The sequence below is a fragment of the Pseudomonas putida genome, assembly GCF_028682395.1.
Classification (GTDB): Bacteria; Pseudomonadota; Gammaproteobacteria; order Pseudomonadales; family Pseudomonadaceae; genus Aquipseudomonas; species Aquipseudomonas putida_AB.
Genome location: NZ_JANHLC010000003.1, coordinates 226656 through 281860, shown reverse-complemented (window position 1 = coordinate 281860; position 55205 = coordinate 226656). Strand labels below are relative to the sequence as shown.

General features: G+C 59.1%; 53 protein-coding genes, 2 tRNA genes and 1 pseudogene (2 of these 56 cut by a window edge). 11 read left to right on the top strand and 45 right to left on the bottom strand.

Translation table 11 applies throughout. From position 1 onward, the window contains the following. The 3 genes from NPS46_RS09560 to NPS46_RS09550 form a co-directional block, all read right to left on the bottom strand. On the bottom strand, positions 1 to 909 hold the 5' portion of the coding sequence (locus tag NPS46_RS09560) for a D-serine ammonia-lyase (RefSeq protein WP_274106505.1). Its footprint begins 441 nt before the window's first position; only the first 909 of its 1350 coding nucleotides appear in the window; it begins with the start codon at positions 907 to 909; its stop codon lies beyond the left edge, outside the window. A 45-nt stretch (positions 910 to 954) separates the two neighbouring features. Continuing rightward, positions 955 to 2295, bottom strand: a complete 1341-nt coding sequence (locus tag NPS46_RS09555; protein ID WP_274106503.1) for a gluconate:H+ symporter — start codon at positions 2293 to 2295, stop codon at positions 955 to 957. 575 nt (positions 2296 to 2870) lie between these two features. Further along, positions 2871 to 2940 (bottom strand) — tRNA-Thr (locus NPS46_RS09550). An 851-nt stretch (positions 2941 to 3791) separates the two neighbouring features. Here NPS46_RS09550 and NPS46_RS09545 point away from each other — a divergent pair. After that, positions 3792 to 4080: pseudogene (locus NPS46_RS09545) on the top strand (transposase); the annotation flags it as partial. Between the two features lie 127 nt (positions 4081 to 4207). Here NPS46_RS09545 and NPS46_RS09540 read toward each other — a convergent pair. From NPS46_RS09540 to NPS46_RS09515, 6 genes are all read right to left on the bottom strand, one after another. After that, the gene (locus tag NPS46_RS09540; RefSeq protein WP_274106501.1) at positions 4208 to 4621 is read right to left on the bottom strand and encodes a type II toxin-antitoxin system VapC family toxin; all 414 of its coding nucleotides are present in this window, start codon (positions 4619 to 4621) and stop codon (positions 4208 to 4210) included. Further along, entirely contained in the window at positions 4618 to 4848 is a 231-nt protein-coding gene (vapB, locus tag NPS46_RS09535) for a type II toxin-antitoxin system VapB family antitoxin (RefSeq protein ID WP_115987309.1), read from the bottom strand. The genes NPS46_RS09540 and vapB overlap by 4 nt, the downstream gene beginning before the upstream one ends. Positions 4849 to 5130: 282 nt before the next feature. After that, positions 5131 to 6057 carry a tyrosine-type recombinase/integrase gene (locus tag NPS46_RS09530; protein ID WP_274106497.1) on the bottom strand — a complete coding sequence of 309 codons (927 nt, stop codon included), beginning with the start codon at positions 6055 to 6057 and terminating at the stop codon, positions 5131 to 5133. Continuing rightward, complete coding sequence (gene mobH / locus NPS46_RS09525) at positions 6044 to 7876, bottom strand: MobH family relaxase (RefSeq protein WP_274106495.1); 1833 nt, start codon at positions 7874 to 7876, stop codon at positions 6044 to 6046. Before mobH ends, NPS46_RS09530 begins: the two co-directional genes overlap by 14 nt. Before the next feature lie 415 nt (positions 7877 to 8291). Continuing rightward, entirely contained in the window at positions 8292 to 8630 is a 339-nt protein-coding gene (locus NPS46_RS09520; protein ID WP_274106493.1) for a hypothetical protein, read from the bottom strand. A 133-nt stretch (positions 8631 to 8763) separates the two neighbouring features. Next, entirely contained in the window at positions 8764 to 9036 is a 273-nt protein-coding gene (locus tag NPS46_RS09515; RefSeq protein ID WP_274106491.1) for a DUF1640 domain-containing protein, read from the bottom strand. 380 nt (positions 9037 to 9416) lie between these two features. Between NPS46_RS09515 and NPS46_RS25325 the strand changes: the two genes are divergently transcribed. After that, on the top strand, positions 9417 to 9806 hold the full coding sequence (locus NPS46_RS25325) for a DUF3742 family protein (RefSeq protein ID WP_425312719.1): 390 nt from the start codon (positions 9417 to 9419) through the stop codon (positions 9804 to 9806). A 64-nt stretch (positions 9807 to 9870) separates the two neighbouring features. Here NPS46_RS25325 and NPS46_RS09510 read toward each other — a convergent pair whose 3' ends face one another. Genes NPS46_RS09510 through NPS46_RS09495 form a run of 4 tightly spaced genes read right to left on the bottom strand, consistent with a single transcriptional unit; the run spans position 9871 to position 14005 of the window. Beyond that, a complete protein-coding gene (locus NPS46_RS09510; protein WP_274106489.1) occupies positions 9871 to 11364 on the bottom strand; it encodes a conjugal transfer protein TraG N-terminal domain-containing protein in 1494 nt (497 codons plus the stop codon). 3 nt (positions 11365 to 11367) lie between these two features. Next, complete coding sequence (locus NPS46_RS09505) at positions 11368 to 11685, bottom strand: hypothetical protein (RefSeq protein WP_274106487.1); 318 nt, start codon at positions 11683 to 11685, stop codon at positions 11368 to 11370. Continuing rightward, positions 11682 to 13046 (bottom strand): integrating conjugative element protein, encoded by a 1365-nt coding sequence (locus tag NPS46_RS09500; protein ID WP_274106485.1) that lies wholly within the window; start codon positions 13044 to 13046, stop codon positions 11682 to 11684. The genes NPS46_RS09505 and NPS46_RS09500 overlap by 4 nt, the downstream gene beginning before the upstream one ends. A gap of 8 nt (positions 13047 to 13054) precedes the next feature. Next, positions 13055 to 14005 (bottom strand): TIGR03756 family integrating conjugative element protein, encoded by a 951-nt coding sequence (locus NPS46_RS09495; RefSeq protein ID WP_274106484.1) that lies wholly within the window; start codon positions 14003 to 14005, stop codon positions 13055 to 13057. Positions 14006 to 14307: 302 nt separating this feature from the next. Between NPS46_RS09495 and NPS46_RS09490 the strand changes: the two genes are divergently transcribed. From NPS46_RS09490 to NPS46_RS09475, 4 genes are all read left to right on the top strand, one after another. Continuing rightward, positions 14308 to 14721 (top strand): helix-turn-helix domain-containing protein, encoded by a 414-nt coding sequence (locus tag NPS46_RS09490; RefSeq protein ID WP_274106482.1) that lies wholly within the window; start codon positions 14308 to 14310, stop codon positions 14719 to 14721. Between the two features lie 498 nt (positions 14722 to 15219). Then, the gene (locus tag NPS46_RS09485) at positions 15220 to 16926 is read left to right on the top strand and encodes a ShlB/FhaC/HecB family hemolysin secretion/activation protein (protein WP_274106480.1); all 1707 of its coding nucleotides are present in this window, start codon (positions 15220 to 15222) and stop codon (positions 16924 to 16926) included. A 29-nt stretch (positions 16927 to 16955) separates the two neighbouring features. Beyond that, on the top strand, positions 16956 to 23630 hold the full coding sequence (locus tag NPS46_RS09480; RefSeq protein ID WP_274106478.1) for a DUF637 domain-containing protein: 6675 nt from the start codon (positions 16956 to 16958) through the stop codon (positions 23628 to 23630). Between the two features lie 5 nt (positions 23631 to 23635). Further along, on the top strand, positions 23636 to 23953 hold the full coding sequence (locus NPS46_RS09475; RefSeq protein WP_274106476.1) for a hypothetical protein: 318 nt from the start codon (positions 23636 to 23638) through the stop codon (positions 23951 to 23953). A gap of 207 nt (positions 23954 to 24160) precedes the next feature. On the opposite strand, the gene NPS46_RS09470 is transcribed toward NPS46_RS09475, so the two are convergent. From NPS46_RS09470 to NPS46_RS09425, 10 genes are all read right to left on the bottom strand, one after another. Further along, the gene (locus tag NPS46_RS09470) at positions 24161 to 24421 is read right to left on the bottom strand and encodes a helix-turn-helix transcriptional regulator (protein ID WP_274106474.1); all 261 of its coding nucleotides are present in this window, start codon (positions 24419 to 24421) and stop codon (positions 24161 to 24163) included. A 140-nt stretch (positions 24422 to 24561) separates the two neighbouring features. After that, on the bottom strand, positions 24562 to 27369 hold the full coding sequence (locus NPS46_RS09465) for a conjugative transfer ATPase (RefSeq protein WP_274106471.1): 2808 nt from the start codon (positions 27367 to 27369) through the stop codon (positions 24562 to 24564). Further along, positions 27369 to 27782 (bottom strand): TIGR03751 family conjugal transfer lipoprotein, encoded by a 414-nt coding sequence (locus NPS46_RS09460; RefSeq protein WP_274106469.1) that lies wholly within the window; start codon positions 27780 to 27782, stop codon positions 27369 to 27371. Before NPS46_RS09460 ends, NPS46_RS09465 begins: the two co-directional genes overlap by 1 nt. Further along, a complete protein-coding gene (locus tag NPS46_RS09455; RefSeq protein WP_274106467.1) occupies positions 27745 to 29175 on the bottom strand; it encodes a TIGR03752 family integrating conjugative element protein in 1431 nt (476 codons plus the stop codon). Before NPS46_RS09455 ends, NPS46_RS09460 begins: the two co-directional genes overlap by 38 nt. Beyond that, positions 29165 to 29962, bottom strand: coding sequence for a TIGR03749 family integrating conjugative element protein (locus NPS46_RS09450; protein ID WP_274106465.1), 798 nt, complete (start codon positions 29960 to 29962; stop codon positions 29165 to 29167). Before NPS46_RS09450 ends, NPS46_RS09455 begins: the two co-directional genes overlap by 11 nt. Next, a complete protein-coding gene (locus NPS46_RS09445) occupies positions 29959 to 30600 on the bottom strand; it encodes a PFL_4703 family integrating conjugative element protein (RefSeq protein ID WP_274106462.1) in 642 nt (213 codons plus the stop codon). Before NPS46_RS09445 ends, NPS46_RS09450 begins: the two co-directional genes overlap by 4 nt. A gap of 4 nt (positions 30601 to 30604) precedes the next feature. Next, positions 30605 to 30979, bottom strand: coding sequence for a TIGR03750 family conjugal transfer protein (locus NPS46_RS09440; protein WP_274106460.1), 375 nt, complete (start codon positions 30977 to 30979; stop codon positions 30605 to 30607). Further along, positions 30979 to 31329 (bottom strand): TIGR03745 family integrating conjugative element membrane protein, encoded by a 351-nt coding sequence (locus NPS46_RS09435; RefSeq protein ID WP_274106458.1) that lies wholly within the window; start codon positions 31327 to 31329, stop codon positions 30979 to 30981. The genes NPS46_RS09440 and NPS46_RS09435 overlap by 1 nt, the downstream gene beginning before the upstream one ends. Positions 31330 to 31340: 11 nt before the next feature. Next, on the bottom strand, positions 31341 to 31574 hold the full coding sequence (locus NPS46_RS09430; RefSeq protein WP_274106457.1) for a TIGR03758 family integrating conjugative element protein: 234 nt from the start codon (positions 31572 to 31574) through the stop codon (positions 31341 to 31343). Further along, on the bottom strand, positions 31571 to 31927 hold the full coding sequence (locus NPS46_RS09425) for an RAQPRD family integrative conjugative element protein (protein WP_274106456.1): 357 nt from the start codon (positions 31925 to 31927) through the stop codon (positions 31571 to 31573). The genes NPS46_RS09430 and NPS46_RS09425 overlap by 4 nt, the downstream gene beginning before the upstream one ends. A gap of 371 nt (positions 31928 to 32298) precedes the next feature. On the opposite strand from NPS46_RS09425, the gene NPS46_RS09420 reads away from it, so the two are divergent. From NPS46_RS09420 to NPS46_RS09410, 3 genes are read left to right on the top strand one after another with little or no spacing between them, the layout of a single operon-like run. Beyond that, complete coding sequence (locus NPS46_RS09420) at positions 32299 to 32595, top strand: helix-turn-helix domain-containing protein (protein ID WP_274106455.1); 297 nt, start codon at positions 32299 to 32301, stop codon at positions 32593 to 32595. Continuing rightward, positions 32595 to 33878, top strand: a complete 1284-nt coding sequence (locus NPS46_RS09415) for a type II toxin-antitoxin system HipA family toxin (protein WP_274106454.1) — start codon at positions 32595 to 32597, stop codon at positions 33876 to 33878. Before NPS46_RS09420 ends, NPS46_RS09415 begins: the two co-directional genes overlap by 1 nt. 41 nt (positions 33879 to 33919) lie before the next feature. Further along, the gene (locus NPS46_RS09410; RefSeq protein WP_274106453.1) at positions 33920 to 34474 is read left to right on the top strand and encodes a hypothetical protein; all 555 of its coding nucleotides are present in this window, start codon (positions 33920 to 33922) and stop codon (positions 34472 to 34474) included. Positions 34475 to 34478: 4 nt separating this feature from the next. Here the strand turns inward: NPS46_RS09410 and NPS46_RS09405 are convergent, their stop codons facing one another. Next, complete coding sequence (locus NPS46_RS09405; RefSeq protein WP_274107108.1) at positions 34479 to 34643, bottom strand: RAQPRD family integrative conjugative element protein; 165 nt, start codon at positions 34641 to 34643, stop codon at positions 34479 to 34481. Positions 34644 to 34740: 97 nt separating this feature from the next. Here NPS46_RS09405 and NPS46_RS09400 point away from each other — a divergent pair, with 97 nt between their 5' ends. Then, positions 34741 to 35052 (top strand): helix-turn-helix domain-containing protein, encoded by a 312-nt coding sequence (locus NPS46_RS09400; protein ID WP_274106452.1) that lies wholly within the window; start codon positions 34741 to 34743, stop codon positions 35050 to 35052. Between the two features lie 420 nt (positions 35053 to 35472). On the opposite strand, the gene NPS46_RS09395 is transcribed toward NPS46_RS09400, so the two are convergent. From NPS46_RS09395 to NPS46_RS09370, 6 genes are read right to left on the bottom strand one after another with little or no spacing between them, the layout of a single operon-like run. Further along, positions 35473 to 36213, bottom strand: a complete 741-nt coding sequence (locus tag NPS46_RS09395; protein WP_274106451.1) for a TIGR03747 family integrating conjugative element membrane protein — start codon at positions 36211 to 36213, stop codon at positions 35473 to 35475. Continuing rightward, positions 36213 to 38357 (bottom strand): type IV conjugative transfer system coupling protein TraD, encoded by a 2145-nt coding sequence (gene traD, locus NPS46_RS09390; protein WP_274106450.1) that lies wholly within the window; start codon positions 38355 to 38357, stop codon positions 36213 to 36215. The genes NPS46_RS09395 and traD overlap by 1 nt, the downstream gene beginning before the upstream one ends. 4 nt (positions 38358 to 38361) lie before the next feature. Beyond that, a complete protein-coding gene (locus tag NPS46_RS09385) occupies positions 38362 to 38814 on the bottom strand; it encodes an integrating conjugative element protein (RefSeq protein WP_274106449.1) in 453 nt (150 codons plus the stop codon). Beyond that, positions 38793 to 39503, bottom strand: a complete 711-nt coding sequence (locus NPS46_RS09380; RefSeq protein WP_274106448.1) for a TIGR03759 family integrating conjugative element protein — start codon at positions 39501 to 39503, stop codon at positions 38793 to 38795. The genes NPS46_RS09385 and NPS46_RS09380 overlap by 22 nt, the downstream gene beginning before the upstream one ends. Beyond that, positions 39500 to 40165, bottom strand: coding sequence for a hypothetical protein (locus NPS46_RS09375; protein ID WP_274106447.1), 666 nt, complete (start codon positions 40163 to 40165; stop codon positions 39500 to 39502). Before NPS46_RS09375 ends, NPS46_RS09380 begins: the two co-directional genes overlap by 4 nt. Further along, complete coding sequence (locus NPS46_RS09370; protein ID WP_274106446.1) at positions 40162 to 40656, bottom strand: hypothetical protein; 495 nt, start codon at positions 40654 to 40656, stop codon at positions 40162 to 40164. Before NPS46_RS09370 ends, NPS46_RS09375 begins: the two co-directional genes overlap by 4 nt. 367 nt (positions 40657 to 41023) lie before the next feature. Between NPS46_RS09370 and NPS46_RS09365 the strand changes: the two genes are divergently transcribed. Continuing rightward, complete coding sequence (locus NPS46_RS09365; RefSeq protein ID WP_274106445.1) at positions 41024 to 41332, top strand: DUF1778 domain-containing protein; 309 nt, start codon at positions 41024 to 41026, stop codon at positions 41330 to 41332. Between the two features lie 720 nt (positions 41333 to 42052). Here NPS46_RS09365 and NPS46_RS09360 read toward each other — a convergent pair. The 15 genes from NPS46_RS09360 to NPS46_RS09290 all read right to left on the bottom strand — a co-directional run. Then, positions 42053 to 42571: a DUF3158 family protein gene (locus NPS46_RS09360; RefSeq protein WP_274106444.1), complete on the bottom strand. Its 519-nt coding sequence runs from the start codon at positions 42569 to 42571 to the stop codon at positions 42053 to 42055. Between the two features lie 3 nt (positions 42572 to 42574). Continuing rightward, a complete protein-coding gene (locus NPS46_RS09355; RefSeq protein ID WP_274106443.1) occupies positions 42575 to 43312 on the bottom strand; it encodes a PFL_4669 family integrating conjugative element protein in 738 nt (245 codons plus the stop codon). Between the two features lie 590 nt (positions 43313 to 43902). Then, complete coding sequence (locus tag NPS46_RS09350; RefSeq protein ID WP_274106442.1) at positions 43903 to 44358, bottom strand: hypothetical protein; 456 nt, start codon at positions 44356 to 44358, stop codon at positions 43903 to 43905. Next, entirely contained in the window at positions 44355 to 45632 is a 1278-nt protein-coding gene (locus NPS46_RS09345; protein ID WP_274106441.1) for an STY4528 family pathogenicity island replication protein, read from the bottom strand. Before NPS46_RS09345 ends, NPS46_RS09350 begins: the two co-directional genes overlap by 4 nt. Beyond that, on the bottom strand, positions 45625 to 46230 hold the full coding sequence (locus NPS46_RS09340) for a DUF2857 domain-containing protein (RefSeq protein WP_274106440.1): 606 nt from the start codon (positions 46228 to 46230) through the stop codon (positions 45625 to 45627). Before NPS46_RS09340 ends, NPS46_RS09345 begins: the two co-directional genes overlap by 8 nt. Further along, positions 46223 to 47761, bottom strand: a complete 1539-nt coding sequence (locus NPS46_RS09335) for a ParB family protein (RefSeq protein ID WP_274106439.1) — start codon at positions 47759 to 47761, stop codon at positions 46223 to 46225. Before NPS46_RS09335 ends, NPS46_RS09340 begins: the two co-directional genes overlap by 8 nt. 16 nt (positions 47762 to 47777) lie before the next feature. Further along, on the bottom strand, positions 47778 to 48104 hold the full coding sequence (locus NPS46_RS09330) for a hypothetical protein (RefSeq protein WP_274106438.1): 327 nt from the start codon (positions 48102 to 48104) through the stop codon (positions 47778 to 47780). Then, complete coding sequence (gene dnaB, locus NPS46_RS09325) at positions 48101 to 49450, bottom strand: replicative DNA helicase (RefSeq protein WP_274106437.1); 1350 nt, start codon at positions 49448 to 49450, stop codon at positions 48101 to 48103. Before dnaB ends, NPS46_RS09330 begins: the two co-directional genes overlap by 4 nt. Then, positions 49447 to 50127 (bottom strand): hypothetical protein, encoded by a 681-nt coding sequence (locus NPS46_RS09320; protein ID WP_274106436.1) that lies wholly within the window; start codon positions 50125 to 50127, stop codon positions 49447 to 49449. Before NPS46_RS09320 ends, dnaB begins: the two co-directional genes overlap by 4 nt. 3 nt (positions 50128 to 50130) lie before the next feature. Continuing rightward, positions 50131 to 50961 (bottom strand): ParA family protein, encoded by an 831-nt coding sequence (locus NPS46_RS09315; protein WP_274106434.1) that lies wholly within the window; start codon positions 50959 to 50961, stop codon positions 50131 to 50133. A 102-nt stretch (positions 50962 to 51063) separates the two neighbouring features. Next, a tRNA-Thr gene (locus NPS46_RS09310) sits at positions 51064 to 51139 on the bottom strand. Between the two features lie 954 nt (positions 51140 to 52093). After that, a complete protein-coding gene (locus NPS46_RS09305; protein ID WP_274106433.1) occupies positions 52094 to 53305 on the bottom strand; it encodes a methyltransferase in 1212 nt (403 codons plus the stop codon). A gap of 63 nt (positions 53306 to 53368) precedes the next feature. Continuing rightward, entirely contained in the window at positions 53369 to 54058 is a 690-nt protein-coding gene (locus tag NPS46_RS09300) for an ABC transporter permease (protein ID WP_274106432.1), read from the bottom strand. Beyond that, a complete protein-coding gene (locus tag NPS46_RS09295) occupies positions 54059 to 54751 on the bottom strand; it encodes an ABC transporter permease (protein ID WP_274106431.1) in 693 nt (230 codons plus the stop codon). It lies immediately after the preceding gene. 60 nt (positions 54752 to 54811) lie between these two features. Beyond that, positions 54812 to 55205, bottom strand: partial view of an ABC transporter substrate-binding protein gene (locus tag NPS46_RS09290; protein WP_274106430.1) — the 3' portion only. Its footprint extends 362 nt past the window's final position; the window shows 394 of its 756 coding nt (coding positions 363-756); its start codon lies beyond the right edge, outside the window — the gene reads right to left on this strand; the stop codon is at positions 54812 to 54814.

Below are 55205 nucleotides of genomic sequence, written 5' to 3'. Positions count from 1 at the left end.
GACACAGTGCACGGCATCTCCGAAGGCTAACTTCAGGCCAAAGGCCACGCCGCCCGGCGCGCCGCCGACGCCGCAGGGCAGATAAACGAACAGCGGGTGCTGTGCGTCCACGCGGATGTTGGCCGCCGCCAATTGGTGTTTGAGGCGCTCGGCGGCGACTGAATAGCCGAGGAACAGGTTGACCGAGTTTTCATCGTCGACAAAGTGGCAGCTCGGGTCCGCCTCCGCCTGTTTGCGGCCTTGGGCTACGGCCACGCTGTAGTCGCTGGCGTACTCGACCACCGTCACACCGTGGGCGCGCAGCTTGTCCTTCTTCCATTGGCGGGCATCCGCCGACATATGCACCGTCACCTGGAAGCCCAATGCCGCGCCCATGATGCCGATGGACATGCCGAGATTGCCGGTCGAGCCGACGGCGATCTTGTATTGGCCGAAAAAGGCCCGGGCCTTTTCGCTGTCCAGTAGGGCGTAGTCATCCTCCAGAGTCAGTAGGCTGCCGGCCAGGGCCAGGTCCTCGGCGTGCTTGAGCACTTCGTAGATCCCGCCACGGGCCTTGATCGAGCCGGAAATGGGCAGGTGGCTGTCACGCTTGAGCCACAGGGCACCGTTCAAGACCTGGTTGTAGCGTTCGCCCAGCTGTTGCTGCAGATGGGGCAGAGGCACGATATCCGACTCGATAATGCCGCCGTTGTCCCGGGTTTCAGGAAATGCTCGTTGTAGGTAGGACGCAAAACGCTCCAGGCGAGCGCTGGCATCGGCGACATCGGCGGCGGTCAGGCCCACATCGCCGAGTGCCTGCGCCGCTGAGGCCACGCCGGGATTGAACCAGGTGGTTTCCTGCAGCGCGACCAGATCGCGAATCAACGGGTAGCGGGTGTACCAGCTTTCAAGTGTTCTTCCCAAAATCATAACGTCGTCTCTTTTAAGCAATCAGGCTGGAAGTGGCGGGTTGACTCAAACAACGTGCGACAGCAACAGCGTCAGCCCCAGTGCGATCAATGAAGCCAGTACGGTGGCCAGGGTGAACTTCTTCAAGGCCTCGGCCAGTGAGACGCCGAGGTATTCCTTGACCACCCAGAACGCCGAGTCCGTGACATGGGTCCAGCCCATGGCGCCGGCCCCGATGGCCACGCAGATAATTTCCTTGCTCACGGTCGGGTGCGCACCGAGCATCGGTAGGACCATGCCGGCGGCACTTATCATGGCGACGGTCGCCGAACCGACCGCAAAATGCATCAACCCCGCCACCAACCAGGCCAGGACAATGGGGTTCATATTTAACTGCGTCAACGAGCCGGCCAACGCGTCACCCACGCCGCTGTCGACCAGAATGCCGTTGAAGGCCCCGCCGGCGCCGATGATCAGCAGGATACTGGCCAGGGGCGGAAGGCTCTTTTGAGTGTGGGCGAGCAAGTCGGTCATCGACAGGCCGCGGCGCAGGCCCAAGGTCCAGAACGCCACGACCACGGCAATGGAGAGCGCAATCAGTGGCGTGCCCAGGAACGCAATAACGTTGAAGGCGGCCGACTCATGGGGCAGACCGGCGCCGAGGCTCTTGCCGACCATCAACAGCAGCGGCAGCAGGATGGTCAGCAGCGTGACGCCCAGGCCTGGCAGGTTGCGGGTGGTGCTGTCGTCGCAATGCTCTTCCAGAAAGGCTGCCTGAGTGGCGGGGGCTTGCGTCTTGCAGACCAGCTTGATCCACAGTGGCCCGGCAATGATGGACGTTGGCAGCGCGACAATCAGGCCATACATGATGACCTTGCCGACATCGGCGCCGAGCATCCCGGTGATCGCCATCGCGGCGGGGTGTGGGGGCAGCATGCAATGCACGGCCATCAGCGACACGGCCAGGGGCACGCCCAGGTAGAGCAGATTGATCCTGGTCTCTTTCGCGACCACATAGATCAGCGGAATCAGCAGAACGAACCCTACCTCGAAAAATACCGGAATACCCGCGATAAACCCCACAAGCATCATGGCCCACGAAGCGCGTTCTTTACCCAGGGCGCGCAACAAGGTCTGGGCGATGCGCTCCGCGCCGCCTGACTCCTCAAGAATCTTCCCAAGAATACCGCCCAGGCCAATGATCGTGGCGAGGAAACCGAGCGTGCCACCAACGCCGTTTTCATAGGAAGCGGCGATTTTTGCCAGTGGCATACCGGAACCGATACCGACCACCAGACTGGCGGCGGTCAACGCCAGAAAGGCATGGACGCGAACTTTGATGATCAGAAACACGATCAGCAGGATGGCGCAAAACAACACCAGCAATAGCGTGGGAGCACTGTGCATGGGAATCTCCTGGAAGAGCTTTTATTGTTGAGATGAGTGATCGATGCCACTCAAATTTTTCGGCATTAGAGGTCAGCGGCCCGCGGGCTGACAAAGGATGGATTGGCAGGGGGTAGATGATGTGGGGTCATCTATTGGGGGGGGAGGGGCGAGGTTATTAAGCCGTACTAGTGGCTGAGTGCGAATGCACGCATGGGGCGCTTTTTGGCCACAGCCAAGTAGGGCAGGCCTGTCACTGTCGAACCCGGCAGAGGGAGTTCTCTGTCCCAGGAGTTTCTTGAGTGATTTGAGAGATACCTTGAACTCTCATGTCTATCGCTTCATTTGCTTCGAAGGATCAAGGTGTTTTTTATACTCGCAAAGAGCAAGCCAACTTTGGTTTTCGGGTTGCGAGTACGGGACAACATGTATCGTGCGCGGGTAAGCGCTCCCCTCCTCAACAAGCCTGGTAGTTGCAGAATTTTTTGTGCGTATGGAATAAGTATCTGGCGAAGAGTGGCAACTACTAAAATAGGTGAGGAATGCCTTAAACAAAAAAGGCTCACCTTGTGATGAGCCTAAGTAGTTGTTGTATGTGGTGGCACTAGGAGTCGAACCTAGAGCCTACTGATTACAAGTCAGTTGCTCTACCAACTGAGCTATACCGGCGTGTTGAGAGCCGAATTATACATAGCTGGGATGGCGAGCGAAGTCGCTACTTCGAAAAATTTACAGAAACTAGTTTTCGAACGTTTCAAGGGCTTGACGAGGCGCACGAAAAGTCCGGTTTTAGGTTTGCAGGCAGATGATACGCCTGTCAATTCCATTGATGGCTACAGGGTGTAGTGATGACGGTATACAGTGTTGCGGATTGTTTCTTTGGTCGAGTCAGGCTGGAGAGTTTTCTTTCGTTCTGGTTCCGTTTTTTCTAAATTTATTCATATTTTTCATATGGTTATAGATGTTTTAAGCCGGGATTTTGCGGCCCCAACAGTAGCGGAATGCCTGGTTTTACACCTGGCTGATGGGCATTTATAGTTCGCATGTTGCCGCCAAATCGGTGATGGGCTTTAGCCGTCTTGGAATAAGAGAGCAAAGTGCACCAGCAAATGGAGGCTTTTGCCGCATAGTATCCCATGCTTATGGTGGCTGTGCGCGGGACACCTTTGGGTGTGCCGGGTTTCTTGTCCCTGGTCGGCTAACCTGCGCGCAGCTACCCCCTAATCTGTTTAGCCGCAGCTAGTGGTAGTTCTTACATTGACAAGGAACTATCCAAATGTCGAAGTTTATGCCGCTGCAAAGCAATGTAAGTGAGTCGGCCGTGTTCTTCATCGATACTGATGCCCCGTTATCGGATCTACATGACTGTGCAGTTCAACGCTGCAAGGCTGCTCGCGATTTGATGGAAAGCATCGTGTGGTGAACGGCTAAAAACGGCCAAAAGCGGACTGGCCCACATTGGTTTACAAACTGCCGCTGACGCTTGAGGGTATCTACAAAAGTAGGGGCGATTCACTATTCGCAGTGATAACGGAGCTGAGTACATCAGCAGCAAGCTGGTACTGTGGGCAGAAAAGCATGGCATTCGCCTGGAAGATATCCAGCCCGGTAACCCCCCAGCAGAATGCCTACGTCGAGCGCTACAACCGCACGGGGCCTTACGACTGGCTGGGGCATTACCTGTTCGAATCCGTAGCCGAGGTGCAAGAGCACGCGACGCGATGGGTTGGGACATACAATCATGAACGGCCAAATATGGCCCTTGGAGGTATCACCCCCAAACAGAAGTTGGCCCTGCTGGCCTGACCTCTACTTCTAGCGAGTACTAAAGATGGGGGGATTACCATGTGAGCGGGTAAATCTGCTCTATTTTCTGTTCGTCCAGAGCAACCCGGAAGGCATGGGCAACTTTAAGTAAATCCATAATGATTTCTCAGTGGACCCAGTCTTCGAGCGGCAGCTCCGAAACGCGGCTGAATTCACGAACATTGTTCGTGACCAACACTGAACCCGAAGCAATCGCGTGACCAGCAATAGCGCTATCATTTTCGCCAATGACCAAGCCTGCTTTGGTGAGCTCAAGTTTTACCTCGATCGTCGCGTCAACCGCGCTGTGATCCCACGGTAAGATCTCATCTAGACGCTTCACAAACTCATCAACCAGCGTTTTGTGCTTCGGCGATGCCTTCTTACCGATCTGTCCATATCGCATTTCGGCGTAGGTAATCGCAGAAATCACGATCCGATTATTCCGCGCAACCTCTGCTGCCAAGCGCTGTAGTACAGACTCTGGGCGCTCGCGCATGATGAAAGAGCAAATACAAGTATCAAGCATGTACGTTGTCACAGATTGAACCTGCCTTCATCGCTGATAACGCTTGGACGCTCTTGCAGAAAGTCCGCATCAGCCTTGGGCAATTCAGCCAGCGATAGCCAGCTTGGACGCACCGGGCGCAGGGTGATCGTGTCGCCGCTACGCGTAATCTCCAGTTCCCCGACACCCTCATAAGCCATGTCGGTGGGAAAGCGGATCGCTTGATTCTTACCGTTCTTGAAAATTGAGACAGTGCGCATAATATTACTCCTGCATATGTCTGACATATGCAATATAGCAACGCCGTCCTGCATATGCAAGGCATATGGCGTTAAGGGGCTATCGCCAATGTTCGCCTGATCGCTAACTGGTCTACCCTCAGGTACGGTTTTGAGTGATCGACGCACGCGCAGCCTCCCCGTCGCCCTCTATAGCCAGCACCTTCTCGCGAGTGAGTCCTGCCGCTGTGGACGAATCCTGCTCGATAGCGGCCTGACGATGTTTGAGCGCCAGTTCGAAGGCTTCCCCTTGTGCAGGCGAGGTTACCTGCAATCCACGCACTCCCTCAGCATGTCCACATCCGTGGTCACGTACTCCAGCGTGGTCTTGATGCTGGTATGCCCCAGCAGGTCCTTGACCAGATGCAGGTTACGCTCGGGTTTTTTCATCAAGTCGGTTCCAAGGGTATGACGAAACCGATGCGGTGAGACTTTGCTCTGGCTGATCTCCGAAATTTTCCGGTAGCAGGCGGAGACCTGCCAGTGATTCATGGTTTTGCGCAGCTTATAGTGCTCGCTGAAGCGGTTGACGTTGAATAGTTGATCCTTGTTTTTGAATCCCTGCTCGCAGGCGGCAGCAAGGAGTTTTTCCAGGTACGGTTTCAGTTTCGGGGAGATCGGTACGGGATATTCCCGTTGTGTTTTCGATCCCTCGACCGTTGCCCGGATGATCAGGTTTTCGAGATCAATGTCGCAGACCTTCAGCATGACCAGTTGATTCAGCCGCAGGCCGGCGTAGTAAAACGTTTCGTTGACGACCTGCCAGAACCAGGCCGGTGTTATGCGACTGCGCTCCCCGGATCGTTCGTACTCCACCATCTGACTGAGCACTGCGCGTGTTGTGTCGATCTGGGTTTTGCTCAGGGTCTTTTTCGGTTTTTTGGGTTCTCGGATTGTGACGCCCTTGAACGGATTTGTGACGGTGTTGAGTAAACCCTGGTCGATGCCGAAGTTGTACAGCGCTCTAAGGTGCCTCACATAGCAATTCCAACTAACCTCGCGGATCTCGGAGAGCGCTTTTTTACGCCAGGTGAGGATATGGAACTGGGTGACTTCGCTTGGGAGGCGTAGCCCCTGTTTGTTCATGTTCTTGGTGAATTGGGCCAGTGCGCCCTGATAGCTATTCTGTGTTCTCGGCTTGAGGTGCCTGACAAAAAAGTATTCTTTCAACAGTTCATCAAAGGTCAGCATGTTTCTGCTCCTCGAGGTCGAGGCTCAGGAATGGGTTGTCGTAGGGCGTACTGGCCATAAGGGTTGCCGGGTCATTCATAAGGTAGCCCTTAAGTTTGCGAGTTCTCTTCTGCCCGCTGACCGTGCAGGTCCAAATGTTCAGGCCGTTGTCTGTTTTTCGGTGCAATCGCAGTTTCTGGAATTGCTTTTGGATGGTGCGCCACGTCTCGGGCTCTTCAACCCTGCCGGCTATTTGAGGATGCTCCAGAGCAAATCGCTGAAAGATGCCGGGCGTGACGAGGAAGAAGGTTCCCGCCACGGTATGAACTCTGGCTTTCACGTCGTTCATCACTATTTTCTGCTGGAGCAACCCTTGTCGGAGCCACATCAAGAACAGAGTGCCCGTGTTGGTGGCCTCCAGTGGTGGGGCGATGTCGCCGGCAGCGGATGGTGGCTGGAGGAGAGTGTTAGGCGTGTTGGCGTCGAGGTCCTGGATAGGTTCAGGAAATAGTGAATGCTGGTGATCGGGGTTCTTCACGGGCTGGGCCAGATATTCTTCCTCGTAAGCTGGTGGTAGCTCTTCCTGGATTGGCTCGGCCTCGATAGCGGTAGTTTGAGGGAGTAGGGTGTCTTCGACGGTGCCGGTAAAGCTGTCGGGGCGTTCTTCTGCACCCCAGATCAGGGCAGGAGCGACTTTGAGCATGGTGAGTCTCTGGCTCCAATGTCGGCTTGGGTCGTCGACGGTGCAGTTCCAGATGGCCATGTTGTTCGGAGTGGGCTGGATGATGTTGTGGGCCTGCAGCTCATCGAATAGCCGGCTGTTGCGATGGGGAACGCCTTCGAACCCCTGGCTGAGAAGGTAGGCTTTGAGGCGGTCAGTTGCCGGTTTGCTGACCAGCCAGAGAGCCTCTTCGGTTAGCCATCCTATTGACCCCGGTTGATTGAGTCGGAACTCGTTTTGCACCAGGTAGCGCAGGCCATTAACCAGCTTGCCCTGGAGTGACTCTCTTGGTGTTTCGACCGCCTTCGTCGGGTTGCCGCCCAGCGCCCTGGAGACCGAGGCCTGGTCGGCCTTGATCACCAGTTCGCCGAGTGTTCCCGCACGTTCGTAGTGCCCGCTGAGTGCACAGGTCATTGCGCCAAACAGGGCCGGCGTTTGGGCGAGCCAGTCGAGAATTTCCGGGGACAGGACCTGCAGTGCGAGCAGGCCGCCGGCAGCAGGGTGTCGACTGTAGTCGCGGCCTTTCACGAATTTCATTCGGTAAGGCTCTGTGAGCGGGCCCTGCCACGGGTGCCAGACTTTCCCCGAGGCGAGTTCGATATGCTGGTCCACGGCGATTTTCCCTAGATCATGCAGCAGAGCGGCATAGGTCAGGCCGGCCGTCCAAGCTTCTGCCTCGGCCGACTGGTCTTCCGGAGCGGCACCCGAAGGGAGGAGGTGGTTCTGGCGCAGCTTCAGGGCAAAGACGATGATTTCCAGGCCATGATCCAGCAGGCCTCCCGGGTAGGCGTGATGATGATTTTCGGACGCGGGGAGGCGTTGGACCAGATCTGCGTAGCGTCTGATGGGGGCCAGATACAGGCGTTCGAAGTGCTCGCTACTCAGGGCGGTACGTTGCCAGATCATGTTGACGAGGTGCTGTCGCTCGGCTGTGGCAAGCAGCTCGTCGGGATTGAGTGCGTCTGTATAGCTGTCGGGGATCCCGGCCCTTTGCGCCAGAGTGCTTGTTGGTTTTTTCCGGAGAAAATAAAGCATTGCATCGCTACTCCGTAGCCTTTTGCTGTTCCTGTTTGCGATCAGAAAACCTTTTCGGATAGGGCTGTTACCGTTGACTGCCATTCCCATAGTCCCTTCCTACCCTTTTCTGGACCATTTCCTCCTTTTGGGTCTGGCCGGGGCAAGCCGCAACTGTTTCTCAGCGAGAGTGACTTGTAGGTGTCATTTATACGCAGTGTTTTTTGGGGGGCCTTGGCGAATCTCCATTAGCTGCCGTGGGAGCATTCTGGGAAGGCGATGGGAGTGGCGAATGGGGCAGAGTAGTGCTGGGCACGAATGTTACCGTTCGATAGGTAAGGTAAAGCCCGGCGGTTTATTGTTTGGTTTCGACACTGAGCTGAATAAGGCGTGATTGCGACCGCATCATTCAGAAACTCTGGAGTCTAGGCGATGTGTTGCACAGCGAGGGCATCAATATTGTTGTGTGAGCAGCCATAAACCGTGCCCGATGGGCAGCGGTTTATGGCTGTGACCCTATCTATTGAAAGGTAGGTAGAACTTCATCCTTCAGAGCGATCCTCAACAGAGAGGGAGCCCCTTTCTTCTGTTCAACCCTAAGTTGCAGATGCAGTTCCTCCGGGAACTCCTGCTTGTTGCTGGGCTTTATGCGAAACACCCAAAAATCGAGTGTCAGCGCGTTGGGGTGTTTCAGCAGCTCTTTGTGGGCTGACTTGATGAGCAGGTACAGACGCAAGGTGTAGTGGCGAAGATTCAGTTCAGGGTGTTTTCCATCGATCGCAAGACTCCAGAGTTGTTCGCTGATGGCTATGGGTAAATGCAGCAATACAATCTTTTGCGAGGTGGGGAGTTTCGGCATGTGTGCCTCCTTGAGATAAGCGGAGACACACGTCACCCGGGCAGGGGAGTGTTTCCCCGCGTGGGTTTGAAGAGGTGTAGGTGTCAGGATTAGGTTGTGTTCAACCGTCCTTCTGAACCGGGTGGGCGAAGATCTAGAGACTCGCCAAGGTGATCAGATCAAAACAGAGCTTGAGCAGCGGTACGGTAACGCAAGCGAAAATCCCCCCGAGTTGCCAGCGCATGATTTTCATCTCTGATCGCAGCTCGGAGAGAGAGGCGCTAAGACGGGTTTCAGACTGTTGCACGTCAGCCTTGGTCGCGAGTATTTCCACATCGGTTTCCCAATCTTCAGCCACCGCTCTCGCCTTTTCGGCAGGGACGTTGGCTGCGATTAATGCGTCATACAGCGTGAAGGACAGTTTCATGGGAGCTCCTGATTTGACGGAGAGAGCCCACCTGACGGTGGGTTTCCGTCAGGTTTGGTTAAAAGGCATTCGTCATCGAGTGATCAATGACTGTTCGCACTGCCGAATGCGTTGCGAACTGTGGGTGGATCCATGCGGTTAGGCCGCATTGCAGTCGTGAGGATCCTGGCTGCCTGGGCATGTTGCCGACAACATCGGCGAAACATTACGTGAGCATGGAAAATACCTTTGGGAGCGTCAAGCTCAACTGTCTCAGATAAGCGGGCGCTATCCCGGTTGTGCTTGTAGTCCTCTTCTGAAAATCCCCGATTGTCTTGACCCATAAGGTGGGGGGCTCTAATTGTTGGAGCATTCATGCCGAGATTGATGCAGAGGTCGTTATGGCTGGCAATACGATTGTTTCGAGGGGAGGGGCCTTTGGGCGAAGAGTTGCTGCAGGGCTGAAAAGGCTAATGGCGCTCGAAAGAGATCTTATTGAGCGAGCCGGCAGATGGAGCGGGACTGTTAAATGGGGTCTTCATTTGATCCGGCTTTCGATCGCACTTTCTCTTGTCAGCCTGACGCTCTGGGCTTTGATCGTTGTTTTGCCTTTTGTGCTTATCGTGTGGCTGGTAGTCGCTTGTAACGAGCGGACTGAAGAGGCTAGTTCTTGGAGATGCAATGCATCGGATCATGATTCGATGAGCGGTTATGGATATAGAGACGGTTGGGAGGGCTATGGGTTATATGTTGGAGAGTTCCGCATCGACTCTGGTAGCGATGTAGATTAGGTGCGCAGAGCTGGTTAGCTCCATGGGGAAAAGTCTAGAACTTCATAGTATTTGGTTTCTTTGATTACGCATTGGGTAGTTTTCCAGCGGTCTGCTTTGCCTCTGCAGCAGGCGTAGATGCCCGGCTGCCGGCCCCGGTAACAGCGTCAGCAACCCCACCCAACTTGAACCCGGCCAACCCCATAGCCCCAACCCATAACGGGGGTAGGATCAAGAACATCGCGCCAGTGACAAAGCTGATGAACATATCGCCTGTCGCATTGCTGAGCCCGCTGAGATTGAGGCTGCTGTGCGGGCTGCCGGCTCCGTACAGGGCGTCGATAAGTCGCGTGTCTATCCAGCGGGCGAGTTCAAACCAGAAATCAAGGAAGTACAGCCCGAACAGGGTGAAGGTCAGCGACATGGCTGCTTTCAGATCGAATGTGCTGACGACCAGGACGACGGGAATGCAGATGATCATCGCCATGGTGATGTAAGCGATAATGTTCGGCAGTGACTGCCTGAGCGAGGCTATTAGGGGGAAAAAGCCCAGCCCCCCCACCGCGCTCCCGACAACAGCCCCGGCTCCTGCCGCAATATCCCCCACATTCGGATCAAGTGAGTTGTACCCCGTGTAGACCGAGCCTGAGGTCAGTGCCTGATTTCGCGGTGATACCAGCACCTTCAGCATTGCATCCTCGACTTCCCGGCTCGATCTGAAATCGTAGGCGCCCTTGAGCAGTTCCCAGGTCGTTTTGGGTACTTGCGCAGTCAGTCTGGTCCGCAGCCCCAGTTGGCTATCGGCCCACCATTCGTTGCACTTGGGGTATCCGCCCTGGGTGGTGACGCTGTAGCCCGCGTCACGCACGGGATCGAACGGCCATTCCCGTCGCGGGGACTGGGCATTGAACGTGTCGTAGTAGCCAGGTGTGTCGAGAAAGAGGCTACTGCCGATCCAGCCTGCCTCGGTGATTTGTTCTTCGCTCAGTTTGGGGCGTGTCTCCAACAGTTTCACTCGTGCGGCGGCGTAGCACTGGAACACAAAATCGCCGACCTCGTCGCGCAGGTAGGGATCGCGCAGCCGCGTACTGTCCACTTTCATCTGCACCTGGCGAAGATCCGCGCCACAGGGCAGGGCGCTGATGGCGGAAGCCGTAACGCCTTTCGAGACGCTGTGCACAACGAGCCACCAGATCGGCACCCTGGCCGTTCTGCCGTCCAGGGTGCTGAAGCTGGCTCCCCAGGCTGTTTCGGCGGGTTTTACCACCACACGACCGCATTGTTTGGAGCGTGTTTCATCGTATTGGATGACGCCCAGGTCAATGGGGACATAGGGCATAAAGGTAAAAACGATAATGACGGCCATGACCAGCAGACGAGTCTCGACCCAGGTCAGCGAAAGCAAACCTTTGTTGCCTTCGTCATGCCCCTGGTCCCGGGCCTTGAGCCAGGACGACACCACCACTGCGATGATCGGAACCAAGGCGAGCCCAGTACCGAGCAGGATGCTGGTCAGGGCGTTGTGCATGATCCAGGCGAGCAGGGTGAAGAAGTACTCGACGTAACTGTTGGTGGTCACGCGCTACTCCCCCGGTGGGTTGAGTGAGTGGATCGAGAGTTCGATGGCCACGATAAGGAGGACGCCCACTATTTCGATCCGGCGGGCGGTGTTGCGGGCCGCCGGCGTATGGCCTTCCAGTGCGATTTGCGCGGCTTTCCAGCGCCGCCATTGATGGAACAGGAGGCCGTAGAGTGTCAGCCGCAGCAGGAGGAAAACCGGGCTCAAGCCCGGTTGCAGCTGTTCCAGGTATCCCTGGTCAATCGCTATGCCAGTTCCACCAAGGCCGGCTATCAGGGCCAGTCTTTTTGGACGGGAAGCAATCACCTTGCTGATCTTCATTTGCGCACCTCGCGGGCCGTGTCGGCGTTCTCGACCCGTTCGGTTTCCGGGTCGAGTGGATCGATCCGTCCGGTCTGCTTCTGCCGTCCGATCAGGCGCTCCAGCAGGTTTGTCGCCGTGTTGTTGGACAGTTCGCGACGCAGCTCGAGCTCGGTCTTGATCAGGTCGATTTCCCGCTCAAGCGTGGCCAGGTTGCGGTCGTTGGTAGTGCCGGCTTCCTTGACGTTGGCGATATTGGGTTCGTGCATGCCGGCGCGTAGCGCACGCATGGCCCAGACGGACTGTTCCAGTACGCGAACCAGCGCCAGTTCGCCGGAAAGCCGCTCCAGCAGAATAACCCGATCGGGGTCCTGGGCCAGGGCCGACATGAGGTTGCGGGTGACCCGCAAACTGCCACCGGACACCTGCCCAAGATTGTCCAGGTCGATGGGCTCCTGGCCCGTGAGCATGGCGCGTAGGAGGTGGGCGATTTTGTCCTGCTCTTCCTGGATGACCGGGGTCAGGCCGGTGCCTGCGGTGCTCTGCGAGGGCGGGCAGTTGTCGCAGGTGTGGATCTGTTGGTCGCCGACCACGCGCTGCATAAATTGGGCAGCCTGTTCGGGCGTGTTCCAGGTCCGGCACAGGCCACCACTGCAGGCGCTCGGTGAGACGGGCGAGCGGTCGTTGACCGGGCGGGCGTTCAGGATGTTGTAGCCGGCCTGCATGGTGTCGTGGGTGACCTGTACGGGAGGCTGGCCACGTCCGCCCCGGGTTTCACCGCCCAGCCATTTCAGACCCTGGTCGCCGCTTTCCTGTTTGACTTTGCGCATCGAGGACACTGCATCGCCCCCGCCGGTGGCAATGGCTTCGCGCAGGGTTTCAGCGTTGGCGGCGCTTTTCCACTCTTGGTCGGTGCTGATATCAGCGATGCGCTCGGACAGGCGTTCGCAGTTGAGCTCGCTCTTGTCGAAATCCATTCGAGCCTGCAGGACGCCATTGTTCAGCAGGTCATAGAGATCCGGGTTGGAGCGTTTCAGGATCAGGGCCGGCAGCCCGGCCACTGCACTGCTGAGACTGCCGGTGATGTCCGTCCACAGTGACTTGAAGCCTTCGGTGGTGCCGTTGAGCGAGTTGGTGACAGTGGCTTTCATATCCAGCCGGCTGCACATGGCCAGGCCGTTGAAGCGGGCACCCATGCCGATACTGCTGGGGGTGCTCATGGATGAAGGCGGTGTCATCAGCGTGCCGCCGCCGATGGCGTAATACACCCGGTCACTGAGGGTGCCCGAGGCACTTGAGTTCAGGCCGGCCGCGCCTTGCGCATGAGCCGCAGTGATCGGCCACAGAAGGCTTGCAGTCAGCAGCAAGGCCGGGCCATTCATTGCGTACCTCATTGTGTGAAATCGGTGCTGCCGAGCAAGGTCTGCCCTTTTCGCTCGCAGCAGGAATAGGGGCGCCAGAGCGACCAGGCATAGGCGCCGGAAGGGCTTTTCGAGGCGGCCAGGCTGCCTGTGTCGGCGGCATTTGGGGTGGGGAAAACGGCGCAGGAAGACTCAGTGACGGGCCAGACGGCTTGCCATTTATGGGTATGGGGGGCGCCTTCCTTGATCGGGCCTGGCGGCCAATAGCCGGGCTGGGCACGCACCACCAGAGGCTGATAAACATGCGGCTGGCCCTGGCGGGTGACCAGATCGCCAGCTCGTTGGGTGGTCACGGCGGCGGCCTTGTCATCGCGGGTCTGATTGACCCAGCCGGAGCGTGGATAGAGATGGCCCCAGGCATCGCCGGGCGAGCCGATTTCCCGCAGCCCGGGCGTCAGAGCCTCGGGGTAGAGGCTTTCGGGAATGCCATGACGCCAGGCGAGGCTATCCAGGGTACTCAGAAAGTACGGCATATAGGCCATAGCACCCGATTGGCAGGCGTAGCCCGAGCCCGAAGCAAATTGGGAAAAGACAAAGCCCCCGGGGTGGCCGATGGCATCGGCGTTCTTGAAGCGCTCCGAACTGTAGGCCCGCGAAGAGTGGTCATTGCCGCCGGCCTGGGCCATGGCATTGGGCCGGCTGAATGAAGCCACTTCGGCCCAGGGATTGGCACCGGTCACGGCGTAGCTCGAGACCACCAGTTCGGGAATGAAATGCCTGACTTTGGTGGAGGTCTCCACCTGGCAGCCGAAATGGGTGCAGTGCAGCCAGTAGCAGACGCCGACGGCCCGGTATTCCAGGCAGTCAGGCGAAAGCGTCGAGCCGACCAGCGTCGCGGTATCCAGGGCCAGGGCTGATCCGGCGAATGAAAAAGTGCCGACGGCCAGGGCGCGTAGGCGTAGGGATTTAATCGCGGGCATAAAGCTGTACCGACGAACGTGTGTTTTGCAAAAGAGCCTGGGGGGGCTGAAGACCGTGCAGACGGAGATAAGGGGTTTGCGCGGCATGGTCCGGCCCTCGATAGGTATTCGGAGCCATGCTGGGGACGGAGGGCGTTGAAGGCAGCCCCCAACTCATTTTTACCCGCAGGTTAGTTTCGGGAGGGAATTACTGCTGTTGAGTTTGGTGTGTCTGAAATGACTGGAATACTTTCTCCAGTGCCCAGCTATTGGGGTTGTGTCGAATACTCCGCAGCGTCACAAATGGATTGTGGAGATGTTTTATGCCTTTCAAGGATGACCGGGCGATTCTGTCCGATGAAAAGGATATTGCCGCTGCCGTAGAAGGTCAGCGCGTGCTGGCGGCTTTTCTGTCCATCCAGTGTGCAAGCCAGCGTATCGATATCTTCGACCTGGAGAGCAAGGGGCATGCGGTTGTGCTGCCAACCCTTGCCTTGCGTCTGCTTGTCGACATTCTGGGAGAACTGGCCAATGGCAATGCCGTAAAGGTGGTTCCCGTTAACACCGAACTGACGACCCAGGAGGCTGCCGACCTGCTCAATGTGTCGCGGCCCCATCTGGTGAAGATACTGGAGGCGGGAGCGCTACCGTTTATCAAGACGGGCTGCCATCGTCGGGTCCGTTTTTCAGACCTGATGGCGTTTAAGCAACGGCGCGATGCTGACAGCGCGCGATGACCACGGGGGCTACGGTAAAGAGCGTTAGATCAGCATCGGCAGGATCAAAGGCCAAGGCGCGGGCTATCAGGCGCGCATCAATCGGTTGTTGCACCGATACATGCAAGCCCAGCAGAGTCATCGGTGATAAACCGTTCTTGAGTCAGTTCAACTGGGCCTAAACCTGGTCGAACGGATGTGCCGTAAAGCTAACGACCCGATCGCTTCGGCCTGATCTTCGATGTGCAAGGCATTACGTTTACCGTTGTCCAGGCTGAGGTGGAAGAAGCTCGAACCTAAACGGCACTGGCGCAATATGGCCGTCACCAGAACCAGACTTCGCTAGCACTCCTCCGCATCCGACTTTCCCCCTTTCTCTGTCAATCACGTCAGATGGGACTCTCAGTCCCAGGCCTTTTTAGAGTGATTTGAGAAGTATCTGGTGGCTTATGGCCATTATTTCATCTATAAACGTGCCGGCCAGCAAAATGGCGACCCCATTGTTTCGAAGGATCGAACATGTCTTCACTCGTCTTAAGGGCGAGGTTGTGCGTTGGGCTATTGTGTTGTTCATTGATGAACTGCGCCCTCGCTGCTCCCTCTCCGGGTGATACGGACCTTATCCGTGATCGGCAGGATCGTCTGCTTGAAGAGCAACGTCGTCGACTTGAAGAACTAAAGGATCTGCCCGGGAGACCCTCTGCTCCTGTGGCACCCGCGACGCCAGTTGATAGCCGCTGCTTTCCCATCAAAACCATCGAACTCACCGGCGCCGATACCCTGTCCGAACGCGAGCACGAGCGGCTGCTAGCGCCCTACCTCGGCCAATGTTTGGGGGTGTCGCAACTCAACGAGTTGCTCAAGGTCATCACCGACTACTACATGGAAAAAGGACTGGTCACCAGCCGTGCCTACCTGCCCCAGCAGGACCTTTCCAGTGGCAATCTTAAGGTGTTGGTGGTGGAAGGTCGGCTGGAGGGTCTGAAGGGGGCTGATGGTAGCGGTTTGACCGAGCGGGAACTGGCGATGAGTTTCCCGGGCAAGTCGGGCGAGTTGCTGAATCTGCGCGAAATCGAGCAGATGGTCGATCAGTTGAACCGGCTTCCTTCAAACCGCGCGCAGATGGAACTGGCTCCCGGCCAGGAAGTGGGTGGCAGCGAAGTCCTGGTAAAAAATACACCTCAAAAGCCCTGGCGAGTGGGCCTGGCCCGTCATAACGATGGCCAGAAGAGCACCGGCGAACAGCAGTGGGGTGCGTCTTTGGACTGGGACAGTCCGTTCGGTCTAGCCGATCAGTTTTCCCTGCGGGGTGGCCATGATGCGATCAGCGATCGTCACAAAAGCTCACGTAATGCCATGCTCTATTACAACCTTCCATTCGGCTGGTGGAACGCCAGTTACACCTATAGCGAGAGTGAGTACCGCTCGCAGGTGCAGGCCCAGGGATTTGCCTTCAAGCAAAGCGGTGACAGCCAGAATCACCAGTTACGCCTCGATCGTGTTATCCATCGTGATGCACTCAGCAAGACGTCGATCAATAGCGGCCTGACATATCTGCGGACCAACAACTTCATCAGAGACAGCAAGCTGTCGGGCAGCAGTAATCGCCTTAGTGAAGCCCAGTTTGGCCTCAACCACGGCCGGCGTATCGGTAATGCCTTCGTAAACGTTGATCTCGGTATGCAGAACGGCATCGGGGCTTTTGATGCTCAGGGCAATCATGATCCACGGCCGGGCTTGCCGGACGCTCGCTATCGTAAATACACGGCCACTGTCAGCTATCTGCACCCCTTTAGTCTTTGGGGCGAGTCGTTCACGTTCAGCAGCTTGATGACCGGCCAGCGCAGTGAAGATGTTCTCTTCAGCCCCCAGCGCATGAGCCTTGGTGGGCAGTCTTCGATTCGCGGATACAAAGACCAGACTCTCTCCGGCGACAGCGGTGGTTACTGGCGCAATGACCTGCGCTGGAGTCGCCCGATCACGCTGGATTGGTTACGCCCGGTGTTTGCCGAGTACGGCACCAGCTTGGGCTATGACCAGGGTGTGATTCGCCATGATCGCTATAACGACAACTATCACGGACGGATGTCGAGCAATTCGGTGGAGCTGTTTGCACGGGGTCAGCATATGGCCGCGACGGTGACGTTCGCCCATTCGCTGGAGCGACCGGACCCTATCGTTGAGCGCGAAGCTCCGATCTATTTCCGGATGGATTTCTTCCTCTAATTGACTGCTGCACCTTTCGAGAGACTGACATGGACGTTAGCCACCTGGACTTTCTGGCCCGACAGCCTTCTGCTGCGCTGAGCAAACGCGAGCACTTCTGGGGCATTCCCAAGCGCGGGCTGGCGATTATTCTGGCCAATGCTCTGTTCTGGCAGCCGCTGCTGGCGCAGGCCGACGGCATTGTGGTCAGTGGTTCGGGAACCAGCGTCGGCCAGTCGGCCAATGGCGTGCCGGTCATCAACATCGCCGCGCCCAATGGCAGTGGCCTGTCCCATAACCAGTTCCATGACTACAACGTCGGCAGCCAGGGCATCATCCTCAACAACTCGACGCAGGATCTGAAAAACACCCAATTGGGTGGGCATATTTTCGGTAACAGCGGGCTGAATGGGCGTGCTGCAACCGTGATCCTCAATGAAGTCAATGGCGGTAACCCGAGCCAGTTGCGCGGTTATACCGAAGTGGCAGGGCAATCTGCCCATGTCATTGTTGCTAACCCCTACGGCATCAGTTGCAACGGCTGCGGTTTTATCAACACGCCGCAAGCCACGCTGACCACCGGCAAACCGGTGATCGAGAACGGCCAGTTGACGCGGTATCAGGTTGATCAAGGCAGCATTTCTATCGACGGCGGTGGCCTGAACGCCAATAACATCGACCGTTTCGAAATCATTACCCGCTCGGCCAAAATCAACGCTGAAATCCAGGCACGCAATCTGACCATTGTGGCGGGGGCCAACGATGTCGATGCGCGATCTCTGGACGCTACTGCCCGTGCGGCCAACCCGGTTGATGTGCCACAGCTTGCCATCGACTCCTCGGCCCTGGGCGGTATGTATGCCGGGGCCATCCGACTGGTGGGTACTGAGGCCGGTGTGGGGGTGAAACTCCACGGGGATATGGTCGCCAGTGGCGGTGATATCCATATTGATGCCAACGGTCAGCTTAGTCTGGCGCGCACCGCTGCCAGCACCGATGTGATCCTGGTAGCCGAGCGCATCGAACTCAATGCCGATACTTACGCGGGGCGTAGCGCCGAAGTGCGGGCCGAGCAAGTCGAGGTGAGAGAGAGCCTGGCGGCCGGCAGCCACTTGCAAGTGGACAGCAACCACCTGAGCAATACGGGCATCCTCGAGGCTGGAGTAGATGCCGACGGTAGTTTCAACCCTGCCGCTCACTTGCAGCTTAACGGCGGGCAGATCGATAACTCGGGCAGCATGACTTCTCACGGAACCCTTACGGCCGATGTGCGAAACCTGAACAACCAGGCCGGCAAACTGACGGCGACCGGTGATGCGAAGCTCACGGCCGATACCCTGAACAACCAAGGTGGGCAGGTTCTGGCTCAGCGCGACCTGAACATTCAAGTCGGCACCAGCGATAACCGCGGCGGCAAATTATTGGCTGGTCGCGCCTTGACCGTCAGCGGTACCGACCTTAACAACCAAGGCGGTACCGTCGCTGCTACTGCTGCGATCAAGACCGAATTGAGCGGTACGCTGAATAACACCTCGGGCTTGGTGGAAGCCGGGACCCTTCTCGATCTTGGTGCTGACACGCTGAGCAACGCTAATGGCCAACTGCGTGCTTTGGGCGCCAGCGGTACCAGTCGTTTCGCCATCGGTGGGCGTTTCGATAACGACAACGGCAAAGTGGAGCTTGGTAATGCGAAGCTGAGCCTGAGCGCCACCCGCTTTGACCAGGCTCGCGGTGGTCGTCTACTGGTACTGGGCGAGCTCGATGCCGACGGTGTTGACTGGCGCAACGATGGAGAGATCGACACTCAGGCTAGTCGTGTATCGCTGAGCGGCAGCTATCAGGGAAATGGTCGCTTGATCAGCGAGCAAGATCTGGTCCTCAACGCTACAAGCCTGACGATAGGCAATGAGGCGCAAGTACGGGCAGGTGGTAAGGCTGAGCTGACGCTTGATGGTGAGCTACGCAGTAGTGGGGTCATTACAGCAACGCAGAGCCTGAAGCTGGTGGCGGACAAGGTGCACAACCTGGGCACTCTGGGTTCGGCCGGAGCCGTGCGCATTGAGGCCCAAGAGCTGCAGAACGAAAACGGATTGTTGTTCAGCGGTGCTGATATGCAACTGCGCGGCAAGTCGCTGACTAACCGTTTTGGGGACATCTATAGCTTCGGCTCGCTGGATTTTGCCCTGGATGATCAGTACGCCCGTGCCGAGTGGCTGGAGAACATCTCCGGCACCATCGAAAGTGCGGATGATATGCGGTTGTCGGTGAACAGCCTGATCAACCGAAAACACAAGCTGGTGTTCGATCGGCGGCTGGTTTCAGGCAACATCAGGGTGACCGGGACCGACAACTGTAAGGGTGATCATTGCGAGGCTGCTTATGCGGTCAGTGAAACCTACGCGCCGCATATCACTGAGGACTCTGCCAGTGCCAATCTGATGGCTGGCGGTGATCTGCGGTTTAACGGAGCCACGTTCGACAACCGTTTCAGTACCGTGTCGGCTGGTCACGATATCAGCATCGATACTGAGCAGTTCTTCAACACGGGGGCGGGTGGCGGTGAGCTGCATTCCTCCAGTTATTACATCTACACCAAGAGTGACAGCGCCTATTGGAACTTCATTAGCAATTTAGGCAGCTATAACGCGTATAACGATCCTGCGTCTGCTACTTACAACCCCGGCGCCCTCCCATTCTCAAGCATTGCATTGGGGAGCCAGACTGGCGGCAGCGTGACTGCCATCGCCGGGAGCGTAGTCGCCCCTGCCATTGTCCAGGCCGGTGGCAAGGTTGATATTCTCGGGCGCAAGACCCTAGAAAACTCAGTGATCCGCGAGGACGAAGTCATCCTGCCGGGGGGAGGCCGTATTGGGGATACCCAGATCGGTACTGCACCGTCTCCGACACTGAACCCGCAGTTGCCACCAGACTTGGCTCAGCAAACGGTTGACCCGCTTGCTTTACCCAGCTTCAACTTGCCCGAAGGGCAAAATGGTTTGTTCAGCCTTAGCCTGAACCCTGACCATCCCTACCTGATTGAAACCAACCCGGCGTTCGCGAGCCTGGGGGGCTTCCTTAATTCCGACTATCTGTTCGGTATGCTGGGTTATGACGTTGACTCGGTACAGCGCCGTCTCGGTGATGGCCTCTACGAACAACGCCTAATTCAGCAAGCCGTAGTGGCACGCACCGGCAAGCGTCTGCTCGATGGCTTGGCTTCGGACGAAGCGCAGTACAAGTACCTGATGGATAACGCCATCGCCAGTAAAGATACGCTGAATCTGGTGCCGGGGATTGCCCTGACTTCCGAGCAGGTCGCCGCCCTGACGCACGATATCGTGTGGATGCAGGAGCAGGAGGTCAACGGGCAAAAGGTGCTGGTCCCTGTACTGTATCTGGCGCAGGCCAATGACCGCCTGGCACCCAATGGGGCGCTGATTCAAGGGCGAGATGTTGCGCTGATTACCGGCGGCGAGTTGAAAAACAGCGGTACGTTGCGTGCGAGCGTCAACCTCGATGCCAGTGCTAAAAGTATCACCAACAGTGGCCTGATGCAGGCCAATGAGCGGCTACAACTGTTGGCCACTGATAGCATTCGCAATACTCAGGGCGGCATCGTCAATGGTAAGGATGTCTCGCTGTTAGCCAAGGATGGCGATATCACCAATGAGCGCAGCATTGGTACCAGCACAGGCCGTGATGGTGGTTTCAGTTGGAGTCAGAGCGTAGTGGACAACGCAGCGCGCATCGAGGCCAGCAACGATTTGGCACTGGCAGCCGGACGTGATTTGCGCAACATCGGTGGCGTGCTCCAGGCCGCAGGTGATGCCCAATTGGTGGCTGGACGTGATCTGGTGATTGGCAGTGCCACTGAGGTAGACAGCGCTCAGGCTCAATTTAAAAAGTACCAGTCCACCAGCCAGACCATTACCCAGCATGGTAGCGAGGTGAAAGTCGGCGGCAATCTTATTGCTAATGCTGGCGGGGATCTTATGGTTGTCGGCAGCCGTGTCCAGGCGGGCGGTGATGCTGGGCTATATGCCGACGGAAACGTCACCATTGTTTCTGCGGCCAACGAAAGCTCATCGCAGTTCAATCGCAAGAGCAGCGGCAAAAAAGTGCACGCCGAAGAGCAGCGCATCACCCAGCAATCGTCAGTGATTGAAGCGGGCGGTAACCTGGAGGTGATGGCCGACGGTAACCTGATACTCAGTGCCAGTCATCTCAAGGCGGGTGGCGAAGCCTACCTGTATGCCGGCGAACAACTGGCTTTGCTGGCGGCGCAGGATAGCGAGTACTCGCTGTACGACATGAAAAAGAAGGGCGGCTGGGGCAATTTGAAGACCCGGCGTGATGAAGTCACGCATACCACTAATGTCGGCAGCGAGATCAAGACCGGAGGAAACCTCACTCTCAAAAGTGGTGACGACCAGCATTACCAGGTTGCCAGCCTAGAGAGTGGCAAGGACCTGACGCTAGAGAGTGGCGGTAGTATTACCTTTGAGGGCGTCAAGGATCTCGATCAGGAGAGCCATGAGAAAACTAATAACAATGCGTTCTGGAACGCATCCAAGGGCAAGGGCACTACCGACGAGACCTTGCGTCAGACTCAGATGTTGGCGGCCGGTACCATTGTCATCAAGGCTGTTGAAGGCCTGAAAATAGATATCAAACAGGTGGATCGGCAGTCGATCAGCCAGACCATTGACGCAATGGCCAAGAGTGATCCGAAACTGGCCTGGCTCAAAGAGGCCGAGACTCGTGGTGATGTGGACTGGCGGCAGGTCAAAGAGATCCACGACTCTTTTAAGTACAACAACTCGGGGCTGGGGCCGGCATCCCAACTGATTATTGCCATTGTCATGGCTGCGGTCGTAGGGCCGGCCGCACTCAGTGCGGCGGGTGGCGCTACAGCGGCATCGGTGACCGCCGGGACCCTAAGCGTAACCACGGCAGGTGGTCTGTCTGCAGCTGCCAGTGCTGTAGCTGTGGGGGCCGCAACCAACGCCACAACCAGCTTTATCAACAACGGCGGTAATCTAGGTGCCGTATTCAAGGACGTAACCTCTTCCGGTGCCCTTAAGGGATATGCCATTTCTGGGGTAACGGCTGGTTTGACATCCTCGTTCTTCAACGAATGGACCGGGACTAAGACAGACCTGACTACCTCGAAAGTGACCGTGCCGTCATCACTTGGAACTTGGACGGGAGTGGGGCAGTTTGCTAGCAGCCAAGTGTTGCAAGCAGGCACTTCGACGCTGCTGAGCAAGGCACTTGGTAATGGCGGGGACGTCAGTGATGCGCTCAAGGGGGCGTTGTTTAATACGCTGGCTGCCGTCAGTTTCAATGCGGTAGGCGATTATACGATCGGCAAGTACATGGATGGCACGCCGCAAAAGGTAGCTATTCATGCCATTGTCGGTGGCCTTCTGGCCCAGGCCACAGGGAGTGATTTCAAGACGGGCGCCCTGGCGGCAGGAGCTAATGAGCTGCTGAGCGCGCATCTGGATGTTCTGGTCAAGGGCGACAAGGACCTCCAGAGCATGGCCTCCCAGATTATCGGCGTTCTGGCCGCAGCGGCCCAGACTGATACAGATGCGAGCAAGATGCAGTCGGGTAGTTGGGTCGCCAAGAATGCGACCCAGTACAACCGGCAATTGCATTCTGAAGAGGATAAATGGCTGCGCGAGAACGCCAAGAAATTCGCTGCCAGTCAAGGCATCAGTGAACAGGTCGCGCTTGAGCGTTTGAGTCAGCAAGCCTTGAAAGAGGTCGATTATCTTTGGCGAGCTCTGTTAAGTGATGGCTCTGATAGCGCCGCAATGGATTTTCTGGCCAAAAACAGCCAGACGTTCACCAACGAACTGGGTGAGCAGCAGGCGTTATTCACCGCACGGGGCCAGCAGTTGTTCAGGCCTGAGATGTTTGCCGATACCGCAGATCCGCAGTTCTACCGCCAGTTCGTCCAAAGTGGCATCAGTCGTAATTTGGACCAAGGACTGCTCAAGGAGTTGAAAGACTCCGGTATCGATCTGAAAAACGGTGCCGTAGATCTGGCAAAACTTGTCGCGGATCATCCGGGTACTGCCGTTCAGGGATTGTGGGAGGGCATCAAGGGTATTCCGGGTGGAGTGGTTGACGGCTTTTATGAAAGCGGTCAATCCATTGGGCAGGGCGCCGCAGTAGCCTTCAACCAGGAAATTGCGGACAAGCTCAATGCGATCTATAGCGTTGATGTGTCTACAGCCCAAGAAACCCTGCTGCTTGTGCGGACCGTGTATGCGGTCGCAGGTGCTGGAGCGGTGGGGAAGGCGGGTGGCAAAGTCACTGCAAAGGTCAGCGAAGCGGTCTCCAAAAAACTGGATGATGTTCTCAAAGAGGCAAATGAACGGGCGCTGCTGGCGAAGAATGGTGAGGGATCGTTAGGGGGTGGGCACAATGTCGATCCAAAAGGAATGCCTTCAATCGTTGAGCCAAAAATTGCTCAGCAGATGGGGAAGCGAGGTTGGACAACCGATTCTCTTGAAGGTGTTATCGCAAACCCAAGCAAGACTGTTGTGACTAAAGACACTAGGTTTGATCCTATTTCTGGTACTAGACTTAATGATCCCGCAACCGGTTATGTTGCTAAAGATGGTTCTTACGTTGTAAGAAATGATCGGACTGGTGCAATCGTGCAAGTATCGGATAAGAATGATAAGAATTGGGTCGCCCCATGGGACTAAATGCAATGAATGAATTCATATTGTTTGGAGGGGGGCCAGAGCCCACTAGGCTTTGGGGCGGGACGCCTTTATTTAACTTGATTGATGGACATAAGTTACTGGTTTTTTGTGATGAACATGATGTGGCCGTACTCGGAATCGAAGGATTCAAAGTCGTAGGGGATAAAAGAGTGCCTGACATGGATTGCATTGCGGATTTTTCTGCCCTGGCTATGACTACCGGAGAGTTATTTTCCGCCCAATCTAGAAAGTCTGCCAAGTACTTCATAGACTCGATTTCAGACCCTGATACGCTATTGGAGTTTGTTTTAGTTAAAGATTGATGCCCCCAAAAGATCTGCAATCGGTGAGTAGACGACTTATCTCAATCGGTACCATCGAGCAGAGGGCCGAACTCTTTGCGAGCAGGTATCGTCAGGCTGACAAAGTCTTCCATTACTGCTCCTGGACGATACTTCAGCACGTATTCATCGCACTCCCTGTAGAGCTGACGGCCAACCGTGAGCTCACGTGAGTGTTGAGGATCATGCTCAAGCACTCCCTGACCGCTGTTCGCTGAGGATGTCTTCAATCGTGCGTTCGTGCCCGGTCTTTACCAGCTTTAGGTCATAGCTTGCCGCTTCCAGCAGTCGAACCAGTACTGAGACACTCATATCGCCTTTGGCCAATGTTTCCATGCGCGCTACCGTGGTGCGTGAAACACCTGCACGGCTGGCCAACGCTTTCTGGCTTAGTTTCGCATCGCTACGCGCCTGTTTGAGCATTTCGGAAATATCGTAGAGAGAGGTCATTTGTAGCCCCTGGGCATCAAAAAGAGCTGTGCTGCCGGAAAATGTAGCTCTTGGGCTACAAAACAGGTGTTCTAGTCACTATTTGTAGCTTGAAGGCTACAAACCAGATGAAGGGCGAATAATCGACGCGACAGGGCACTTCACTTTCGATCATCCGCATCAATCCCGCGCAACCGATCAATCCTCTGCGCCACCCGGCAAGCCGCCTCCAGCTCCGTTATCCCATGTTCTTCCATCAAGGCCCGGCGCTCGGCCTTTTCATCTTTTTCGGTCATGCCCAGCGCCAGATAGATGCTTGGGGGCACCACGCGAAACAGTGCTTCGAGTTTCTTGGCCAGCACCACGCCTTCGGTGTATTTCCCCGGTTCCTTGCCGGCGCAGAGCAGCAGTTTTTTCTGGGCGTCGGTCAGGCGTTTGAAGCGGGCGATTTCTTCTACTTCATCCGGCGGCATGGTCAGGCACAGCCACCACTCGATCATGTTCAGCAGCTTTTTCGCCACGTCGGGGAAGTCCTGCATGTTCTGGGTGGCGATCCAGTACCAGAAGCCGAGCTTGCGCCACATTTTGGTGATCTTGACCGCATAGGGCGCCACCAGCGGGTTGGTGGTGATGATATGGCCTTCGTCGGTGAGCACGATCCCCTGGCGGCCGGAGTGTTGCTCGCGTTCGGCGATGTTGTTGGCGCGGTTGAGCAGGGCGATGTAGGTGATCGCCATTTGGCCTTCGTAGCCTTCGCGGGCGAAGGTGGCCAGGTCGATCAGGGTAACGTCCGCATCCGGCCAGGGCGCGGTGGGGGTGTTGAACAGTTCGCCCTCGAAGCCCTGGCAGAACAGTTCCAGCGCTTCGGCCATTTCGGCGCTCCGGTCGCGGCGTCGGGCGGGGCGTTCGCTTTGCCGGGAGATCTCGATCAGTGCATCCCTGACGTGTTCGGGCAGGGTCTGTTGGCGAGCCGCGTGGGTGTGCCGCGCGGCGAGCAGGATCGCTTCGCGGATCATGCTGCGGTCCGCGCGCGAGATCAGGGCTATTTCCCGGGATTCGCCGCCGGTGATCATCAGCCGCGCGGCAATCTCCATTTCGCCGAGCAGATCGCGTTGGCTGTCGTCGTCATCGCTGCTGTCCTCTTCGTCGTCGGGCAGCAGTGGGTCGTTGTCCAGAAGCAGATTGTCTTGCTCGAGCAGCTTCCAGGCCTCGGAAAACGGGTTGAGGCTGAGGCGTACGCCACTGGCCTGGCGCAGCCCGTCGGGTTTGATCGAGAGCCGGTTGACCGTGATGCCATGGCGGGCGAAATCATCGGCCAGAAGACCGAATGAGTTGCCGGCCTCGATCACGAACAGTCGCGGTCGGACGGTGGCCATCACTTCGGACATCAGTTTGACCAGCGTGGCGGATTTACCGGCGCCGGTTGGCCCGAGGACCAGCAGATGGCCGTTGGCCTGGCGATCGCGCCGGTCGGTCGGGGCGAAGCACAGGGGCTCGCCGCCTCGGTTGAAAAACGTCAGCCCGGGCGTGCCCGTGCCGCGCGAGCGTCCATAGAGCGGGACCAGCGAGGCCAGGTGTTGGACGAACATAAAACGGGTGTACCAGTCGAAGCGGTCGTCCAGAGGGTTGAAGGCCATGGGCAGCCAGCGCACGTAGCTGCTGCAGGGGCCGACTTCATCTTCCTCCCTGACCGGCTCCAGGCCCGCGCCAAGTAGGGCCGAGCAGAGGCTACGGTATTTGCCGCGCAGCCCTTCGTCGCTAGCGTCGCGGATAAACAGGCTGATATTGCCCTTGTACAGTTTGTGGCGTTCGCCCAGATAGTTTGCGGCCTGTCGGCAGTCCTGGGTGGTGCGCAGGGAGTCGATGTTGTCGCCGATCGACTTTCTGGAGAGGCGGGCCAGGTGTTCTTCCAGAGTGTCCTGGGGGATGACCAGCAGCGTGACGGCGAGGATCGAGCCTTCTGGCATCAGGTCGAACAGGGCGTTGATCGCGTCGCCCCGCTCGATCTCGCCGGTGAGGTGCCCGGCGAGGGGCGCCTTGCGCAGTTTCTCGACGGTCACGATCCGGTGCGGCTGTCCGTCGAAGTACCAGCCGCTTGCCGGTTCCGAGCGGGGCGTGGTGAAGAGCAGTGATTCTGCCAGGTCCCCGTGCGCGAGCGGCAGCGCATCCGGTGCATCCGGTGGGTCGTTGTCCAGCAGAGCGGCCAGGGCTCTTGAGTCGCCCTGGGTCATGGCCGGCGCCGGATTGAACCAGGCGGTCAGCCAGCGCTTGAAGGCGCGCTGGTTCATGCGCTCGAGGCGCACGTCGACGCTGGACAGCGCGGCCGTGAGCCGGCTGCAGGCGGTATTGAGCGCCTCCAGCGGCGATGGGTCATACAGGCTGACCCGCTCGGTGCGCGGTATCCAGCGATAGACGATCAGGCGGACCCGGCGAATCGAGCCGCGCCATGCCGTGCGGGTGATGGTTTCATCCTGGAACAGGCCGCCTTCGCGCGCGATGGATTGCAGGTGCCGACGGGTCTGTTGCAGGAAGTAGTGTGTGTAGTCGGTCTGGCGGATGTCGGGGGCAATGGAGTGCTCCAGATGTTCCTGATACTCGCTCAGGTCGTCGCTGTCCTGGCAGTAGAACTGCACGATCCAGGGGCTTGATGCCTTCTCCTCGAAGGAGTCCTGCAGGGCGTCTTCGATGCTGTCGCGCAGGCGTTCCAGCCAGGCCTGGCTGCGGCCCTCGGTGGCGACGGCCGTTACGTCGAAGGCGGCCCCCACCGAGATGGCGTCGCTGAGCAAAATGGCCTGCTCCTTGTCCAGGAACTCGACCCAGGGCAGCAGGGCGGCGAAGCTGGGCAGGGGCGTGTGCATGCGCTCGACATCACGCTGTTGCAGCGGGCGCGAAGGTTCTCCCGGGGCCGCGAAGAGTCGGTGGGCTTCGGCCGCGGCGGGCTTGAGCCGGGCGAACAGTTTTTCCAGCATCAGTAATCGTCCGTCCGTTCGCCGGGCATGGCGTAGTGGGTCTGCGAATAGAAGGGGAAGACGGTCGAGTAGCCGGGCACCGGGACGGGTTCGGTGCCGGCCAGATGGGGAAAGACGTACATCACCAGGTCAGGGTTGGGTAGGCGTGGAAACAGGTTGTGGATTTCATTGGCGGCGGTGCGGCTGTAGGCGCGGTTTTGCTCGAAAGACGCTGACCGGCTGTGGCTATCCAGCGGCCGCCGCAGGGATGCGCGGGCGTCCAGCCATTCGCGCTGCGTGCCGCTGCCATTGTTGCGCCACAGATCGAGCATGCTTTGGTCGCCATGGGGCAGCAGGCGATCTTTATCAGTCGAGCAAGCGGTGATCAGGGCGGTGCTAATCAAGATCCAGCCGAGCGGATTGAGCGCTTTCATCGTTCACCTTGCGTCCGTTGGGTTCGTAGTCGATGGCGATTTCGCGGGTCATGTGGATGGCCACCGGCTGGCCGGGCGGCACATAGATGGCGTCGAACATCTGCCCGTAGCGCTCCATCGCCCATTTGCGAATGTCATTGAGGCCGCCGGCTCCAGCCTTACCGGCGATGTAGCGGCCCAGATTGCCGGTGACGGTGCTGCTGGAGCCCTGGGTGTCGGCGGTCACTGTGGTTTGCTGGGCCGCTGCGGCTTCGCCGGCCGCCGCTGCCGCGCCCATGAGGATCTGGGTGGTGATGAAACTGTGGGCATTGCTTTTGCGCTCGCCGGCAATGCAGGGAATGCCATAGGGGTCTGACAGCCAGCCGAGTTTCGCGCGGCGGGCGTTGTCGGTATCGGCGCTGCGTTGGGGTGGGGGGATCGTGCGCACGCGGCCATCGTTGAAGACGAAGGTGATGCTGTTGATCTCGGCACTGATGCACGACAGCGTCCAGTCGCCAGTGGCGGTGCCGGACATCACGGCCGAGGCGACATCGGGTAACTCGATACCGTTGGCCGTCAGGTTGTCGCGGCCGACTAGCACCTTGAAGGGATAGGGATCGGAGACCGCCCCGGCGATCGGAATCCGGCCGATCATTGCGGTCATGGCGACCGAGCCGATCAGCGTCGCATTTTCCGGGATGGTGTAGACCGGGCGGGCCTGTTCCAGGTCGCGCTCGCCCTTGAGATTGGCCCGCAGGTCGTGCTGCGCGTGGGCAATGGGGTTGTCGCGCTCCAGGTCACCGAGGGCCTGGCTAAGACTGCTGAACGCCGAGGCGGGCGTGCTGCTTGGCAACAGGCTATTGCCGTCCTTGAGCGGCGGCTGGTCCAGCGGCTCCTGCCAGATGAGTTCGTCGCTGAGGGGGGTGATTGCGGATCTGGGGAGGCCGTTGTCTTCGAAGCCTGTCCCGATCGGGATTTCGTTCTGCGTGCCTTGTCGATTCTGCAGGGTTTGGAGTTCGTTTTTCAGCTCGTTCATCATGTCGCCGAACAGCGAGGTTTCCTGATCGTTCTCCTGACGGCTCTCGCTGATTGCGCTGCGGATTTTGTGGTCAATGGTCTCGGCCTGGCCGTTCAGGTGGCGATTGGTTTCGGCGAGCGCCTGGTTCTGCTGGCTGAGTTGCTCCATATCCCGACGCATCTGTTTGACCTGGCCGACCAGGGTGGCCACGGTGTCGCGCGGGGTATCGCCTTCGATGCCCAGGGCTGCCAGTTCCTCGCGGGTCAAGCGAGAGTCCAGGGGCAGGGCGGCTGGCGGGGCGTCGTTCGATGCCCGGGACCCCGGCCAGAACAGCCAGAGGACGACGGCCACCAGCACGCCGATCAGCATGATCCTCAGCAGCGGATTACTGGTCATGGGCGCTGTCCTGGGGAGCAGGCCACAGAGCGGCCTCCAGGCTACGACCCTGGGTGACGAGGTAGACGATGGTGGTGTCTTCCGGGCTGCCGGCGGCGCCCAGATAGTCATGCTGGAAGGTCGCGCCATGGAAGTCGCCCTGCAAGCGGCGCGGGTCCAGCATGATGCGTTGCGCCCCGGGGTTGCGCAGGTGCACGGCGGTTACGGTCCAATCCGCCAGTGCCCAAGCGCCTACGGCATGGGCTTTGATCTCCAGGTCGGGGAGCAGACGGGTCAGTTCACCCTCGGCCCGCAGTGGCGCCGGCCGGACGCCGGGCAGCGGTTCGATGGCGCGCAGTGGTGCGTACAGCATCTGCGCCGCATGGCGGGTCAGCAGCACCGGAACCGGCGTGCCGGCGATGGGCGTCGTTGCATTTTCCGCAGGTGTCCGCGGCTCCCCACGCTGGGCGGTACTGATGATGCGCAGTGGTTCCAGCGCGTCGCCCCGGGTGGTGGCGGCGATATCCAGCAACAGGATCTCGCCGTTGTGGACGTCCTGCAGTTGAATACGCGCGGATTCGATGGCTGCACTGGCCTTGAGGTAGATCGCCCCGGCGATGCTCTGCACCCGCAATTTGCCGTGCAGGTCCGGGGGCATTCCCACCCGCAGGGTGCGATCGACAAACACAATGCGTTCCTGCTCGACCGCCAGTTGCACCGGCAGCGGTATACGTTGCCACTGCAGGATTTCCACGGCGGCGACGCAGGGGCTCAGCAGCGCAATGCCGAGCAGGGTCCATCGTTTCATGGCTGCTCCTTGTCGCCAGCCTGCCATTCGAGGCGCTGCGGGGTCTGTGCATAACAGTTGAGTTGCAGGCCGAAGGCATTGCGCTCCGGGTCGACGTCATAGCGAACGATGTGCACGGGGTAGCGAACCATGCTGCTTTTCACTTTTTCACCGAGGTAGAACTCGTCGGTGACCAGGTCGAGATCGACGGTCCAGTCATCGCGGCTGTTGATATGAATTCGTCGGGTATCCAGGCTGCGCCCGGGGATTTCGTACACGGCCCGCTCGCGGCCCTTGAGTTCATTGGCGGCCTTGCGCTCATTGAAGTCGTGGGTCAGGTAGCGTTTGCAGGATGGCGTCAGGTAGGCGTCGAGCAGCGCGATATTGCGCGGGTAATCCGCTTCGCCGTCTTTCGGCCAGCGGTTGAGCTGCTGGAACACATAGAAACCGAAGGCATAGACGGTGCCGGGATCGATTTCCCACCACAGCCGGGTGCTGCCCGAACGCAGGTCCGGCGGGTTGTGCACCGTCAGTTGCCGGGGCGCCTGGCTCCAGCCCCAGGCGTTGGCCAGGGCAATGATGACCAGCCCGCCGGCACCCAGGCGCAGCGTGCGGATATGGTCTCTGAGACGGTCGACCTCGCGTTTGTATTGGCTCATCGGGTTAGGTCCTGCGGATGGACCAATGCCCGGCCCGCAGAATCAGCGCAGGATTCGACAGGCCGGTTATCGAGAACAGCGGGGCGAAGGTCGAGCGCGAAACCTGCATTTGCACCCTGCGATAGAGCCAGGTCTGCGAGCGTCCGCGCTTGTAGCGGGCCATGATCCTGCCCGAAATCAGCAGCAGGCCCATGGCGCCGATCAGCAGTCCGCTGGGTGCCACGGCCCACGCGCCGACGGCAATGGCGACGGGGATGCCCAGCATCAGCCCGCCGGTGGCCCCGGCGCCCAGGGCGAGGAACATCTCGAAGGTGGTCAGCCCACGGAAGACCACGGGTGCCTGGTTCAGTCGCTCGGGGAGGAAGTCGATGGTGCTCATCAGAGGATCTTCGAGGCTTCGTTGACCAGCCAGATCACCACGACCAGGATCACCGCCCCGACGGCCATAAAGGTAAAAAACTCCGACCAGTTGGCCTTCTTGGTGCTGACCTCCTGGAACTTGCCGATGCACACCACCGACACCACGATAAAGGCGAGGGTGGCGATCCCAAGGCCGCCGAGTACCGCCGCGTCATAGCCATAATTTTGAAAGATCTTGAGCAGCCCACCGCTTTCCCCCCGGCTGGGTGCTTCGGGCTTGGGCAGTGCGGCGCTCGCTCGTGACGGCAGCAGTCCGGGAGCGCTGATCAGCAGTGAAAGCAACGTGAGGCGGTTCGATGAAAAACGCATGTGAATCCCCATCAGGTAGTGGCGAGAAAAACAACGATGCCGCTCACCAGAGCGAGCCGCAGGGCACCTTTGGCGAATGCCTCGGCGGACAGCGTGCGATTGGCCCAGCCCTTGTACGTGTTGAGCAGGACCCAACTGTTCCACAGCAGCGTGAGGGTGCAGATCAGCAGCATCACGGTGAGCGCGAGGTCGGTGGCCGGGTAACCGGCGCCGGCCTGAAAGGCCGTCTGGAGCTCGGCGTTCACGGGGCATTCCGTTCATTGCGGTACTGACCGTGCAGAAGCCTGCTGTCCCGAGGCTGGGCCCGGGAAGGGCTCAGGTAATGCTCGATGCCCACTGAGACGCGCTGCAGATCGGCGCGCAGGCGCTCGTAGTCAAAGGCAAAGCGGGTGTCGTCCTGATCGGCGACGATGCGGGCCTGGCGTTCGGCCCGATCGACGAGGGTTTCGAGCGTGCCCAACTGCCGGATCACCAGGCTTAATTCGTGCGCTTCCCGAGAAGACTCGGCAGCGGCAGCGGCAGCGGCAGCGGCAGCGGCACCGAAGCTGGGCAGGGCTAATACGACGGCGACGGGCCATAGGCCGAAGGGCGAAGACATGCAGCGGTACCCGGGACGTGAATGAGGGGTACAGACTTGTTCATGTTTCAATCACTCGGAACAGGCAAATCATTCTGGGCGCGGGGAGAGTTAGGCTTCGATTTTTTCAGGGGCCTGAGGGGATTACCGGCGCCTTAAAGTCGTAGGTGCCGGCTTGTTTGCCTGTCCTGGACATACGCCGCAAGAGTTTAAAGGGTCATAAGTGACCTTTTGCGGCCTGTTTCTCTCTAATAATGGTCATATACAACCATTTATGTGGATCTGCGTGGTGTTGGCTATGCTTAATAATGGTCATATGTGACCTTAATAGATCTATTTTTTGCTATAATTGGTCATATATAGACATTATCGAGATACTGAGAGGCCAGGCCGTGTCATTCATGCACCTGCTCTATTCACCTGCTGAAGTGGCTCGGGAGGTCGGCAAAAATGCGAAAGCGTTACGCCTCTCGAAGAATCTGTCCCGAAAGACGCTTGCCGAGAGGTCGGGGGTTTCGGAGTCGACGATCAAACGATTCGAGATGACAGGTACTGTGACTTTAGAGGCGTTGATTCTGATGGCCACCGCGCTCGATGAATTGTCATCCGTGACCAGGCTCTTCAAGCCTGAGCAACCCAATTCATACGAAGAATTGAAGAATGCCAAGCGCAAGCGAGGGATGAAGTAATGTCAAAAGAGCTCAAACACATTGACGCTCTTACCGTCTTCAAAGGCGGTATCAAGGTTGGAGAGCTCTTTAGAGCCGAAGGCAAGGGGATCTATTTCACCTACGATCCTGGTTGGCTCGCGACCGGATTCAACTTATCCCCGTGGACGATGAAGTGGGATGACAAGCCGCAGTTGGCTAAAGATACGAGTCTCTTCGACGGGCTCCATGGGCCGTTCGCCGACTCTTTGCCAGATGGCTGGGGTATGTTGCTGATGGACCGGTTCTTTAACAGCACCTTCGGGGAGGGCACACACCGCATCGTCACTGCACTTGACCGATTGGCCTATATCGGTGACCGAGGCATGGGGGCCTTTGAGTACCAGCCAAAAGCAGAAAAAACAGAGCTGATCGGTCCTGTGAGCCTCTGTCAGCTCTACGAAGCTTCCATTGACGTGCAGCAGGGTGAAACCCCGGTTGTGCTCACCAAACTGCGGCTTGCCGGCGGTTCTCCAGGCGGTGCTCGGCCAAAGGCAATTGTTGCCCTTTCTGCCGGCGGAGAGAATGCCATGTCGGCTTTTGGGCCTCTTCCAGAAGGCTATGCGCACTGGATCGTGAAGTTCAGGGCTTTGCACGAACCCGCTGAAACCGGGGGGATTGAGTTTGCCTATGCTGAAATGGCCAGAGATGCTGGTGTGGCGATGGCCGAGTCGAGAATCCTGAACATGACGATGCCTGACAGGACGGTTGAGAACTTCTTCGCGACCAAGCGGTTTGATCGAAACGGCGACCTGAAGATACACATGATGACTGTATCGGCGCTCATGTATGCCAACTACCGTACCCTCTCGTCCATCGACTATCCCAACCTGCTGAAGCTCACCTGGATGATGACGAAGAGTTCTAAGGAGGTGGAGAAGATGGCCAGGTTGATGATCTTCAATGCTCTTTCGCACAATCACGATGACCATGCCAAAAACTTTGCCTTCCTCTGCCATGAACCTGTGAAACCTGGTGAGAAAGAAACCTGGGTTCTGGCTCCCGCATATGATTTGACGTTCTCAAATGCCATGGGTGAGCACACTACTGACTTCGGTGGCCGCAGCCCGGGCAAGCCGACCAGGAAAAGGATCATGGAGATTTGTAGCGATTACAAATACCTCAACGCTGAGGAGTACATTGAACAGACCCTTGCCGCACTATCCCAGTGGAAGATGGTGTTCACCCGGTTAAAGATCCCTCATAGGGCTGGGGAGGGCATCTTCAATGTCCTAGATAAGCTGCACGTAGACTTCGAGAAGTAGGATCGGCGTAAGCCATCTGGTGGGCAGGGAGGCAAAAATCAATGGTCAGCGAGTTTCTTGCTCAAAAAATCAGTGAGATTGAGTCTGCGAGGCTTCCCAAAAGCCTCTATGGATACATCTATTCCGTAGGCAAGGATCGTCAAGATTTCACCGACTATGGTGAGTGGCAGCAATACTGTGTGCTGTACAAGGCAATGGTTGCTCTTCAGGGGCAGGAAGGGTTTGCGACATTAGCCGCCCGCGTCATTGCATTTGTAGAAAAGGCCAAACCAAAGCCAGGTCCAATCACTCCAAAGCCGGCTCTGCGGCTTGCCAAGAAAGAGCGGCGCCGTTTGAGGCGTCAGGAAGGCTCGAGCAAATCAGAACGTCATCTGGCAAAGGATCTGCGTAGAGCAAAGCCAACACCCAGCGAGTCAATCAGGGCTTGGAACGCTTCGCCAAAAATTGGCCTCGGTATCGAAAGCACCCTGCCACCTTCGCCCAAAGCCAGACGCGACCAAGTGAAATTGGATGCTCACACGAGCCCTCAGCAGCAGAACGATCCGTCGCATGTTTTGTACGTCGCCGGATGGTCATTGGCGCAGGACGAAAGCTAGAACTCTACCTCCTGCGTATTCGGTACCGGCCGTGCAGAAGCCTGCTGTCCCGAGGTAGGGCCCGGGAAGGGCTCAGGTAATGCTCGATGCCCGCCGAAACGCGCTGTAGATCGGCGCGATCGACGGGGTTTCGAGCGTGCTTAACTGCCGGATCAGCACCGCGCAACATGCCAGTGGTGCGTTGGTTGCCCTGCTGATCTACGGCAAAGGGGTCACCGAGAACATACCACCGTATATCCTGCGCAAAATCGCAAAGGAGATGAATCATGCCCATGACTGAAAAAGAGCTCTTGGCTCGTGATGCCAAACGCAACCTCGGCGAAGAACTGCTGGCCGCCATCATCGATGTCAAAGCTGGCCGCCACGGCGAAGTGCACACAGTCGAAGTCACCGAAGCAGCCGAAGCTCGTAGCAAGACAGGGTTGTCTCAACCGCAGTTCGCCCAGTTGCTAGGGGTGTCGGTGCGTACGCTTCAGGAATGGGAACAGGGCCGTCGATCGCCCTCTGGTGCCGCACGCTCGCTGTTGCATATCGCTGCGTTGCGGCCAGATGTTTTTAGGGATGTGCTGGCGGGGTGAGACGTCTATAGAGAATGGGGATTCGCCCCCCGTCTCTGATCCAGAACCTCACGCAGGCAGCAGCCCCGGTGCCCTGTTAGGCCGAGCTAACGACCTGTGTTGCATGGGCGTTGCCAGAAGCAACAGAACCCCGCCGTCAGGGCATAGCCGACTGAGCCCCCGCCCGCCTCGCTGCCCGTCGGGCCGCTATGTACCCCTCTGAGCAGGACTTGGACGCTGACCAGTTCCCAGCCTTGGCGGCCCATGCCGGCCAGCATGCCGGGCGCGTGTGCAGTCTGCAGAAAGGCTTCGATATCGGGCCTGACCGGCAAGGGCGATTCGCGTCTAAAGAGCCATCGGCCTTCGTGTACCGATTGATAATCCACAGGGATAAAGGTGGCGGTATGTTCGAAGGTCGGCATAACGGGGCCTCGCGGATGATCAGAGGTATTTCTTGAAAGACCCGGCGGCAATCGAGATGGCCAGGCCCAGCAGCATGGCGCAGGGCAGCAGGATCCAGTTGGGGTGCAGGGAAAACGGCAACGAGAGGTAGATGATCCAGGCCGAGAAGAACAGCGGCCCGATGGCGCGCTTGGCATGGTGGTAGACGAAGCCGGACTCGCGGCCGGCGCCGAAGCGCCGCAGATCTCGGCGCACCAAACCGTCGACAAAGCCCGTCAAGGCGGCCATGGCGAACAACGGCAGGGTAAGGGACAAAATGACCAGTCGTACCAGGAAGGTCAGGGTGACGTAGATCGTCGCCAGCAGATAATTTTCCAGGGTACGAAACAGCCGGAAGCTGTAGCGCTGCCAGCGTGGCGCATCGGCGGGTGGTGTCCGGGCTGCCTGAACAAAGTCGATAAAGCCGCTCTTCACGAAGAGCAGTTCATAGGCCGTGGCGATCAAATATTGCGCAGCCTGCACGGGGTCGGCGTGCAGCAGGCTGCGGGTGAAGTCCCGAGACAGCCAACCCAGTTCGGCCTCGAGCATGTCCTGGCTGTGGCGGTAGCCCTGTTCCGGCCAGAGCAGCGCGATGCCGATCCATTCAATGATCAGGCTCAGCAGCAGCGAGCCCGCCAGTACAAACAGGGCAGTTTTGAACGTGTGGAAAACCGCCGCGAGGCCGCGCGGATCCTCCTTCACAACGGCCCGACTGGGTTGAGCGTTGCTGTGATCGGCCATCAGTGGTCGTCCTGCGGGGCATCGGGCGGGTCGCGCTGTTCGGGCAGCGCCGTGCCATGCCACCACTGCTCGCTGGTGCGGTAGTTACGGCGCATGGAGCTGGCAAGCTGGGCCAGGCTTGCCGGCACCAGCTCGTCGGCGTCGGCGGCTGGCAGGGGCATGCGGATTTTCCACAACTGGCCGCCTTCAAGCAGGGCAAAGGCCTGGCCCTTGGGTAGACGAACAATGGCGGACGGTTCGATCATCGGCACGCTGACCGAGCTGACCCGGTCCTGGGTGCTGGACGTGAAGTCAGTGGCGCTGGAAGGGTCCGAGGAGTCCGTGGCCCCGGACACCAGGGTGGTGGTGTGCACTTCGACCTTGGGCAGTTGCCGGGTCAGCAGCTCGGCCGTGGCGGTCTCGCGCACGCGCAGCATGATCAGGGTGTTGAAATTGCCGATCACCTGCCCGGCCTTGGCCCGGTTGCCCAGGCGGGCTTCGATGTCGCTCAGGGTCTGGGTATAAGCCGTGACTTGCATACCGGCGCCGCCACCCTTGTTGATCAAGGGGATGAATTCCTCGCCCATCAGTTCGTTGAATTCATCGCAGTGCAGGTTGATCGCGACCTTGGCGCACCGGTCCCCAGGAAGGCCATCGTCGATGCCGTGCTTGTAGATATGCCCGGCCACCGAAACCAGATCGGCAAACATCGAATTGCCCACGGCAGAAGCCACTTCGGCATCGCTGAGGGCGTCGAGGCCGACGTAGACGATCCCGCGCTTGCGGATGACCTGCTGCCAATCGAAGATCGGCCGCGGATCCTCCAGATCGCTGTAGTCCGGGGTCAGCAGCTGCGCAACCTTGCCCGAGGTGAGTTTCTCCAGCAACGGCAGCAGAGAGGCGACGATCTTGTCGAAGTAGGTGCGGTCATAGCGCACAGCGGAGCGCAGGCCGTCCATCACCGGGTCGTGGATCTTCATCTGCGCCAGATACTGCTCGATCGCCACCACGCGTTTGTCCCGACCCTGCATGGCGCGTGGGGTGTTCTTGTCGTTGAGCCCGCCCTCGATTGCAACGATATGATCCCAGGCCCGCGGGTCCTGGCGGGCGAAAAAACTGCGGGCGTATTCCACGAACAGCTCGTCGATATTGATCACGTCGCGGGCAATCATCATGTAGTCCGGCCGCTGCCCCAGCTCATTGCGGGCCCGGGCAATGATATTGACGAAACGCCAGGCGAACTCCTTGAACGCGGCATTGCTGCCTTCCCCCGCCAGTTGGCCGGCAATGCGCGACGCAACTTCCGAAATGCGCCCGAAGCGGCCGATGGCGTTGTAGCGTGCTGAGATGTGCGGCCAGCCCAGGTGGAACAGGTAGAAGCTGTCCAGCCGCCCGGCCCGGCGGGCTTCGGCGTACATGCGCAGCAGCAGGTCGGCATCGCCCTTGGGGTCGAAGACAATCACCACCTCATGCTCCGAACCCTGCTCGGTTGAGTGGCGACGGCGGATATCCTGAGTCAAGAACAGCTCGGCCAGGCGGGTTTTGCCGACGCGGGTGGTGCCCTGGACCAGCGTGTGGCCGACCCGTTCGCCCAGCGGGATCTCGACGTTTTCCTCGTTGGGCTCCAGACCGTGAAGAATCGCCGAGCCGCCCACCGCTGGCAGCGGACGCACGGGATTCAGCACGCTGTCCCGGCTCAGGGCATTGCGCAGTGTGCGGGCGACGGCCTCGGGCAGCCAGCGCGTGCCTTCGCGGTCGAGATGGCGTTCCAGATGGCGTGCGGCGCGATAAAGGTTTCCCGGATGGATGTAGCGTGCGACTTCCGGGCGCTGGCTGCTGTACAGACGCTGGGTGTGTTTCTGCTCCCAGAGAAATCCCTTGCCGACAAACAGCGTGCTGCAACTGACCGGCACCTGGCGGCTGCTCATCGCATAACGTGGCAGGCGGCGGATATTGCGCTGGTAGATCAGCACTTCCAGGGCCTCGCGAAAGCGCTGATAGGCCAGCAGAACAAAGGCCACGGCCATGCCCAGGCCGATGCTGGGCGTCAAGGCCACCGACCAGGGGGCGAACAGGCACAGGGAGGCGCAGGTCAGGCTGGTGAGGCTGGTATAGAGCTCGACCGGTGGGCGCAGCAGCGCTTCGATCACGTGGGTTCTGGCCATGGCGTTACTGCTCGATACGTGAGGCAGTGATCAAGGCGGGGTAATGCTGCAGGGTCAGGCGACTGGCCAGGTCGTCGCCCGGGATCGGTAGCACCGCGAGTCCGCCGGCCGCCTGGCGCAAGCGCTCCAGCCCTTCGCGGTCGGCGACATTCACGGCCCAGCCGATGGCGCCGAGCCTTTGCAGATGGGGTTGATGACGGGCCAGCCACTCCAACGACAACAGATCATCACCCACCAGAAACAGCGGGCTGATCAGCCCGACTAAGCGAATTGCGCGCGACTTCACGAGGCCCGGTGTCAGGCCGGGGCTGACCACCGGCAGCATATCGGCCGTGGTGATGGCCGTTGCGCGCGGGAGGCCCGGCGTGGGCGGTGGGGGCTGGGCGGGAAGACGCGGGCTACTCAAGGCGACCAGCACGCCCAGGAGGCCAGCGGTTACAGCGGTACGGGTCGCCATTGGCCGGCCTCCTGGGTGTACGCGCCCGGCAGCACGCCGGCCATGCCCGTCAGCCGAAACCAGCGGCCCTGATCATGGTTCAGCGTGATCGCGCGGGAGCGCACCTTCTGTGCGGGAATGCCGATGCTATCGGCCCAGGCCCGAATCTTCCGATCATCGCCTTGGGTCGCGACTCTATAGATATCCAGGTGGCGGCCCTGCCGGATCAGGTCTTGTACAACGGTGTCGCAGCGTGGGCAGTCCGGGCCGACAAACAGCGCCAGGCGTTGATCGCTGGCGGGAGCTGCAGGACCGTGGACAATCGGCAGCACGCCGGGTGTCAGGCGGGCAAAGGCTTCGTCATAGGCTTTCTGAAAGGCTATTTCGCCTTCGACCCGCCGCAGTTCCTGGCGCACCAGCAACTCGGCATAGCGTCGGCGGCTTTGATCGTCGGTGGCACTGACGCCCAGGGTGGTCAGCGGATCGAGCTGCGGCGACCAGATGCCGCGTGGACCGGCCTTCAGGGTTTTGTACTTCAGCCACTCGGTTGCCGTGAGTTGCCACTGACGGGCCTGTTGTTGCTCGGCTGCGGTCAGCTCGACGGTGGTGGTGTCCTGGGTGGATGAGGAGGCAGTCGGTCCCTGGGCCATGCCCTGGAAGGAAATGCCGACCATCAACAGCAGCAAGGGAAGCAGGCGCCTGGCAGTCATGGCTGATGCATGCCGACAGTGTGGGTCCGGCCATCGACGGAAAAAACCGCCTTGCCGTTGGGTTCGATCCTGAGCAGACGCCAGTCGTCGAAGTGTTCGCCGGTCTTGATCAGACGAAGTTCATCCAGCCGGCTTGCACCCCGAGGGGCGAGCGCGGCAAAGGTTTCGCCGGCACGCGTTTCGAGGCCGACCAGGCTGAAGGGCGGCTGCCGGACTTTGTTGGAACTGGCGGTTGGGCGGCCCGCCGGCTGGGCGGCGACTTTCGACTGCGTGGCCTGGTTGTGCTGATGCTGGAGTTGGCCGATCCGGTTTTCCAGTTCGCTGATCTGGGTTTCGACGAGAAACCTGAGCCCGGCGAGTTCATCGTGCAGGCTGCTCAGTGTTTGAGAGTGCTCACTGGTCTCCGATTGCAGGGCAGACAACGCTGCAAAGCGCGGGTCGTTTGCGTAGGCGTCCAGGCGGCTTTCAAGGGTGTTGGTACGGGTTGAGAGCTCGGCCTGGTCCTGGGTTACCTGAGAGAGCTGTTCGGCATTGAATGCACCGGTCTGTTGCCGCAGCCCGTGATGGCTCCAATGCAGTCCGGCCAGCCACACGATCACCAGGCTTTGCAGCGCAATGCAGACGATGATGAAGCGATTTCGATGCAAGCCGGCCCTGCTCATGGTGCTGTCCGCCCGGCCAGCGCTGCTGGAGCCAGCGGCAGGTACTGCGGATCCAGGTGGTAACAGACGGATCGGCTGACCTCGTCAAATTCGACTTGCCACGCCGGTCCGGCCAGCATCTGCAGAGCGGTGTTCAGTCGCAGTGGGCCGATGGCAAAGTGAGCGGCCGGCAGTTCGCGGCTATAGAGCAACTGGTTTTGCGCGTTCTCGGGGCAGAGCGAATAGCCGGTACGGCTCAGCACATGGCGTATGCCATCGCCTACGGAAGGGGTGAAGTGGCTGGCAATCTTAATTTCAACGATTTGTTCAAGCAGGTTTTCCTGCTCTCTGGTTGGCAGTGTTCGAGTCAGTCGATAACGACCGGTCCGGAGCGTATCGACGGATAAAGCGGTGTCGGGAGAGGGCTCATCGGACACTGTGCCGTGATGTTCAGCAGGGGCGAGAGAAGTCGTAGGCTCAAGAAAGATGCAGCCCGACAAAGTCAGGGCCATGGACGCCATCAGGGGGAGCGCTGAGCGAGACATTACGGGGCTCCTGTTGCAGAGAGCCGGTAGATTCGCGTTCAGCGCGGGGTGTGCTCAATGAGCAACCCTTTCACGGTGGCTGGGTAGTTGCCGCATTCGACGCCGCGCCATCGTGTGCTGTGTATCAATCTGCGTTACGTATAGACATTGGCTACCCCATTTGATTTCTTGGCTTTAGGGCCGTTGAGCCCTCCCGCCGTAAGCGGAAATCGTGGGGCCAAGGGGCCAGATCAGAGGGTGTTCTTATGACTAGCCAAATCAGTTTGGGCATGGCGAAACAAGTCTAACGAGGTCGGAACCGAGAATACCCTCGCAAGAAAACAGGACCTGAGTCATGACCAGTACCTTTGTGCGCGCAAAACCAGCTGCACCGGATAAATCCAAATCCGTCCCGATCAACATGCGGGTCGACTTTAAAAAGCGCGACTTGATCGATGTGGCCGCTGCTATTTTGGGGCGCGATCGGACCAGCTTTATTCTGGATGCTGCTTGCAAGAAAGCAGAGGAAGTCATTCTGGATCAGCGTTCGTTCGTCCTTGCCGACGATGACTTTGACGCGTTCGAACAGGCTTTGGAGTCAAATCCTGCAAGGAGTAACGAATGTCTGCGGCAACTGCTGGAAAGGCCGCCCCGTTGGCGTTGACCGCTGCGCGGACATTGAGTGATGCCCACAATCTAGGCGCATTTGCTTGTGGTGAGGCTTCGATCAACGAATACCTAGTGAAAAAGCCCCTAAGAGCTCAAAGCACCAAAACGGCCACGATCAACAGGTGGTCTGCCTATCCCCGTTCCCGACGAGCGAACTGGAAACATGTGATGAGGCACTGCCTGCCTGTCGCCTCCGCACGCGGGAGGGAAAAGGGTGCCGCACGCTCAGCGCGCAGCAAAGACAAGGCTGACCACCTTGTGTTGGCACGTGCCCCTCGCAAGACAGCGTGCTGACTTCACAACCGACCCTTCTCGTGGCCTGGATCGGAATCAACGGGCGTGCATCCGCACACAAACGGCTCCCGGTAATCGCCGGCGGGTACCGGCTGTGAGTATGGACGCGTGAGCGGCTGTCGTAGCGGCCCCGCAAGTGGACGCTACGGCAACCGCCATCCGCGCCGCTGCAAGGTCAAGCAACTGCCGGCTTGGTCACCGGCAAAAGTGATGAAAACTCCACACCCGATGTAGGGCAACAGAGATCTGCCTTGTCGGGTTTTGCGCCTGTAGCGGAGCGATGCGCGGTTCGGGTTTGGCTATCCCGATGTGCAACTGAGGCACCAGTTGCCAGTGTTTACAGGCGTTTCAGCAAGGTTTTTTAGATTTCGTGTGCCAATGAATTTCTCTACGTCTATCAATAATGGTCGCAATTTAAGTTTTATGTGCTCTTTATCGAGGTCAGATCAGAAACGATCCGCTCGGCGACAGCCAGCCCGGCCAGTCCCTGCCGAGCCTGTTTGATCATCGATTGAACACAGCAAGCCTGCAGGTTGAGGGCGATACGCTGGCGCTCCAGGATCAGCAGATTCTGGCGAGTCTGCGCGCTGGTCAATGGGTCCGAGACCACGTGCTGCCAGAGCCGCGCACCGCTGGCATTGCTGGGTGCATTGCCTAGCGTTCGCCAGCGTAGGTAGAACTGGCCGGAAGGTGCCTTGTGCAATCGCAGGGTCATGCGTTTGTGGGCGACCTGATAGTGCTCGGTCAGGTTGACCAGGTATTTTTGCATGATCAGTAGCTTGTCCTGGGTTTCCCTCGCCAGGTGCGCCAGATCCTCATAGTCCCCCTTACCCTTAAAGGGTTTTAAAAGGCCTTTTAGGGACGGATTGGGCGCCAGGTGCCTGTATAGATCGTGCGCCGACTCCAGAGAGCGTTCGTGGGTCGATGAATGATTGGCCATGGTTTATTGCTCTCCTGGTTCGAGGTCTTCTGGGTGTTCATTGTCGGCATCCTCCATGTGCGGCCCGTGATGCTGTGGCAGCGGTGGCGCGAGGCTAGAGCGTCGGGATCCATCGAGCACGTCGGCCGGCAGTTCACCGAACTTCTCAATCGCTTCGCGTGCCCTGGCATTGCCAATCGACATGTCCTCGCGGGTGACGCCTGCATGCCTGTACTGCTGGGCCAGCCCATAGACGCTGCGAATTTCGCGAGCACCTCGATCAAGCCACTTCTCCATCTGCCGACGTCCCAGCAAAGCGGTGTGGTTGGCCAGGAGAATGCGTCTGGCCAGGGTGTCGAACTCGGTCAGCAGGTACACACCGATATAGCCCAGTTGGCAGTTGATAAAGAGCGGAAGGCTGAGGGGCTGAATATTGAGGTTGTCGGCAATGGTGATGCCGGGCGGGATCTTCGAGAGCTGTTCGTCGACATGGGCGGCCAGCACGCGCATTGCCTGGCGGGCGGCCTCAAGCTTTTCCTCCATGCGGATAAGCCAGTGGTCGGCGTAGGGATCGTTGCTGGCGGCCGCGGACTTCATGTTGTCCATCAGTGAAATGAAACGTGGCATGCCGATGATGCCGTGGGCCGACTTGTCGGCCTGGGGTCGGCGGCCCATCCAGAGCCGGGAGGCGTGATGGGTATGCAGGGTGATGCTCATTCGGCTGCGAAGGCTGCCCAGGTTCAACGCAAAGGTGTCAGCCACGATGTACTCCTTGTCAGGCGGGGTGGTGAACGGTGTGTCGATGGTGTTGGGCGGGGTAGGAGAGGCTCAACTGGAAATCAATTATTGGTCGGGGATCATTTGTGCCGGGAGAGCGCCAGTGTCAGCTGCGGTAGCGCTGTATTTCTGCTGGTGAGGGTGTGCGGGCCGCACAGGTAGCCTGGGGCCGTCAGGGGTGTGCGGGCCGCACAGGTAGCATGAGGCCGTCAGGGGTGTGCGGGCCGCACAGGTAGCTCGGTGCCATCAGGGGGTGTGCGGGCCGCACAGGTAGCCTGGAGCCATCAGGGGTGTGCGGGCCGCACAGGTAGCCTGGAGCCATCAGGGGTGTGCGGGCCGCACAGGTAGCTTGGTGCCATCAGGGTGTGCGGGCCGCACAGGTAGCTCGGTGCCATCAGGGGTGTGCGGGCCGCACAGGTAGCCTGGAGCCATCAGGGGTGTGCGGGCCGCACAGGTAGCATGGAGCCAGTAGGGTGTGCGGGCCGCACACTCCTGCTCAGGCAACTGATGCGCTGGTGTTCCATCCCGGTTTGGCTGGCAGTCGATGGGAGTGGCCGTTGCGGCAAGCCGGGCATTCAGTCGGTGTCCTGGCGGAGTTGCTCAAGTATCTTCTGCGCCAGTTCCCGGGTGCCCAGGTTCGGGGCCTGGCAGGTTGCTTCGACGAATGCCGGGTATTGCTCGTCCAGTTGGAGGACGTCCAGAGCCGAGGCCTGTTCGTCGTAGATGCCGAACAGATGGCCGCTGTCGGTTTCGCCACAGCGAACAATCCAACGTGTCAGGCGCAGCCGGGCAATGACCTGTGCGCAGCGTTCGAAGTCCGCCTTAGGCTGGCTACTCAGCATCCGCGCAAAGGTCTCGGAGTGTTCGATATCGCTGACCACCGAGTGATGGCTGAGGATCCTCATCAGCATCCAGCCTACCTTGTCATCGCTGGTCAGTTGCGGCGAGGCAATAAGCCGGCGGGGGACGATTTCCACGGGGTTACCGAAAAAAATCATGCCACCGACTTCATCCGATTCCGATGTGTTCATGGGGTTTTCTCTCCTGAGTTGTGCGATTTTTCGGGGGTGGCCCGGCCAAGCAACTGGTGGATGGCGCGCAGTTGGGCCGCGACATCAATGGTGCCGGCTTGCTTGGGTCTGTCAGGGGCTTTGGGGGGCGCCGGCGGCGGTTTGCAGGTCGTACCAGGGCTGCCCTGGGCTGCCGTGCTCTGGGTGATCTTGAGTTCGCCTCGTTTCGCCTTGCCGATCAGGCCCATCAGGTAGGCGCTCAGATTGCGAATACCGGATTTTCGAGCGACGGCTTCGTCGAGCAAGGGTTGGCGAAGTTCGGGATCGAGGGTGCACAACTGACGCTCAATCGCCGCCCGTTCGGCAGGATTGAGGGGCAGCTCGGACCAATCGAGAGGTGCCTCGCGCCCGCGCGTTGTACGTACGCTTTTACTAACATCTGTAAGTAAAGTACGTACTGTACCCGGCGCGGGTGAGCCTAAATCTGTGGGCGGCTCAGTAAAGCCGGGGCTTTCAGGCGGTTTTTCGGTGTCTTTTCGAAAATCGAACTGGGGCCTGTTTTCCCGAGTTCGATTTTCGTTTGCGCGGTTTTTGAGATTCGAACTCTGTGCAAGGGTGCCGGTTCGATTTTCGTCGGGGCGGGCGCGGTGCTTGGGCTGCGGTGTTCGCTTGCGAGGCTTTTTCTTGAGTGCGTGATCGCCCAGGCGCTGTTCGAACAATTCCAGTTGGTTGATGAGGTAGAGCGCTTTTGGATCGCTCTTGAGCGTCTGGAACACGGCTTCTGCAGTTTTCCTGACGGCTTGATGAGCATGGCTTTTGCACTTGCTGACAAAGCTGACGTAATTGAGATCGAGGCTGACGGTATCCGCGATCGAGCAGGGTTCGTCATGCAGGGCATAGAGGTTGCCGATCATTCGCCCGTTGCGGGTGTTGCGCGCCCGATGGCACAACGTGAGCCATCGGGTGAGGCGCAGAATGAACACCACACGATTGACCGTACCGCGCGATGCACTGCTACGGCCCGCCTGCCCGGAGAGCAACTGTTGCAGGTCGTCGTAAGACGGAAATGAGGTTTCCCGGTCCTGGCTGGCGAGCATGCGAAAGGCCATCCAGCCCACTTTATCCACAGGCGAGAGCTGTTTATCCAAAAGCAGGCGCCTAGGGGTGGCTTCCATGGCGTTGCCAAAAAACAGCAAACCGCCCAGGCCGTCGTCGCGGGTGCCAGCCTCTCGTTCGTTGGCGCGTTGGACCAGTTGCCCGCAGGCACGGCCGATCATGGCTTCGAGATTACTCATGGGTCGAACTCTTCGCAGATTTGCGCCGCTTGCGGACAGCGCCTTGGGGATACCAGGACTTCAGCAGATCCCAGATGGCGGCCAGCGAAAGTCTGGTTTCCTCGGCTAGCAGGATCATGAGATCCAGGCCGGCGAGGCTGTCGAAATCACCGGGGTTGATGCCGGCGTTCTCGGTCAGGCTTTTCCAGCGATGCCAGGCACTGGCCGAGTCCTGTTCGCCGGGCTGGGGGATGCGTCCGGCCTTGACGTTCAAGCCCATGATGCGGCGGCGTGCGCTGACCTCTTCGGATGACACGCCGAAGTAGGTCATCATCATGTGAATGCTGGCGCCGTGATTGATTGCGCGCTGGATCAGCGTCTGCCTTTCGTTTTCGGCCATCACGCGCTCGAACGAGCGAGCCAGCATTTCGTGGTCGATGCTGATGGTGATGAACGGCACGGTCATGTTCAGCAAATGCGCCGTGCTTTCCACCGACATTTGCGACAGCACATTGAGCTCTTCATGGCGGAAGCCCAGCTCCAGGCAGCGTCGGATATTGCCGCTGCGCAGGTGAGTCATGACCTGGCGGATGATGGCGTGATTGATCGGGTCACTCATGAGGTACTTCCTCAACGATTGCGTGGAGAGCTCGCACGAGCCGAATCAGGCGAAATAGCTTGATCAGCACGTCGTCGGGCAGGGCCCTGGTCAGTGCCAGTTCCAGTAGTTCCGGGGCGATGGGGGCTTCACAGTTCCCCGTCAGCATGGCGAGCAGCGTCCATATCGCCTCGGCCGATGCGTCGCGAAACCGCTTGGGTCGCGTCATGCGGTAGCCGATACCTTCCTCGAGCGCTCGGGTTGAACCCTGGCACTCCGCCAGATCTGCCCACTCGCTCAGCTCCATGGCCAGCAGATCGATCTGATGGCGCATGACGTCTGGATACAGGTGTTGCGGGTAGATCAGCCAGATGTCGTGGACTTTGGTCCCGTCACCCGACATGACCGGCAGCGATTCGGTATCGGCGTAGCAGATTGGCTCAGGGGGTTGCGGCGCCGGATCTTCTGGCGGGCTTGCTGCCGGTGGCGGCGCTGCAGGCTGCTCGGCCGGCATTGAAGCGGAGGGCTGCGAATCTGGAACCGAGGCCGGTTCTGGTTGCTGCGGATTGGCCGGGGTGTGCGGGGTGTCGAGAGGTATGGACAGGATGGGTGGCGCCGCGGGCGGCGCCGTGTTGATGACTTCAGGCTGGGGAGCTGCGGGGGCTTTGAGGCAGTCCATTTCCAGCAGTATCAGCTCGTAGCTGACGCCGTTCGGGCGCAGTTCTTCGGTCATCATGCCCACCAGTTCGTCCTGTGCATGTTGCAGCACATAACTGCGGGGCTCGGCGTCGAAGTGCGCCAGCGCATCGGCGAATACCTGGGCGAAGGGCTTGGCGTGAGGGGGCGAGCCTTTCTCTTTCAGCAGCTTGTTCCAGGCGGCCTCTGTCAGCGCGCGTAGTGACAGCAGCTTCTGTGCGGCATCGACGCCCATTCCGTCCCAGAGGATATTGGGGATACAGGGAAACAAGAGTTGTAGGGTTTGATCCATCTTGTTGATGTGCGTGCGGCTTACCGGATAGCCCTCGGCGCTCAGTCGGCGGGCCAGTTCGGCCTGGCTTATCGGTTGGTTTTCCTGCTGTTCGTAAAGCTCTCGGGTTTTGTTCACGGCCAGGCATCGCTCGACCCACAGCAGATTGCCGCGTAGATCGTTTTCGGCCATATGCCCGGTCAGCGCGCGGATCTCTCCTGCCCAGGGCTGGAACAGGCAGCGGATGCGAAAAAAACGTTCGTCGCGGGTTTCCTTCCACAGGTCATTGAGAATCTGCAGGCGGGTATTTCCGCCGTTGTGAATGATGAAAAGGGCTTCGCCGGGGCGGCGTGACACGGCCGGTGTGTCGTCCAGGCCGCGCGCGCGAATCGAGGCTTTGAGCTCTTCGTACCTGGGATTCTGCTGATGCCGTGGGTTCAACTCGTAGGGCTTGAGCTGATCCAGGGTCAACTCCATGGGAGTGGGTTCCAGGGGATCGGATACGGCCGAGCTCTGCGGCCCGGCCGGGGTGAAGTTGCCCCGTAACAGTTGGGCGCGGGTATCGGGTCGAAATGCCTTTGGCATGGTCATTTCCTTTGCATCAGAATTCCGCTGGGCAAGATGCGGGGCCGTCGCCGTCGCACTTTTGGAATCGGGTGGCCTGGCCGCTGCTGCCATTCAGTCGCCCGGATTCGGCGCGGCGGAAAAAGGCCGCGTTCTTGTGCAGCCCTAGCTCATGAGCCTTGCTGAAAACGGAGCGGCTGGTGCGTTTGAACAACCGAGCCAGCACGTGATTGGAGGTGGCGGGGTAGAGCTCTCGCAATAGCCTGACCTCATTGGTTTTCCAGGGCTTTCGGCGGGTAGAGGGCTCGACCGCAGGTGTCTGCGATTGAACGGGGTTGGGCTTGGCTGGGTGGATGAGGTTCATGGACGGACTCCTGTTGCCAGGTGGCCGGGAGCCAGCGGTGCGAAGCGGGTCTGGCTGGCTATGTAGGCTGTGCGGGCCGTGCCTGTCGGGCCGTTGCGGTGCTTGCCGATGATGAGCTCGGCGATGCCCGCAAGCTCGGTTTGCGGGTGATAAACCTCGTCGCGGTAGATGAACATGATCACGTCTGCGTCCTGCTCAATGGCGCCGGACTCGCGCAGGTCGGCGTTGACGGGGCGTTTGTTTGGGCGTCTTTCCAGCTCGCGGTTCAGTTGCGAGAGCGCGATCACCGGGCAGTTGTGCTCCTTGGCCAGGGCCTTGAGTGCGCGGGAGATCTCGCCGATCTCCAGGGTGCGGTTCTCCATGGCGGGGCAGTGCATCAATTGCAGGTAGTCGACCAGAATCAGTGCCGGCGGCCCGAACCGTCGGGCGGCGCGGCGGGCCCGAGCGCGCAGGGTTGTCGGGGAGAGGCTGGCGGAGTCATCGATCATCAGCCGGTCGGCGACCTGCTGCAGCTGCGCCACGGCAGCCGAAAGCCTGCTCCAGTCCTCATCCTCAAGACGGCCCTTGAGCAGTTGCCCCAGGTCGATATGGCCGATGCCCGCGAGCAGGCGGTAGATCAATTTGTCCGCCGGCATTTCGAGGCTATAGATCTGCACGCTATGCCCGGGCTTGGCGTGCAGGGCCGGAATCACCCAGTTCATGGCCAGCGCGGTTTTGCCCATGGACGGGCGGCCGGCCAGGATGATCAGGTCGGCGGGTTGGAAGCCGCCGGTCATTTCATCCAGCTCTGGCAGCCCGCTGGAGAGGCCGGTCAGGGCTTCACCGGAATTGAAGTTGTCATCGATCTGATCGATGACCTGCCCGAGCAGGTCGCCGATCCGACTGAACTCGGCGCTGCCGTTGTGCTGTCCGAGCGCAAAAAGTGCCTGGTCGGATTGCTCGTGGATGTCCAGGGCACAGGCATTGGGTCGCGAGGCGCTGCGGATCTGTTCATGGCCCAGGGTGATCAGACGACGCAGATGACTTCTGTCCGCCACCACTCGGGCATAGGCCTCTATGTTGGCAACCGAGGGCGTGTTCTTTGCCAGCTCGACAAGGTAGTCGAGCCTGGCGGCTTGGGGTGTGCCGGCCAGGGCTTCGCTGATGGTGATGACATCGAAGGGCTCCTGTCGGTTGGCCAGGGTCGAGATGGCGTCGAAGATCAGCCGATGTTCACTGCGATAGAAGTCTGCGCAGGTGAGGGTGTCGGCGATCAGGTCCCAGGTCTGGTTGTCCAGCATCAGTCCGCCGAGCACGCCCTGTTCGGCTTCCAGGGAGTGCGGGGGGAGGTGGTAGTTGTGGCTCATGGCGCCTCCTGAGCATTGGCGCGGGACAGGGCGGCGGCCCAGGTTTCCAACAGCGGTGCTTCGCTGTCGAGAACCGTTGGTGTCAGGGTGGTGATAAGGCTGTGTAGCGCTGCCAGTTGCCTGCGTAGATCGGCACCGGGTGCGGTGATGGCGTGGTGAATAGCTTCCAGGCATTCAGCCCGCAGGTGTTGGATCTGGTCGCCGAGACGTTCCGGGTCCTGGGCGCGTTTCAGAAGATCGCTGGAAAATTCGCTGCGTGAGTAGAAGTCGTGAAGCATTCGGGCGCGATGCAGAATCAGGGCGAGCTTCACGACGTTCAGTTGGAGGGGAACGGTTTCCAGCAGTAGGGGAAAGTCCCGGTTGACCAGGGACCAGCCGAGGTTGCGGCGTTCGCGCAGCACTCTGCTCGGCTGTCTTTCGCTGCGCTGTTTCTTCTGGCGTGCAAGCTTGATGCGCTGGCTGATGGTTCGTATCAGCCGACCGGTTTGTTCCAATTGGCTTCTTTCATCATGGCCGAGCAGGGGCGTCAGAAGGCTTTCGCTTCTGGCAAGGCGGCCCAGTTCGTTGGCGGTCGTGGTGAGCCGGGCCTGGTAGCCCTGCAGTTGCCGGGTGCTGAAGTAGCGGGTGACCTCAAGCATCTTGTCGGCAGAAAGAGACGAGGGAAGTCTTCGATTCATGGCTTATACCCTCGCGATCTGGCTTTCCCACTCGGGCCATAGCTCGCAGGCGACGGCCTTGAGGGTGTCCGAGGCGAGGGGCGCCTTGCGGCCTTTCTGGCGGAGCGCGTGGCTGGGCTCCAAGTGGTGTGCGGGCACGCCTTCGGACGCGGCCAGCCGGTAGGTCAAGAGGGCCGGAATCGCGGCGGTGAGCACATTGAAGGGCGTGACCAGCTCATCCATCAGCTCGCGGATTTGCGCGGAAATGGCCTTGGCGTCGTTGGTGTAGTCCTGGCGGTTAAACACCACGTGTAACGGCGGGGCACCCACCCCGGCGCTCTGGCGTAAACGGTCGACACTGGCGAACAGGGCGAGGGTGCCGCGACTGAACTCCCGGGCGCTGAGCATTTCCGGCACCAGTGGCGAGAGCGCCAGGTCGGAAGCGACCAGGGCCATTTCAACTGTTACAGCGGCCGTACCTTTGGTGTCGATGATCACCAGGTCGTAGGCGGGCAGGCGTTTAAGCAGGGCGCGCAGCCGAAGGCGGCCGTCGGGAGCATGCAGCAGAAGGGTTTCGAGTTGGTGATGGGGATCGTTGGACAGAATGATGTCCAGGCCGGGGATATTGGTACGCGAGATGATCTGTGCGGGATCGGTCGTGTTGTGGACCAGCAGATCGAACGTGCCGCCGGGGGCCTGGTAGTCGAGGGGGAAATAGCTGCTGAGGGTGGGTTGACCGTCGAGATCAATCAGCAGGGTCTTGAGGCCGGCATCGGCTGCGAGCCCGCCCAGGTTGGCTGAAGCGGTGGTTTTGCCCACGCCACCTTTTGAAGATACAACGCAAATGACACGCATAACACTGACCTCGTTTCGATGAATGAACGAAGTTTCGTGCGCGTGTCATGGGTTGCGGTCGAGAAACCAGATCCTGTGGAGTGGCGTCTTTACTGCTTTGTATGGTGCCGGCACCAGGAGTCGAACCCGGGACCTACTGATTACAAGTCAGTTGCTCTACCAACTGAGCTATACCGGCGTGTTGGGCGACGATTATAGCGACTGATCAGGTTCTGTAAACCCCTGATATCAGACTATTTTCACCGGCCTGCCAAGCGACTCGCTCGGCCTGGGGTGACAACCCCATCCCAGTAGGTGGTTCGCTTTGGTAGGGCAGGAAGCACCAGCGGCGTTACTGATGGTAAACCCGAATAAGATTAGAGCTATAAACCTATTGATTAATGCAGGACCGACAAGTGAGACAAATCTCATTGTTGCGTAGGATATGTTGATAGTAATGTTTTGGCTCATTGTTTTAATTGACTAAATAACTTTACGAGACGCGAAGGAATGCCCGCTTTAATCTCCAAACTGGCTTCAGTTATTGGCATGGCGTTGTACAGAAATTTAATCGCTATATGCCTGTTGCTGGCCTGTGCTTTTCTATCCGATCTGGCGTTTTCTTTGGTCTACGGCCATGGAGGTGGCTGGTCGGCGGCCGTTAATTCGGTTAATTCGGTCTATTCGGTCGATGAGTGCTCCGATTGGGAAATCTGTGAACTCAATAAAGGGCACTTCAAATAAAGCGTGGCTTTGAATAAGAGATTGATTCTTATTAGTGTGTGGGAGTTTGTTTGCGTTGATTTGATGGATTAGATTTTCATCTCCCGCGCCGATAAGAATTCAACGTTGTGCGTAACTTTAATCTATCTACTCGGCTATCAATCGATTAGCCATTTTTCAGCTGCGTGTTTGATTGCGGTTTATGCCTTAGCGTCAGGTGTTTATGCACAACAAGGCCGACCCTTGAGTGCAAGCCAAGCCAATCTGTGATCGACTTCGCACTTTCGTGTAAGTCTCTGTTTTCTCGGTTTTTTTATCGATAGATCAAAAAACGATCGGGTCGGTAGGAGCCCTGTATTGCTTGTTTTTTGTGGTCTCGTCGAGTTTTCATCAACAGAGTTATCCACAGGCTGCTGACGGGCTGAAACTGCTAAATGGCTTCAGCCAGCAGCAACAGATTACGCGGGCTTAGCGGCTTTGCGCAGAACTGCCCCAGTTGCACCTGGTAGCCCTTTTCTTCAAGTAGCAAGGCCCGATCCAGTACCAGCCAGAGTTCCAAGGGGCGGCGAAACAGGCCGCGCACCAGCTCCAGGTTGCGCACCTGCGCCAGTCGCTGCCAGCCAGCGGCTTCCAGGGCGGGCCAGTCGTGTTGGTCGCCGATGCTCAGGCCCTTGAGGGCGCCAAGGTCGCGGCAGTAGTCGGCAAAGGGTTTGTCCAGCCAGGCACTGGGCAACGAGGGGGTTGGCAGGTAGTCGGCGCTTTGGCGCAGTTGCCGTTGCAGTAGATCGAAGCTCAAGCGGCGTGCCATTGATAGGTCGCGTTGGCGGCGTACCCGGGCACCAGCGGTCACGGTTTCGCTCAGTGGCAGGGCCAGATCATCGAGGGACAAGCGCAGCTCGCTGGCCTGGGCCGCTTGGGACAGTGGCTGGTAATGCGACGTGGCGATGCGGTTATAGCAGCATGGCGCAATTGCCAGTTGCCGGCACCCAGCGTCGCTGGCCAGGTGGATCAGCCGCACATGCAAATCGCCGCAGGCATGCAGGGCGACTGGCGTGCATTGGCTATTCAGGACATCGGTGACGTGCGGGCTCATGACATCCATTTGCCGATGCTCGACCGTCAGTCCATGGTGGCGGCTCAGTTGCTGTCCGGCGTCGATCAGGGTCGGGTCGTATTCCAGGCAAGTCAGGGTTTGTCGCGGCTGTAGCAGGCGTCGGCCCAGATGCCCCTTGCCAGCGCACCAGTCGAGCCAGTGGCTGGGTGGTCGGGTAAAGTCCAGGCAACTGGCGAATGCTTCTATCTGTTGCCACTTGCGCCCCGGCACATCGCTGTCCAGGCGGGGCGCGGCAGCGTGCAGCGGGCGGGTTGGCAGGTCGCCGATTGCGCCCAGGTGGTTGGCCTGGGCGGCCAGTTGGGTGAAGGGCGCTGGCGCCGCAAGGTGCTCGGGCTGGTTATGGTCGGCCTCTGCGTCCGCCAGGGTGCGCTGGCGCAACCACTGGGCCAATTCGGCGTAGCGGGCTTCCCAGGGCAATTCCAGGTGGGTGAAGGGCCGTGGTCGCCAAAGGACCTGATGCTCGCTGAGAAAGGCGTCGAGAGCCTGGAAGCGATCGCGCAGGTCGTGGCCTTTGAGCGGGGCGGGCATGAGCAGGCCTCGAATGGCAGGTGGGGATCGTGAGTGGACGGCAAGGGCCACTCGCGAGTGGGTTTAGCGCCCCTGGGTCGCGTCGACCCGCAGCCAGCGTTCGAGCAGTTTGAACGCCTGGACCAGTACGAACGAAATCAGCAGGTAGAACACCCCGGCGGCGAAGAAGATCTCCACCGTCTGATAGTTGCGAGCGATGATCGTGCGTGCAGTGCCGGTCAGTTCGAGCAAGGTCACGGTACTGGCCAGGGAACTGGCCTTGAGCATCAGGATTACTTCATTGCTGTAGGCCGGCAGGCCGATCCGCGCCGCACGCGGCAGGATGATATGGAGCAGAGTCTTGGGGCGTGACATGCCCAGTGCGCGTGCCGCCTCGATCTCGCCCGGCGGAATGGCCTGGATGGCGCCGCGCAGGATCTCGGCAATGTAGGCCGCGGTATGCAGGGTCATGGTCGCGGTGGCGCACCAGAACGGATCACGTAGATAGCGCCACAGCGCGCTTTCACGTACGGCGTCGAACTGCGCCAGGCCGTAGTAGACCAGGAACAGTTGCACCAGCAGCGGTGTGCCGCGGAAAAAGAAGATGTAGCCGTAAGGCAGGGCGCGTACGTACCAGAGCTTGGACGAGCGGGCGATGCCCAAGGGGATGGCCAGGATCAATCCGGCGATCACGGCGATGGCGACCAGCTCCAGGGTCAGCGTTGCGCCCTGGGCCAGGCGCGGGATCCACTTGATGATGACTTCCCAATTCATTTAAGTGGTCCTCACAAAACCGCGGGCCGCGCGTTTTTCCAGGTAGTGCATGCCGATCATGGCAAGAATGGTCAGGCCCAGGTACATCACGGCAGCGACCATATAGAAGGTGAACGGCTGCTTGGTAAAGGTCACGCCGATCTGCGCGTGGCGCATGATTTCTTCCAGGCCGATCACCGAGACCAGTGCCGTGTCCTTCATCAGGATCATAAACAGGTTGCCCAGGCCGGGCAGGGCGATGCGCCACATCTGCGGCAGAATCAGCCGAGTGAAGATGCGCAGTTTGGACAGGCCCAGGGCGGTTCCCGCTTCGCGGTGGCCCTTGGGAATGGCCAGAATGGCGCCGCGAAAGACTTCGGTGGCGTAGGCGCCAAAGCACAGGCCCAGGGCGATCACGCCGGCGGCGAATGGGCTCAGGGCTAATTCGGGATTACCGAAGTATTCGCCGATATGGTTCATGGTGGTGATGGTGCCGAGGTAGATCAGCAACACCCAGAGCAATTCGGGTACACCGCGCACGATGGTCGAATAGGTTTCGCCCAGCCAGCGCAGCGGTTTATAGGGCGAGGTTCTGGCCAATGCACCGAGCAAACCAAGGACTAGGCCCAGACACAGCGCCGAAAGTGCCAGTTTGACGGTCATCAGTGCGCCGGCAGCAAGCGCCGGGCCGAATCCGTAGAGATCAATATTCATGGGCAGGCTTGGCTAGGGACCGGCGCGCCAGCCGTGGGGCTGGCGCGCGGGTCAGGCAGGTCAGAGGATGCTGAACGGGAAGTACTTGTCGTTGATCTTCTTGTAGGTGCCGTCGGCGATGATTTCTTTCAGCGCAGCGTTGAGTTTCTCGCGAACTGCGTCGCCTTTGCGCACAGCAATACCGATCTTGTCGCTTTCTTCAACCGGGTCGCCCTTGAACTCGTAGGCCTTGCCAGCGTCGCTTTTGAGCCACTCGTAGTTGACGTACTTGTCAGCCAGGATCGCGTCGAGACGACCGGAAGTCAGGTCCAGGTAGGCGTTTTCCTGGGTGTCATAAAGCTTGATGGTGATGTCGTCACCCAGGTTGTCTTCCAGCCAGGTGCCGGCCAGGGTTGCGCGCTGTGCGCCAATGATCTTGCCTTTGAGGCCGGCCTTGTCGGTCTTGAACTCGGCG

Excerpts from the sequence above, each read along its gene's own strand:
- NPS46_RS09555 (WP_274106503.1), bottom strand. The coding sequence starts at position 2,295 with ATGCACAGTGCTCCCACGCTATTGCTGGTGTTGTTTTGCGCCATCCTG.
- vapB (WP_115987309.1), bottom strand. The coding sequence starts at position 4,848 with ATGCGCACTGTCTCAATTTTCAAGAACGGTAAGAATCAAGCGATCCGC.
- NPS46_RS09530 (WP_274106497.1), bottom strand. The coding sequence starts at position 6,057 with ATGCTGACCTTTGATGAACTGTTGAAAGAATACTTTTTTGTCAGGCAC.
- mobH (WP_274106495.1), bottom strand. The coding sequence starts at position 7,876 with ATGGCAGTCAACGGTAACAGCCCTATCCGAAAAGGTTTTCTGATCGCA.
- NPS46_RS09520 (WP_274106493.1), bottom strand. The coding sequence starts at position 8,630 with ATGCCGAAACTCCCCACCTCGCAAAAGATTGTATTGCTGCATTTACCC.
- NPS46_RS09515 (WP_274106491.1), bottom strand. The coding sequence starts at position 9,036 with ATGAAACTGTCCTTCACGCTGTATGACGCATTAATCGCAGCCAACGTC.
- NPS46_RS25325 (WP_425312719.1), top strand. The coding sequence starts at position 9,417 with ATGGCTGGCAATACGATTGTTTCGAGGGGAGGGGCCTTTGGGCGAAGA.
- NPS46_RS09505 (WP_274106487.1), bottom strand. The coding sequence starts at position 11,685 with ATGAAGATCAGCAAGGTGATTGCTTCCCGTCCAAAAAGACTGGCCCTG.
- NPS46_RS09500 (WP_274106485.1), bottom strand. The coding sequence starts at position 13,046 with ATGAATGGCCCGGCCTTGCTGCTGACTGCAAGCCTTCTGTGGCCGATC.
- NPS46_RS09495 (WP_274106484.1), bottom strand. The coding sequence starts at position 14,005 with ATGCCCGCGATTAAATCCCTACGCCTACGCGCCCTGGCCGTCGGCACT.
- NPS46_RS09490 (WP_274106482.1), top strand. The coding sequence starts at position 14,308 with ATGCCTTTCAAGGATGACCGGGCGATTCTGTCCGATGAAAAGGATATT.
- NPS46_RS09485 (WP_274106480.1), top strand. The coding sequence starts at position 15,220 with ATGTCTTCACTCGTCTTAAGGGCGAGGTTGTGCGTTGGGCTATTGTGT.
- NPS46_RS09480 (WP_274106478.1), top strand. The coding sequence starts at position 16,956 with ATGGACGTTAGCCACCTGGACTTTCTGGCCCGACAGCCTTCTGCTGCG.
- NPS46_RS09475 (WP_274106476.1), top strand. The coding sequence starts at position 23,636 with ATGAATGAATTCATATTGTTTGGAGGGGGGCCAGAGCCCACTAGGCTT.
- NPS46_RS09470 (WP_274106474.1), bottom strand. The coding sequence starts at position 24,421 with ATGACCTCTCTCTACGATATTTCCGAAATGCTCAAACAGGCGCGTAGC.
- NPS46_RS09465 (WP_274106471.1), bottom strand. The coding sequence starts at position 27,369 with ATGCTGGAAAAACTGTTCGCCCGGCTCAAGCCCGCCGCGGCCGAAGCC.
- NPS46_RS09460 (WP_274106469.1), bottom strand. The coding sequence starts at position 27,782 with ATGAAAGCGCTCAATCCGCTCGGCTGGATCTTGATTAGCACCGCCCTG.
- NPS46_RS09455 (WP_274106467.1), bottom strand. The coding sequence starts at position 29,175 with ATGACCAGTAATCCGCTGCTGAGGATCATGCTGATCGGCGTGCTGGTG.
- NPS46_RS09450 (WP_274106465.1), bottom strand. The coding sequence starts at position 29,962 with ATGAAACGATGGACCCTGCTCGGCATTGCGCTGCTGAGCCCCTGCGTC.
- NPS46_RS09445 (WP_274106462.1), bottom strand. The coding sequence starts at position 30,600 with ATGAGCCAATACAAACGCGAGGTCGACCGTCTCAGAGACCATATCCGC.
- NPS46_RS09440 (WP_274106460.1), bottom strand. The coding sequence starts at position 30,979 with ATGAGCACCATCGACTTCCTCCCCGAGCGACTGAACCAGGCACCCGTG.
- NPS46_RS09435 (WP_274106458.1), bottom strand. The coding sequence starts at position 31,329 with ATGCGTTTTTCATCGAACCGCCTCACGTTGCTTTCACTGCTGATCAGC.
- NPS46_RS09425 (WP_274106456.1), bottom strand. The coding sequence starts at position 31,927 with ATGTCTTCGCCCTTCGGCCTATGGCCCGTCGCCGTCGTATTAGCCCTG.
- NPS46_RS09415 (WP_274106454.1), top strand. The coding sequence starts at position 32,595 with ATGTCAAAAGAGCTCAAACACATTGACGCTCTTACCGTCTTCAAAGGC.
- NPS46_RS09410 (WP_274106453.1), top strand. The coding sequence starts at position 33,920 with ATGGTCAGCGAGTTTCTTGCTCAAAAAATCAGTGAGATTGAGTCTGCG.
- NPS46_RS09405 (WP_274107108.1), bottom strand. The coding sequence starts at position 34,643 with ATGTTGCGCGGTGCTGATCCGGCAGTTAAGCACGCTCGAAACCCCGTC.
- NPS46_RS09400 (WP_274106452.1), top strand. The coding sequence starts at position 34,741 with ATGCCCATGACTGAAAAAGAGCTCTTGGCTCGTGATGCCAAACGCAAC.
- NPS46_RS09395 (WP_274106451.1), bottom strand. The coding sequence starts at position 36,213 with ATGGCCGATCACAGCAACGCTCAACCCAGTCGGGCCGTTGTGAAGGAG.
- traD (WP_274106450.1), bottom strand. The coding sequence starts at position 38,357 with ATGGCCAGAACCCACGTGATCGAAGCGCTGCTGCGCCCACCGGTCGAG.
- NPS46_RS09385 (WP_274106449.1), bottom strand. The coding sequence starts at position 38,814 with ATGGCGACCCGTACCGCTGTAACCGCTGGCCTCCTGGGCGTGCTGGTC.
- NPS46_RS09380 (WP_274106448.1), bottom strand. The coding sequence starts at position 39,503 with ATGACTGCCAGGCGCCTGCTTCCCTTGCTGCTGTTGATGGTCGGCATT.
- NPS46_RS09375 (WP_274106447.1), bottom strand. The coding sequence starts at position 40,165 with ATGAGCAGGGCCGGCTTGCATCGAAATCGCTTCATCATCGTCTGCATT.
- NPS46_RS09370 (WP_274106446.1), bottom strand. The coding sequence starts at position 40,656 with ATGGCCCTGACTTTGTCGGGCTGCATCTTTCTTGAGCCTACGACTTCT.
- NPS46_RS09365 (WP_274106445.1), top strand. The coding sequence starts at position 41,024 with ATGACCAGTACCTTTGTGCGCGCAAAACCAGCTGCACCGGATAAATCC.
- NPS46_RS09360 (WP_274106444.1), bottom strand. The coding sequence starts at position 42,571 with ATGGCCAATCATTCATCGACCCACGAACGCTCTCTGGAGTCGGCGCAC.
- NPS46_RS09350 (WP_274106442.1), bottom strand. The coding sequence starts at position 44,358 with ATGAACACATCGGAATCGGATGAAGTCGGTGGCATGATTTTTTTCGGT.
- NPS46_RS09345 (WP_274106441.1), bottom strand. The coding sequence starts at position 45,632 with ATGAGTAATCTCGAAGCCATGATCGGCCGTGCCTGCGGGCAACTGGTC.
- NPS46_RS09340 (WP_274106440.1), bottom strand. The coding sequence starts at position 46,230 with ATGAGTGACCCGATCAATCACGCCATCATCCGCCAGGTCATGACTCAC.
- NPS46_RS09335 (WP_274106439.1), bottom strand. The coding sequence starts at position 47,761 with ATGCCAAAGGCATTTCGACCCGATACCCGCGCCCAACTGTTACGGGGC.
- NPS46_RS09330 (WP_274106438.1), bottom strand. The coding sequence starts at position 48,104 with ATGAACCTCATCCACCCAGCCAAGCCCAACCCCGTTCAATCGCAGACA.
- dnaB (WP_274106437.1), bottom strand. The coding sequence starts at position 49,450 with ATGAGCCACAACTACCACCTCCCCCCGCACTCCCTGGAAGCCGAACAG.
- NPS46_RS09320 (WP_274106436.1), bottom strand. The coding sequence starts at position 50,127 with ATGAATCGAAGACTTCCCTCGTCTCTTTCTGCCGACAAGATGCTTGAG.
- NPS46_RS09315 (WP_274106434.1), bottom strand. The coding sequence starts at position 50,961 with ATGCGTGTCATTTGCGTTGTATCTTCAAAAGGTGGCGTGGGCAAAACC.
- NPS46_RS09305 (WP_274106433.1), bottom strand. The coding sequence starts at position 53,305 with ATGCCCGCCCCGCTCAAAGGCCACGACCTGCGCGATCGCTTCCAGGCT.
- NPS46_RS09300 (WP_274106432.1), bottom strand. The coding sequence starts at position 54,058 with ATGAATTGGGAAGTCATCATCAAGTGGATCCCGCGCCTGGCCCAGGGC.
- NPS46_RS09295 (WP_274106431.1), bottom strand. The coding sequence starts at position 54,751 with ATGAATATTGATCTCTACGGATTCGGCCCGGCGCTTGCTGCCGGCGCA.